General features: G+C 45.0%; 45 protein-coding genes, 3 tRNA genes and 2 rRNA genes (2 of these 50 only partly in view). 15 read left to right on the plus strand and 35 right to left on the minus strand.

Annotation, left to right across the window (positions count from 1 at the left end):
* The 9 genes from wecB to QFZ77_RS33375 form a co-directional block, all read right to left on the minus strand.
* On the minus strand, nt 1–252 hold the start of the coding sequence (gene wecB / locus QFZ77_RS33335) for a non-hydrolyzing UDP-N-acetylglucosamine 2-epimerase (protein ID WP_307446920.1). It extends 843 nt beyond the left edge of the window; 252 of the gene's 1,095 nt are visible here — the first part of the coding sequence; it begins with the start codon at nt 250–252; the stop codon falls past the left edge of the window.
* The gene (locus tag QFZ77_RS33340) at nt 249–2,063 is read right to left on the minus strand and encodes a glycosyltransferase family 4 protein (protein WP_307446923.1); all 1,815 of its coding nucleotides are present in this window, start codon (nt 2,061–2,063) and stop codon (nt 249–251) included. The genes wecB and QFZ77_RS33340 overlap by 4 nt, the downstream gene beginning before the upstream one ends.
* Nucleotides 2,064–2,216: 153 nt before the next feature.
* On the minus strand, nt 2,217–2,519 hold the full coding sequence (locus QFZ77_RS33345; protein WP_307446926.1) for a hypothetical protein: 303 nt from the start codon (nt 2,517–2,519) through the stop codon (nt 2,217–2,219).
* On the minus strand, nt 2,482–3,702 hold the full coding sequence (locus tag QFZ77_RS33350; protein WP_307446927.1) for a CgeB family protein: 1,221 nt from the start codon (nt 3,700–3,702) through the stop codon (nt 2,482–2,484). The genes QFZ77_RS33345 and QFZ77_RS33350 overlap by 38 nt, the downstream gene beginning before the upstream one ends.
* Before the next feature lie 15 nt (nt 3,703–3,717).
* Nucleotides 3,718–4,812 (minus strand): CgeB family protein, encoded by a 1,095-nt coding sequence (locus QFZ77_RS33355; protein ID WP_307446930.1) that lies wholly within the window; start codon nt 4,810–4,812, stop codon nt 3,718–3,720.
* Between the two features lie 7 nt (nt 4,813–4,819).
* Entirely contained in the window at nt 4,820–5,686 is an 867-nt protein-coding gene (gene rfbD, locus QFZ77_RS33360; RefSeq protein WP_307446932.1) for a dTDP-4-dehydrorhamnose reductase, read from the minus strand.
* Nucleotides 5,683–6,687: a dTDP-glucose 4,6-dehydratase gene (rfbB, locus tag QFZ77_RS33365; RefSeq protein ID WP_307446935.1), complete on the minus strand. Its 1,005-nt coding sequence runs from the start codon at nt 6,685–6,687 to the stop codon at nt 5,683–5,685. The genes rfbD and rfbB overlap by 4 nt, the downstream gene beginning before the upstream one ends.
* Entirely contained in the window at nt 6,687–7,406 is a 720-nt protein-coding gene (locus QFZ77_RS33370; RefSeq protein ID WP_307446939.1) for a sugar phosphate nucleotidyltransferase, read from the minus strand. Before QFZ77_RS33370 ends, rfbB begins: the two co-directional genes overlap by 1 nt.
* Nucleotides 7,407–7,620: 214 nt before the next feature.
* Entirely contained in the window at nt 7,621–12,291 is a 4,671-nt protein-coding gene (locus QFZ77_RS33375; RefSeq protein WP_307446943.1) for a WIAG-tail domain, read from the minus strand.
* A gap of 285 nt (nt 12,292–12,576) precedes the next feature.
* Between QFZ77_RS33375 and QFZ77_RS33380 the strand changes: the two genes are divergently transcribed.
* The gene (locus QFZ77_RS33380) at nt 12,577–13,677 is read left to right on the plus strand and encodes a YheC/YheD family endospore coat-associated protein (protein ID WP_307446946.1); all 1,101 of its coding nucleotides are present in this window, start codon (nt 12,577–12,579) and stop codon (nt 13,675–13,677) included.
* A 48-nt stretch (nt 13,678–13,725) separates the two neighbouring features.
* Here the strand turns inward: QFZ77_RS33380 and nagZ are convergent, their stop codons facing one another.
* Entirely contained in the window at nt 13,726–14,985 is a 1,260-nt protein-coding gene (gene nagZ / locus QFZ77_RS33385) for a beta-N-acetylhexosaminidase (RefSeq protein ID WP_307446948.1), read from the minus strand.
* A gap of 69 nt (nt 14,986–15,054) precedes the next feature.
* On the minus strand, nt 15,055–15,351 hold the full coding sequence (locus QFZ77_RS33390; protein WP_307446951.1) for a transposase: 297 nt from the start codon (nt 15,349–15,351) through the stop codon (nt 15,055–15,057).
* A 550-nt stretch (nt 15,352–15,901) separates the two neighbouring features.
* On the opposite strand from QFZ77_RS33390, the gene asd reads away from it, so the two are divergent.
* Nucleotides 15,902–16,690, plus strand: coding sequence for an archaetidylserine decarboxylase (asd, locus tag QFZ77_RS33395; RefSeq protein ID WP_171647720.1), 789 nt, complete (start codon nt 15,902–15,904; stop codon nt 16,688–16,690).
* A gap of 30 nt (nt 16,691–16,720) precedes the next feature.
* The gene (locus QFZ77_RS33400; protein WP_307446956.1) at nt 16,721–17,980 is read left to right on the plus strand and encodes an MFS transporter; all 1,260 of its coding nucleotides are present in this window, start codon (nt 16,721–16,723) and stop codon (nt 17,978–17,980) included.
* Nucleotides 17,981–18,295: 315 nt separating this feature from the next.
* Here QFZ77_RS33400 and QFZ77_RS33405 read toward each other — a convergent pair whose 3' ends face one another.
* The 6 genes from QFZ77_RS33405 to QFZ77_RS33430 all read right to left on the minus strand — a co-directional run bounded on the left by QFZ77_RS33405 (nt 18,296) and on the right by QFZ77_RS33430 (nt 25,120).
* Nucleotides 18,296–19,735 carry an NAD-dependent malic enzyme gene (locus QFZ77_RS33405; protein WP_307446960.1) on the minus strand — a complete coding sequence of 480 codons (1,440 nt, stop codon included), beginning with the start codon at nt 19,733–19,735 and terminating at the stop codon, nt 18,296–18,298.
* Between the two features lie 730 nt (nt 19,736–20,465).
* Nucleotides 20,466–21,209: a glycosyltransferase family 2 protein gene (locus tag QFZ77_RS33410; RefSeq protein WP_307446963.1), complete on the minus strand. Its 744-nt coding sequence runs from the start codon at nt 21,207–21,209 to the stop codon at nt 20,466–20,468.
* Nucleotides 21,210–21,213: 4 nt separating this feature from the next.
* Nucleotides 21,214–22,260 carry a glycosyltransferase family 2 protein gene (locus tag QFZ77_RS33415; protein WP_307446967.1) on the minus strand — a complete coding sequence of 349 codons (1,047 nt, stop codon included), beginning with the start codon at nt 22,258–22,260 and terminating at the stop codon, nt 21,214–21,216.
* A gap of 11 nt (nt 22,261–22,271) precedes the next feature.
* Entirely contained in the window at nt 22,272–23,069 is a 798-nt protein-coding gene (locus QFZ77_RS33420; RefSeq protein ID WP_307446970.1) for a glycosyltransferase family 2 protein, read from the minus strand.
* 149 nt (nt 23,070–23,218) lie between these two features.
* Nucleotides 23,219–24,124 carry an aminoglycoside phosphotransferase family protein gene (locus QFZ77_RS33425; protein WP_307446973.1) on the minus strand — a complete coding sequence of 302 codons (906 nt, stop codon included), beginning with the start codon at nt 24,122–24,124 and terminating at the stop codon, nt 23,219–23,221.
* Nucleotides 24,125–24,139: 15 nt separating this feature from the next.
* A complete protein-coding gene (locus tag QFZ77_RS33430; RefSeq protein WP_307446975.1) occupies nt 24,140–25,120 on the minus strand; it encodes a phosphotransferase in 981 nt (326 codons plus the stop codon).
* Between the two features lie 227 nt (nt 25,121–25,347).
* Here QFZ77_RS33430 and QFZ77_RS33435 point away from each other — a divergent pair, with 227 nt between their 5' ends.
* Together QFZ77_RS33435 and QFZ77_RS33440 are read left to right on the plus strand one after the other, a co-directional pair.
* Nucleotides 25,348–25,938 carry a GNAT family N-acetyltransferase gene (locus tag QFZ77_RS33435; protein WP_307446978.1) on the plus strand — a complete coding sequence of 197 codons (591 nt, stop codon included), beginning with the start codon at nt 25,348–25,350 and terminating at the stop codon, nt 25,936–25,938.
* Between the two features lie 115 nt (nt 25,939–26,053).
* Nucleotides 26,054–27,367 (plus strand): aminotransferase class I/II-fold pyridoxal phosphate-dependent enzyme, encoded by a 1,314-nt coding sequence (locus tag QFZ77_RS33440; protein WP_307446982.1) that lies wholly within the window; start codon nt 26,054–26,056, stop codon nt 27,365–27,367.
* Between the two features lie 62 nt (nt 27,368–27,429).
* On the opposite strand, the gene QFZ77_RS33445 is transcribed toward QFZ77_RS33440, so the two are convergent.
* Nucleotides 27,430–30,096, minus strand: coding sequence for a hybrid sensor histidine kinase/response regulator (locus QFZ77_RS33445; RefSeq protein ID WP_307446986.1), 2,667 nt, complete (start codon nt 30,094–30,096; stop codon nt 27,430–27,432).
* A gap of 195 nt (nt 30,097–30,291) precedes the next feature.
* Here QFZ77_RS33445 and speD point away from each other — a divergent pair, with 195 nt between their 5' ends.
* The gene (gene speD / locus QFZ77_RS33450) at nt 30,292–30,663 is read left to right on the plus strand and encodes an adenosylmethionine decarboxylase (RefSeq protein ID WP_307446989.1); all 372 of its coding nucleotides are present in this window, start codon (nt 30,292–30,294) and stop codon (nt 30,661–30,663) included.
* Nucleotides 30,664–30,728: 65 nt separating this feature from the next.
* Here the strand turns inward: speD and metK are convergent, their stop codons facing one another.
* The 9 genes from metK to QFZ77_RS33495 form a co-directional block, all read right to left on the minus strand.
* The gene (gene metK, locus QFZ77_RS33455; protein WP_307446993.1) at nt 30,729–31,946 is read right to left on the minus strand and encodes a methionine adenosyltransferase; all 1,218 of its coding nucleotides are present in this window, start codon (nt 31,944–31,946) and stop codon (nt 30,729–30,731) included.
* Between the two features lie 31 nt (nt 31,947–31,977).
* Complete coding sequence (mtnK, locus tag QFZ77_RS33460; protein WP_307446997.1) at nt 31,978–33,195, minus strand: S-methyl-5-thioribose kinase; 1,218 nt, start codon at nt 33,193–33,195, stop codon at nt 31,978–31,980.
* A gap of 236 nt (nt 33,196–33,431) precedes the next feature.
* Nucleotides 33,432–33,513: transfer RNA gene (locus tag QFZ77_RS33465), tRNA-Leu, on the minus strand.
* A 16-nt stretch (nt 33,514–33,529) separates the two neighbouring features.
* Nucleotides 33,530–33,601: transfer RNA gene (locus QFZ77_RS33470), tRNA-Gln, on the minus strand.
* 16 nt (nt 33,602–33,617) lie between these two features.
* A tRNA-His gene (locus QFZ77_RS33475) sits at nt 33,618–33,690 on the minus strand.
* Nucleotides 33,691–33,901: 211 nt separating this feature from the next.
* Nucleotides 33,902–36,820 (minus strand): 23S ribosomal RNA (locus QFZ77_RS33480).
* 240 nt (nt 36,821–37,060) lie between these two features.
* Nucleotides 37,061–38,602 (minus strand): 16S ribosomal RNA (locus QFZ77_RS33485).
* The 16S and 23S rRNA genes sit together here with 3 tRNA genes alongside, the layout of an rRNA operon.
* A 291-nt stretch (nt 38,603–38,893) precedes the next feature.
* The gene (locus QFZ77_RS33490; RefSeq protein WP_307447000.1) at nt 38,894–39,172 is read right to left on the minus strand and encodes a hypothetical protein; all 279 of its coding nucleotides are present in this window, start codon (nt 39,170–39,172) and stop codon (nt 38,894–38,896) included.
* A gap of 194 nt (nt 39,173–39,366) precedes the next feature.
* Nucleotides 39,367–40,572 (minus strand): S-layer homology domain-containing protein, encoded by a 1,206-nt coding sequence (locus QFZ77_RS33495; RefSeq protein WP_307447003.1) that lies wholly within the window; start codon nt 40,570–40,572, stop codon nt 39,367–39,369.
* Between the two features lie 215 nt (nt 40,573–40,787).
* On the opposite strand from QFZ77_RS33495, the gene QFZ77_RS33500 reads away from it, so the two are divergent.
* The 4 genes from QFZ77_RS33500 to QFZ77_RS33515 all read left to right on the plus strand — a co-directional run bounded on the left by QFZ77_RS33500 (nt 40,788) and on the right by QFZ77_RS33515 (nt 45,371).
* The gene (locus QFZ77_RS33500; protein ID WP_307447006.1) at nt 40,788–42,443 is read left to right on the plus strand and encodes an FAD-dependent oxidoreductase; all 1,656 of its coding nucleotides are present in this window, start codon (nt 40,788–40,790) and stop codon (nt 42,441–42,443) included.
* Nucleotides 42,444–42,602: 159 nt separating this feature from the next.
* The gene (locus tag QFZ77_RS33505) at nt 42,603–43,379 is read left to right on the plus strand and encodes a DeoR/GlpR family DNA-binding transcription regulator (RefSeq protein WP_307447009.1); all 777 of its coding nucleotides are present in this window, start codon (nt 42,603–42,605) and stop codon (nt 43,377–43,379) included.
* Complete coding sequence (locus QFZ77_RS33510) at nt 43,372–44,196, plus strand: HAD family hydrolase (RefSeq protein WP_307447012.1); 825 nt, start codon at nt 43,372–43,374, stop codon at nt 44,194–44,196. Before QFZ77_RS33505 ends, QFZ77_RS33510 begins: the two co-directional genes overlap by 8 nt.
* Entirely contained in the window at nt 44,193–45,371 is a 1,179-nt protein-coding gene (locus tag QFZ77_RS33515; RefSeq protein ID WP_307447015.1) for an MFS transporter, read from the plus strand. Before QFZ77_RS33510 ends, QFZ77_RS33515 begins: the two co-directional genes overlap by 4 nt.
* A gap of 45 nt (nt 45,372–45,416) precedes the next feature.
* Here QFZ77_RS33515 and QFZ77_RS33520 read toward each other — a convergent pair whose 3' ends face one another.
* The 4 genes from QFZ77_RS33520 to QFZ77_RS33535 form a co-directional block, all read right to left on the minus strand.
* Nucleotides 45,417–45,962: a hypothetical protein gene (locus QFZ77_RS33520; RefSeq protein ID WP_307447018.1), complete on the minus strand. Its 546-nt coding sequence runs from the start codon at nt 45,960–45,962 to the stop codon at nt 45,417–45,419.
* 46 nt (nt 45,963–46,008) lie between these two features.
* Nucleotides 46,009–47,445 carry a DEAD/DEAH box helicase gene (locus tag QFZ77_RS33525; RefSeq protein ID WP_307447021.1) on the minus strand — a complete coding sequence of 479 codons (1,437 nt, stop codon included), beginning with the start codon at nt 47,443–47,445 and terminating at the stop codon, nt 46,009–46,011.
* A gap of 110 nt (nt 47,446–47,555) precedes the next feature.
* Nucleotides 47,556–48,077, minus strand: a complete 522-nt coding sequence (locus tag QFZ77_RS33530) for an RNA polymerase sigma factor (RefSeq protein ID WP_307447024.1) — start codon at nt 48,075–48,077, stop codon at nt 47,556–47,558.
* A 150-nt stretch (nt 48,078–48,227) separates the two neighbouring features.
* On the minus strand, nt 48,228–49,061 hold the full coding sequence (locus QFZ77_RS33535) for an alpha/beta hydrolase family protein (protein WP_307447027.1): 834 nt from the start codon (nt 49,059–49,061) through the stop codon (nt 48,228–48,230).
* Nucleotides 49,062–49,144: 83 nt separating this feature from the next.
* On the opposite strand from QFZ77_RS33535, the gene QFZ77_RS33540 reads away from it, so the two are divergent.
* A complete protein-coding gene (locus tag QFZ77_RS33540; protein ID WP_029197400.1) occupies nt 49,145–49,405 on the plus strand; it encodes a DUF2573 family protein in 261 nt (86 codons plus the stop codon).
* Nucleotides 49,406–49,461: 56 nt separating this feature from the next.
* Here QFZ77_RS33540 and QFZ77_RS33545 read toward each other — a convergent pair whose 3' ends face one another.
* Together QFZ77_RS33545 and QFZ77_RS33550 are read right to left on the minus strand one after the other, a co-directional pair.
* Nucleotides 49,462–50,238, minus strand: a complete 777-nt coding sequence (locus QFZ77_RS33545; protein WP_307447032.1) for an SDR family NAD(P)-dependent oxidoreductase — start codon at nt 50,236–50,238, stop codon at nt 49,462–49,464.
* 100 nt (nt 50,239–50,338) lie between these two features.
* Complete coding sequence (locus QFZ77_RS33550; protein WP_307447034.1) at nt 50,339–50,797, minus strand: chemotaxis protein CheX; 459 nt, start codon at nt 50,795–50,797, stop codon at nt 50,339–50,341.
* A gap of 284 nt (nt 50,798–51,081) precedes the next feature.
* Here QFZ77_RS33550 and QFZ77_RS33555 point away from each other — a divergent pair, with 284 nt between their 5' ends.
* The gene (locus tag QFZ77_RS33555; RefSeq protein ID WP_307447038.1) at nt 51,082–52,746 is read left to right on the plus strand and encodes a PAS domain-containing sensor histidine kinase; all 1,665 of its coding nucleotides are present in this window, start codon (nt 51,082–51,084) and stop codon (nt 52,744–52,746) included.
* Between the two features lie 24 nt (nt 52,747–52,770).
* Complete coding sequence (locus tag QFZ77_RS33560) at nt 52,771–53,562, plus strand: TIGR01457 family HAD-type hydrolase (protein WP_307447043.1); 792 nt, start codon at nt 52,771–52,773, stop codon at nt 53,560–53,562.
* A 240-nt stretch (nt 53,563–53,802) separates the two neighbouring features.
* On the opposite strand, the gene QFZ77_RS33565 is transcribed toward QFZ77_RS33560, so the two are convergent.
* Together QFZ77_RS33565 and QFZ77_RS33570 are read right to left on the minus strand one after the other, a co-directional pair.
* Nucleotides 53,803–54,381, minus strand: coding sequence for a PadR family transcriptional regulator (locus QFZ77_RS33565; RefSeq protein WP_307447046.1), 579 nt, complete (start codon nt 54,379–54,381; stop codon nt 53,803–53,805).
* A gap of 13 nt (nt 54,382–54,394) precedes the next feature.
* Nucleotides 54,395–55,921, minus strand: coding sequence for an MDR family MFS transporter (locus QFZ77_RS33570; protein ID WP_307447049.1), 1,527 nt, complete (start codon nt 55,919–55,921; stop codon nt 54,395–54,397).
* A gap of 253 nt (nt 55,922–56,174) precedes the next feature.
* Here QFZ77_RS33570 and QFZ77_RS33575 point away from each other — a divergent pair, with 253 nt between their 5' ends.
* Nucleotides 56,175–57,077, plus strand: a complete 903-nt coding sequence (locus QFZ77_RS33575) for a LysR family transcriptional regulator (protein WP_307447052.1) — start codon at nt 56,175–56,177, stop codon at nt 57,075–57,077.
* 101 nt (nt 57,078–57,178) lie between these two features.
* A protein-coding gene (locus QFZ77_RS33580; protein ID WP_307447055.1) for a histidinol-phosphatase crosses the window boundary here: on the plus strand, nt 57,179–57,671 show its 5' portion. 314 nt of this gene lie beyond the right edge of the window; the window shows 493 of its 807 coding nt (coding positions 1–493); it begins with the start codon at nt 57,179–57,181; the stop codon falls past the right edge of the window.

Below are 57,671 nucleotides of genomic sequence, written 5' to 3' on the forward strand. Positions count from 1 at the left end.
AAGTGTAAATATGCGTTCTAGCTCTGCGAAAAGGACCGAGAGCTGTCCTCCTAACGTACGCTGCTGATTCTGCAGCATATAATCGGGTTGGCGCAGCCCCAGCTCCTCGAAAAACACATCGCTAAGCGTAGAGGTGAAATTCTGTCCTGTGTGAATGAGCACATGTTGTTCCGCCAGCTCATCCAGCTTCTGAATAATGAGACTCAGCCTGATAATTTCGGGGCGAGTCCCCAAAACAGTCGCGATTTTCATCTTTTTCCTCCTACTTTTACGATGCCTTTATGCCCCAGTTGCCGTTTTGCAGTTGCCCTTTTCGCACGAAGGCTCTTTCGCCTGCGCACCCTCGTCGGCTTTTTCTTCGCGGTCGCTTTCCGAGCAGCTGCTTTTCGTTTGCGCACGTTAATTCCGCCCTTGGCAAACCTTTTTGCACCTTTTCTAAGCTTTGTTCCTTGTTTTAGCTTTTTTCGACTTCTCAACTTTTTCCTTATGATCAGCTTAGTTTTACGCTTGCTTCTTAGCCCCTTCTCCTCCCCGCCAACAATAGGCAGACCGAGCGTATAAGTCGCTATAACGCTCTCTGGCAGTAAGGCAACTTGTGATGGGTTGTACCCATGGCCCCGAAGGGCTCCTTCTGAGACAAAGGGATACCTCACACCATGCTGCATGAGGTACACCGTTGGCCCCTGACCTTTCGCTACATAGATCGCAGGGGCATACTTCAGAAAAGGCTCTTCAGCACGAATCGGAATACCTGTCGGAAGCATCGCAAGCTGTTGATCGCCTACAATCCCAACTCGGTGCCAATCATATTTATAGAAATGGAAGTCCTCACCCGTAGAAATCGGGCGCTTCATACCTTGCTCAATGACGAATACAGTATGTGAGGATTCGCCTTTTAACAGCAAATAATCGGGAAATTTAAGCGCACGCTGTTTCTCTAACGATCTTGCTTCCAAGTGAGGCGAAAGAAGAGAAAGAAATTGTCCCAATCGGGAACGGTAAGCATCAATTCCAAATAATTGATGAATCGTTTGACAATTCCGACTGCCAATTTCCTGACGTATTCGGTGATCCGATAGTAGATACTGAACCTTGTTTGTAAGATCCTGAACATCTCCTTTTTGTGCCAGAAAGAGTTCATTTCCCGTAGCAGTTAATATTTCGACCAATCCGCCAGAGCGATAAGCAACAACGGGTTTACCGAAGATATGACCTTCAAGTGCAGTTAATCCAAAACCCTCGTTTAATAGACTTGGGACAACAACGACATCCATTGCAGGGTAAACCGATTGAATATCAGGCTCAAAAGAGAGGAGGGAGAATTGAGATGAATAGCCGGAAAGCAAGATCATTTGTACGCAGGAATCCGTATAAACGGGATCAGTAGGTTTACCTGTAATCATAAAATGGGCCTTAGGATTCGTTTCGCAAATGCATATCCCCATCTGAATGAAATGGTCCAGCCCTTTATTCGCATAGATGTCCGAAGAAATGTAACCTATGACAGGACGTTCATCATGGATGCCGATTTCTGCACGTTTGCTTTGTCTTTTAATCGGCCATTGGCCAGGGTCATAATGCTCCGTATGCCATGAAGGAGGAAGTACGAACATTTTATGATCATGCACAAGTCCTTGAAGCGGCTGCAGTGTTGTATCGGATATGCCCACGATCCAGTCCGCATATTGATCCATGAGCCTTGCACTGAGAGGCGTGAATTCATTCATTTGAATCGTCTCCGCAACAATCCATGTGACAGGAATCCCTAATTTCTTAGCAGCTGCTGCCGGTAGAAGGTTGACGCAAGTATTCGTGATAACAAGGTCCGGTTCGTGGATGAGAAGAAGGTCGAGTAAACCGGGCATTTCTGAATGGACAAGCAGGTCCTGAAACAGTTGTGGTATTGCGGCTGTTGGATGATACATGTCAAATAAAAGAGGGAACGATTGAACGACAGTTTCAATGCCATGGCGTCTAGCCTCTGCGGCTAAAAGTCCTTCTTTCGGTACCACCAATGTACAGGCATAATGACGTCCCAGTTCCAAAGTCACAAAGAGCAGCATTTTTTCCGCCCCGGTAATATGATCTGGATTACAGAAATGGGAAAATAATAGGACTCTTGGTTTTTGTGGAGTCGACATGTGTAACATACCCGTTACGACAACCAGGTATGGAATTCACCTCCTTTTTTGAATACACTGGCGATAGCTCATGGACTAAACCACCGGCTGCTCTTGCTCCAAAGCATATCCTTGCGCAAAGCCTAATTTGTAGCCCTTATTGTAGGCTTTATCGAAGGCCTTATTGTATGCACGGACCTCATGCGATTTCCTTCGTTTCTTGATCAATTTACGTCTTCGTTTAAGTCTGGCCGATTTCGCTAGACGACTGGGGCGAGGCTTTTTTTTGACAATCAGCTTCTTCTTTAAGCGAGATTTGGTCTGCGTAGCGGGTTTCTTTTTTCGAATATTTATCTTAGACCTAAGCTTTCGAACTTTTATCTTTTTGATCAATGCCATACACCTCAGCTTCCTTCACCGTAGGACTAGCGTTCTCATCCTTATGTCCAAAAATAATCGCGAGCATGCTAGATAGCCTATTCGCATAGGTGTGATCTCGCATCGTACGATATAATCCTCGCATAGCTATTTGTTTACGTTCCTCTTCATGCGTCAAGTAATAGTTCATTTTCTCCATCAGTTCTTCTGGCGAAGCATAGGTCACAATATCGTAATCCGGTGTATAGAAGTTAACCAGGTCATCGCGTATATCTGTTATTTGAAGCGTGCCGCAGCCAGAAATCTCAAAGGTTCGCGGATTGGGTGAAGCCCCTATTATGCCTCGGCTATTATTGTTATAAGCCTGATCATCGTAGGCTCTATGCATATTAATGACCAGTTTGGCTCTGTTATAGGCATTCGCTGTATGCTCCGGATGCATCCAAGTATTAAGTTGAATTTGTGACGCCAGCAGCTTAAATTGCTTCAGACGCTCCCACCAATTGCCAGAGATGAAGATCCGTTTGGTTGCTAAATAGGGAGCAAGCTTATCGAACATCGCCACCCTGTTCCAATAGGCTGATCCAATAAAACAAATATCTTGCTGTTTTCTTATAGGAGCAGGCTTTGGCCGAAACATTTCCGGATTAAATCCGAGGGGTAAGTAGTGAACCTGAGCACAACCCATTTCCTGATATAAAGAAACGCAATTCACTTCCAACGTGAACATGAAATCGTAGTGGGGCGCATAAGAGGCAGTATAGTCCGTGTAATAGGGGTCATCAGTAAGCCATACGGCTGTGCGGATACCCATACTACGAATGCGATCTACCACATCTAGAGATAAATTCATTCCATCTAGAATGATCATTAGATTAGGTTGATAGACAGCAGCAAGCGTTTCAAGGTTTGCCTCTGGGCTCCCGATGCGGAACTGATCATCATCGCAGTTTCCTATAATCAATTCGCGAACCAAAGGACGCAAGCTGCCAATTATCGCATGATCCAAGGGCACATAAGGATAGCCTTTTCCCGACGTAACGTACAACACGCGCACATCCCATACGGGATTTGGTGCCCGATCCCGAATCGCTTTTTGAATAACTGCTTCACATTGACCCAACCGGACTCCGTTGTTATAGCCAGCTTCATAACCCTTCTTACATCCCCGTTTCCTGGCACGGCGCTTATCGACTGAGGCCATCTATTCGACTCCTTTCTAGGCAAATACAATTTCCATCAGCTTCACTAACCGATCTGCAAACGTATGTTCGTTTATCGTTCTTCGCAAGCCTCTTATCGCAATTCGCAGCCTATCCTCTTCATGACTCAAGTAATGCTTCATCTTCTGGATAAGCTCAGCCGAATTAAGAAAGGTCTCGATATCTTGACCTGGTGTGTAATAAAGATCCAAATCGTGACGGTAGTCCGTTATTTGCAGCGTGCCGCATGCAGCAATCTCATACGTTCTAGGATTAATCGAATGACCAGGAATGTTTCTACTATTTTTGCTGTACGTTTCGTGATAGGATAGGCGATGTACGTTAATGACAATTTTAGCGCCGCTATAATATTTCACAGACTCCTCGATAGGAATCCAATGCAGCTTAATCCCTTGCTTTAAGAGCTCATACTGACTTAACTGGTCCCATAAAACACCGGCCAGCAGCACCTTTTTATTTACTAAGAAGGGCGTTAACTGGTTGAATAGGTCGATCCGGTTGGGAAAGCCGTTTCCAATGAAGCAAATATCACTGTGATACGCAGGATCAACCTGTAAGGGTTTAAATACCGTTGTATTGACCGCCAAGGGTAAGTAATGGACCTGCCTACAACCAACTTCCCGATAAAACGCTACACAGCTCATTTCATGGGTAAACACGTAATCATAGTGAGGAGCAAGTGAGGCCGTAAGATCGGTAAAATAGGGATCATCAGCAAACCAAATCGCTGTGCGTATGCCCATCTGTCTCACTTGATCGACATGGTCCGTATGATCAGCCGGAAAGACATGGAGACCATTCATGACTAGAACGAGGTTCGGTTGAAGCTCCCCCGCCAAACGAAGCATATCCGCAGCAGATCCGACAAACACTTCTCGAACCGTCTCATTTAGCCCTTGAATAATCCCTTGATCTATTGCATCGAATCCTTGAACAATAAATAACACTCTTGCTTCTCTGAGCGGTATAAGGGCAGGTATTACCCTATCAAGAACAGACTGGCACCTCCCCATCCGGAGTCCATGCTCATGACCTGCTCGGAATCCTCGTTCTCTCCCCATTGCCGAACTGTCAGCGTTCCTCCTACTCATATCACACCTACTTATCTATTGCGGCTGGATAATAATGGTCAACTTGCAGAAAAAAGTTCAACGCCGATTTCCAATCTCTCATGGGGGTAAACCCATTGTTTGAAATCGCTTTATGATGAAAGGCCGAATACATCGGTCTTACAGCGGGCATCGGAAATAGATCCGAATGAATAGGAATTAATGGAACATGCGCCATTTGCGCTACTTTCAAAATGTGTATGGCGAATTCATATCTAGAACAAACCCCTTGATTCGAAGCGTGATAGATCCCGTACCTGTCCGTTTCAACGAGTTCTCGAAGAAAGATCGCCAGATCCAAGCAATAAGTAGGCGAACCGAATTGATCATCCACGATAGAAAGCGGCCCTCCTGATCTTGCCTTTTCTAATACCTTGGTAACAAAGTTAGCTCCCTTGGTTCCGTATAACCAGGAAGTTCGCACGACAAAATGCTTCGAGCAGGTCATTCTGACGAATTTCTCTCCAAGAAGCTTGGAATGGCCATACACATTGTTTGGATTGGTGATATCCTTTTCATCGTAAGGTGTTCCCTTCGTTCCATCGAACACATAGTCGGTGCTGACATATATAAGCTTGGCACCGATTTGTTCGCAAGCCTTTGCTATATGCAGGGCTCCCATCGCATTCACTTCATAGGCTAGCTCCGTCTCCATTTCCGCCTTATCTACGTTCGTGTAAGCAGCCGCATGAATCACAACGTCAGGGTGTTCCTGAAGAAGAATATCCATGACTCTCTTCTCATCACTGACGTCTAATTGGTCTCTTCGCCAAGCTGTTACATCATGAACAGGTCGGAAAACGCGGATGAGATCATACCCTAGCTGTCCTCCGGCACCGGTAATTAATATTTTCATGTGAGATCAGCTTCTTTGACTTGACGATAAGATCTGTCTGCAATACGTGAGAACCACTCGTGTTCCTGCACGTACCAATCAATCGTTTTTTTGAGTCCCGTTTCAAATGAATAGGACGGTTCCCAACCTAGCTGACAACGAATTTTAGTACTATCAATCGCATATCGCCGATCATGTCCAAGTCGATCCGCTACGAATTGGATCAAATCCTCTGATTTGTTTAGCTCTTTCAAAATGCTCTTTACGACATTCACATTGGAGCGTTCGTTTTGTCCGCCGATATTGTAAACCTCCCCAGGAACACCATTCATGATCACCCGCTCAATCGCGGAGCAATGATCATCCACATACAACCAGTCTCGTATATTCATGCCATCACCGTAGATCGGAATAGACTCATTGCGAAGGGCACGGGTAATAATCATCGGAATGAGCTTTTCAGGAAACTGCCTTGGACCATAGTTATTAGAACAGCGAGTAATCACAGCCGGAAAACCATAGGTTTCATAATAGGCTCTAACTAGCAGATCCGAACCAGCCTTACTTGCGGAATAAGGAGAATTAGGGGCTAGCGGTGTCGTTTCAGTGAAAGCACCTTCCTCACCTAGTGATCCGTAAACTTCATCCGTCGAAATATGAATGAACTTCTTGACCTGATGCTGTCTAGCTGCCTCCAATAAGCATTGTGTCCCTGCTACATTCGTAAGCACAAAGCTGCGCGGGTTATGAATGCTTCGATCCACATGGGATTCGGCGGCAAAATGTACAACCACATCGACCCCTTGCTTCATTAGCTCGTTCATGAAGGCTTCATTTCCAATATCGCCGTATACAAACTGATAACCTGCTTGCCCATCTAAAGAAGCAACGTTGTCCTTATTTCCCGCATAAGTAAGCAAATCTACATTTATCAAATGATCTTGCGGATGCTGCCTTTTCCAGTAATGAATAAAATTACTTCCAATAAACCCCATACCACCCGTAATAAGAATCACCGACATTATCTGTCCTCCTTCCTCACAAAAAGAGTGGCCTGAAAGAGAGATTCATGTGTCCCGGCATCAATCCACCATCCTGTAAAGTACCCATGAGTAAGCGTGCCAGCAGCTGCGTACACATTGTTCACATCGGTGATTTCCAGCTCGCCTCGTTTGGAAGGTCTTTGGTTTTTAATAATGTCAAACACCGTAGAATCAAATAAATAAATACCCGTAACCGCATAAGATGAGCTCGGATGCTCCGGCTTTTCTTCAATCCGTTCAATGATGTCACCCTTCATTTTTGCAACACCATATCTTCTAGGATCAGCCACTTTCTTTAGAATGACCATCGCTCCCTCTTCCTGCTTCTCGAAGGTGTCAATCATCGGAATTAATGAATCTTCAAACAAGTTATCACCAAGAAGAACGACGAATTTCTCACCAGTCAGCACGAATTCCTTCGCAAGCGCCAGTGCCTGAGCGATCCCTCCTGCTTTCTCTTGGAGCTTATAGGTAAGACGGACACCAAACGTTTCTCCACTGCCCAAGTACTCCAAATACAACCCTGCAGACTGTTTCCCCGTGATTAATAAAATATCTTGAACGCCAGCTTTTCTTAATTTCTCAATGGCATATTGAATCATGGGCAAATCACCGACTGGAAGCAAATGTTTATTGATGATGTTCGTCAGAGGACGCAAGCGGCTTCCCGTTCCTCCCGCCAGTACAACACCCTTCACAAGACATCCCCCTCTCCAAGCATTATAATGGTGCGTAGCCACATCCACTTCTTTAATCATATGCTTTCGTGATATATGGAAATTGGACGAATACCCCTGATTCAAAAATTGGTCATTCAACCACACGAAAACAACGCCGCTAAACAACAAAAAACGGCTAGCTCGCAGTATCTGCGACACAAGCCGTTTTATTAATCAACTGAACCCTCTTCATTTACAACTTCTTGCCGATCGCAATCCAATTCACGATACCTTGTTGATCCGGTGAAAACTTGGCACGTATAACCGATATTACCGCGTTTTCCATCGATTTTTGTTTCACAGATACATAACAAGCCTGGTGATTGGTCATCGCCGTCAACACATAATTTTCATCCGCAAACTTCTCATCGAAGTATACTTCCACGTCGATCATTTCATCCTGAATTTTCATTTCGAAAGGAACGAGTCCAAACTGCTGCGTAATATTTTTTTGTGTACTTGGCGTTTGCACAACATTTTCCTTTAACTTCGTTACGGAAAGCGTTCCATCTGCAATGTGCTCACTGCTTACAGCACTTGGTTTCAGCTTTGATCCGTCAATGCTGCCACTCGCAATATGAAAGTTGCTAATAGCCGCATAGGCCAGTTTGCTGCCATCAATACTGCCAACCGTCAGCTTCGATCCTTCCAACGCACCGTCTGCCAGATGGCTGCTATTCACTGCGCCGGCAACCAACTTGCTGCCATCTATGCTGCCTGCAGCCAGCTTCGATCCGTCTACGGAACCGGGTGCCAAATGACTGCTGTCCACTGCTCCAAACGCCAACTTACTGCTATCTACACTTCCTACTGCAAGCTTCGCTGCATCCACAGCGCCGTCCATCAGGTGCTCATTCCTTACCGCGCTCTCTACCAATTTACTGCTATCCACACTGCCTGCCGTCAGCTTGTTACCATCTACCGCGGCTTCAGCCAGATGCTCCTTAGTTACTGCGCCAACTGTAATCTTACTGCCATCTACACTGCCTGGGGCCAACTTCGAACCTGAAACAGCATGATCGACAAGATGTTCACCACTCACCGAGCCATTGGCCAATTTACTACCATTCACACTGCCAGCAGCCAGTTTCGCCTCATCCACTGCACCGTCCGCCAGATGTCCATTCGTAACCGAACCCGCGATGAGCTTACTTCCATCCACGCTGCCAATGCTCAAATGATAGTTGCTGATAATGCCAGAGGCCAACTTGCTGCCATCAATACTTCCTGCTGCTAGCTTCGCGCCATACAATGCGCCATCAGCAAGATGATCGCCGCTTACAGCACCTGCCGTTAACTTACTGCCATCTACACTGCCTGCGGCCAGCTTAGCCCCATCTACAGCTCCGTCGATAAGGTGAGCATTGTTGACGGATGCAGCTGTCAACTTGCTGCCATCTACACTGCCTGCGGCTAGCTTCGTATTATCCACAGCACCTTCTGAGAGATGAAAACCACTAACTGCGCCAGACACCAGCTTGCTGCCATCCACACTGAATGGCGCCAGCTTGCTGCTTGTGATGATTCCGTCTCCCAAATGCTCATTCGTAACCGCACCTGCCATTAACTTGCTGCTGTCCACACTGTTTGCGGCTAGCTTCGTAGCATTGATGGATCCAATAGCGATGTGATCACTGTTCACGGCACCAGTGACTAACTTACTGCTGTCAACAGTACCTGCAGCCAGCTTCGCACTCGTAACAGAGCCATCAATGAGGTGACCGCTGCCAACTGTTCCTTGAGCTAATTTACTACTTCCTACACTGCTGTCTGCGAGCTTAGACCCATCCACTATGCCATTCGCTAAGTGCTCATTATTTACAGCGCCTGCCGCCAGCTTCGATCCATCTACAACGCTATCAATGAGATGTTCCCGATGAACCGAACCAACCATTAACTTAGTCCCATCCACACTGCCTGCTGCCAACTTCACACCATCTACAACACCGTCTGACAGATGCTCATTCCTTATCAGGCCCGTTGTCAACTTACTGCCGTCTACGCTGCCTGTCGCCAGCTTCGCTCCATATACCGCATTATCCGCTAGGTGATAATTACTAACAGCGCCAAGTATCAATTTGCTCCCATCTACCGAATTCGCAGCAAGCTTATCATTATCAACCGCACCGTTAGCCAGGTGTTCCGTATCAACAACCCCAAGACCTAGCTTTGCACCATCCACAGCGCCATCAGACAGATGTTTGCTCGCAACTGATCCTAGAGACAGCTTCGTACTGTCTACGCTGCCCAATGCCAACTTCGAACTACTTACAGCACCATCCACTAAGTGCTCACTATTTACAGCAAGCGTTGAAATTTTGGAACTCGTGACAGCACCGTCTGCCAAATGTCTTCCACTTAGCGCGCCGCTCACTAGCTTGCTGCCATGAATACTTTCATTAGCCAGCTTAGCCGCTGTAATCGCCCCGTCAGCGATATGCTCACTATTGATAGCTTTCACTGTAATTTTGCGACTAGTCACACTCGCATCTGCTAGATTGGCTTCCATCACCGCTTGGTCTTCTAGTTTCCTCGTTGTAACTGCTCGATCCTGGAGTACACGGGACGATACGGATTCAGCTTGCAGATGCTGGGTTCCAACCGCTCCCTTTGCTAGCTTCTCTTCTGTAACGGCTCCTTGAGCAAGTGTTTCAGAAGTAATCGATTGTTCGACAAGTTTGCTTCCTTCCAGACTTCGGTCAGCGAAGATTCCAATATTGATTGAGCCTTGGGCTAAATGTTCGGACGTTATTGCACCTGGTTTAATGTGCAGTCCATTAATAGTTTTTTCTTGTAAATGGCGAGTTTCTACAGACATTGAGGCCATTTTGCTGCTTGTTACAGCCTCTTCCGCGATTTTACTCGTTGTAATTGTTTCATCTTGCATATGAAGGGTTGTAATGGCTTCCTCAGCTATGTGTTCGCGCCGAACCGCTAACCAAGCAATTTGTTTCTCACCAATTGCTTGATCTACGACGTGCTCCGAACGAATCACATTTAGCCCTAACTTATCCCCGGTAACAATCCCATTCTGAAGATGCTCTTTACCAATTGCCTGATGGGTAATGTGCTGACCTAGTACGGCTACATCCTTCAAATGGATACTGCTAATAATGCCTTCTTGCAAATGTCCTGTTTTGATCGAACTCGGAGAGATTTTATCTGAAGTAACACTGTCTTCCTTCAACTTCGAAGTATCTACGCTGCCCTCCGCTAATTTCTCACTCGTCACAGAACCCGCTTCGAGCTTAGCCGTAGAAATGATATGATCTGCCAAATGTGCATTCTGTATGGATTGTGCGTTAATATGTCTTCCCTCAACCGAGCCTTCGGCTAATTTAGAAGATGTGATGGTTCCATCTTGAAGCTTTGAAGGTGTTATTTCACCATCAATCAAATGTCTATTACCAATCGTTTGACTGCGAATATGCTTTCCTTCAACAAGATCCTCTACCAATTTAGCTGATGTAATAGACCCATCTTGCAGTTTCGAGTTCGCAATGATAGCGTCCGCAAGATGCTGGCTTTGAATAGCGTTAGGATGAATATGTTTATCCGTAATGAGCTTTTCTGCCAACTTATCCGATGTTATGCTTCCATCCGAAAGCAAACTTGCATATATAGCGCCATTCGCAATATGCTCCGCATGAATCGAGCTTGCAGCGATATGACGACTGGTAATTGCTTCATCGGTAATATGTTCACCATAAATAGAGGATTCCTGCAAATGTTTCGTCTCAATCGCTAGTGGAGCAATCTTCCCGCTCGATACAGCCATATCCGCAAGCTGATCCTGATTGACGGATTCCCACGCCAGCTTCTCTGTTGTGATCGACTCATTTTGCAAATGAAAGCTCTCAATAGCAAAATCAGCAATATGCGTTGCTTCAATTTGACGCGGAGCAATGTTCTGGCTCTGAACACTGCCATTAGCCAAGTGTTCTCCATAAATACTTTGTGGTTGAAAATGAACAGAGGTAATGCTCGCATTGGCGATTTTCTCTTCGGTCACAGCCTGATCTCTTAACTTATCCGTTGTGACGGAAGCATCCGTCAGCTTGGCGGTATCAATAATATAATTGGACAAGTGCTTTGCTTGCACGGCGCCACTATGAATTTTCTCACCAGTGATAGCTTGATTATCAATGAGTTCGCTCGTAATGATCAACTCAGACAAATGTTGTGGAAGAATGGAACCGTGAGCAATTTTTAAAGAATCAATGGTTTGATCGGCCAGTTTATCGGCTGTGATACTATTGTCCAGCAGTTTACTGCCCGGAATGGATTCATCCTGAATTTTATCACCCAAGATACTATGCGGAGCAATATGTTCATCGTTGATCGCTTGATTAGCGATCTTATCTCTTGTTACACTTCCCGGAGCAAGCTTCGAATTCTCGATCGCAAAATCCTTCAGCGCCTTAGTGCCGATACTGAGTGGTTTGATCTTACTCTCATCGACAGAACGATTAGCAATTTTCTCCCATGTTATCGCTTCTTCGACAATATCATCTGTATAAACGACAGGGTTTACAAATTTCCCCGTTTTCCTTTCAGAGAGCATTAACAGCGGCGGTGGGGGAGCGGTGGAAGTAGTGGAAACCTTCATTTGATTGGATTGCTTGCTAATTTTGCTCGTTTCTACTGGGGATTTTACATTCCCTTTGACAGGCGGATGTGGATCACTCGTTACCGTTTTATGAACGGGTTCCACTTTCTCGACTTTCTCGACTTTCTCGGCTTTCTCTTGCTTGACTGGAGCTGATGCTGGTTCAATTTCATCTATCCAATCAAGTTCGTTCACCCTGCTGGAGTTCACTTTTTGCACATAAGGTCTTACTCTGCTGCTCTTACGCTTACTCATAGACTCCTCTCCATTCTCCAAGAATTAGTCACTTGTAACATATTCAGTCTCCGCCCGATAGGTACGCTAGCCCGAGAAAATGTGCGCTAACCTAGATAAATGGTCGAATCCACCAACTACTCTCTATACATATGCGGATTAAAAGGCAAAGCGTGGGCATTTGCTCCATTACTGCTTGGAAGGTATCAGCATCCGTACAAACAAGCAACCCTGCTTTTCCATAAACTGAGGAGGAGTCACAAATTCAGCAAACCCAAGCCCTCTGAAGGAGAAGGAGTGAAGGAGATGGCGAATCCCTATGTGGGTATTTTAGTCAACGATTCCTTATACGCAGGCATTCCCCTAGGGAATACAAAGTATGAAGCTATTCAATATTACGAGGAAGCTGGCAAACAATACGGTGTAACTCCTTGTTATTTCCGCCTTCAGGATGTCCAAATCAATAAGATGAAGGTACACGCCTATATACAAGAAGGTCTCTGCTATGAGCTAAAATGGTTGGATCTCCCCAAGGTTATCCATAATCGAGCGATTTATTTGGACCATACTTCTTATCAGAAACTGGAAGAATGGACAAAACGAGGCGTAATCTTGTTTAATAGATGGAACCGCTACAGCAAGCTGCGCATTCACGATCTTTTGCTGAAAAATGATAGCATTCGCCCCCATCTGCCAGGGACTTATCCAGCTACCATGAAAAATATGAAAATCATGATGTCAGCCTACGATTCTCTCATTATTAAACCAACCAATTCTAGCATTGGGCGTGGTGTGATGAAGATGGATCGCCATGTCAGAAGATGGAAGCTCATTTACCCGGCAAGCATGAAGATCAGTAACCGAATCTGGCGGACAGTAAGCTTCCGTCATTACCTTCCTTTGACCTTACGACGCAAAATCCAAAGCCATACCTACATGATTCAGCAGCGCCTGCCTCTGGCTACTTTTGATGGCCGACCATTCGACCTTCGCATATCTGCTCAACGCGGGGCATCTGGCGAATGGGGGATAACAGGTATAGTTGCGAAAGTCGCATCACGTAAGCTCTTTCTCACCAATGTAGCGCAGGGTGGAGAAGTGCGAACTTTACCCGATATTCTTTCCACCGAATACCCTCACCTTAATCAAGAGGAAGTCTTACACCAAATTGCCGACTTCTCTCTGCGTGTCGCCCGGCATCTTAGTACAGAACTGCCCTACTTAGCTGATATCGGGCTCGATGTAGGGATCACAAGCGATGGATTTCCATTATTTATTGAATGCAACGGGAAAGATCAACGCTACAGCTTCCTTGAAGCCAACATGCAGGAGATATGGAAAGCTACTTTTTTTAATCCTATCGCCTATGCAAAATTCTTGTTAGATGGCGGCATCCCCCCACTTTAATCGCGCAAAAAAAAACACCGTGCTGCGAATGTACCCGCAGAAACGGTGTTATTTGTTTGCTTTTGTCCCTAGTACACTTTGCACCTCAGCGTTCAGTTTCTTCGTATCAGGAACTTTAATCGGACGATCATGTAGTTGGTATTTCTGTTTCACCTTCGTGACTTGACGAACACTTTGGTTGATTGTTTCCATCGGTATTCGCCCCGATTGAACGGCTTTTCGCAGTGCGTCTATGACCGTGACGACCTTCTCATACTCATGACCGACCATAACGATATTTGCCCCCGCAAGAACAGATTTTACGGCGGCCTCACCCAGATCATAGTTTTTGATGATGGCCCCCATTGTCATATCATCTGTCATGATGAGTCCCTCAAACCCCATTTCCTTACGCAAAAGATCTGTCATAATCTTTTTCGACATCGAAGCAGGATTCTGAGCATCCACTTTAGGCAGCAGAATATGAGCGACCATGACCGCATCAGCCTGATGCTTGAAAGCTTCTGCGAACGGAACCAGCTCAAGCTTACGCAAGCGTGCGAGGTCATTTTGGACGATCGGCAGTCCCACATGCGAATCTACCGAAGTATCACCATGCCCTGGAAAATGCTTTACAACAGGGACAACCTGTTGTTTCTGCAGTCCATTCATCATTTGAACACCAAAGCTGCTCACGATAGAAGCGTTAGATCCGAATGAACGATCACCAATGACCGGATTATTAGGGTTACTATTGATATCCAGATCGGGTGCGAAATCCATATTTAAGCCATAGGCATTTAGTTCTTTCCCAAGTAGTTGGCCGATATTATATGCGAGCACAGGACGACCCGTTTTACCGATGTCTTTGCTGGACGGTGTTTTCGTAATCTCATCCGGTAACCGTGTCACTCTGCCGCCTTCTTCATCTACACCCAGCCAAAGCGGAAGCTTATTCACAGCATTCGTCTGTTTCAATTCATTAACTAGACCTACCAGCTGAGTCGTATTTTTGACATTAGGCTTGTATAATATAATGCCGCCAACATGATAAGTTTCAATCAGTTCGCGTGCATGTTCATTCATACCGTACTCATCGATTCCCGCTATAATCATCTGTCCTAGCTTTTCTTCTAGCGTCATCGTCACAACACCGCTTGTTGCGACTGGTGTTGGTGTCGGCGTAGCTTCCACTCTCGGCGGTGTCGCGGCGGGTGCTGAGGAAGATGGACTGTCTCCAGGGTGAGACGACGAACAGCCAGTTAAGAGCAGTGAAAACGCAGCTGCGAACACAGCGCCCCTGATCAACAAAGGTAAATCTCGTTTCATCTACATCTACCTTTCCTTTTGGATCTTTCCTTCTTAACGTTCTTCTACCTAAAATTGTTGCATGATAGATTATTCGCTTCTAAGCTCCTTCAGCGTCCATCTCAGTAACGTGTAAATCCCATAACATCCCAAGTAAGCTCCGCTTAACAGGAATAGCCCATTTTGAAAAACGCCGTGAATATTTGTCATAAATACCGTCTCATCTCTTAAAATCTCATATATAGCGAGCACGCTAATGATACCAAACACATAGGCACACCCCACTGCCAGCACATGATATACAGTTCGGCACATTGTGAACAGCCAAGCACTTATTAGCATGCTGATCGGAATCAGAATACTAAGTACCACGATTATAATAGACATGTTGTTATTTCACCTCATCAACAGCATTGACGGTTTCCTTTCCTAAAATACCAAAGGCATATTGATCCATTTTATGATATGATTAATATTGAAAGTAAAGCGTTTACATGAAGGCTTCTCCTGCTAAGATCCGGCTCGCATCCATTCAAGGAAAAGAGGTCTTTTCAATGAAGAAGAATATCGTCTTACAGTATTCGCTGCCTTTAGATGCTTCCTTTGAGCTAATCGCAAGCTGCAAGTCCTGTACGAGTATTTCTGATCATTCATCTCGAACCCCTGTCCAATGTATCAAGTTCGCCGGCTCCTCTGTTCCCATCTCCGTTAACCTCGCTACCTGCTATACGTGCGGGGATTATAAGCAAAGCTAGCATATTCCACCTCAAACAGCCATTAGGCTGTTTTTTTCTTGCGCTTACCTTGCATTCCTTCCTCATTCGACAATTGATTCTTTTACCTTTCTGTGGCAAGATTAGCGAAGAACAATTTATAGGAATCTTTGATCTTGATCAAAGTCTCTCCTAAACACGAATGAACAGGAGTTTTTTAATCTATGTCTAAACCATTTTTTCGATTGCTAACGGAGCTGTCTTCACGCAAATGGGTGTCCCAAGTGACAGGTGCTTTTGCCAGATCCAAAGCAAGCCGGATCTTCATTCCTCGCTTTGCCCAAACCTACGGAATACGCATCGAAGATGCTGAGAAGCATTTACAGGATTATAAATCTTTGAATGATTTTTTCACACGCAGATTAAAGCCAGGGTTACGCCCTATTCACGAAGACCTATCTCGTGTTGTAAGTCCTGTTGATGCCAGCATTACAGGTATCGGCGACATTAAGGAAGGCTTGATTGTGAATGTCAAAGGTCAAGACTACACCATCGAAGAGCTGCTTAATCGTTCCCCTCGTACGGTCAACTATAAGAATGGCTTTTATTTTGTTTTGTACCTTAGTCCTACAGACTACCACCGCATTCATTCGCCGATTTCAGGTGATGTGCTTGAGAGCGAGCATGTGCTTGGGAAAGTATATCCTGTGAATGAGTTTGGCCTTCGTCATATGAAGAGAGTACTTAGTCGTAACGAACGGTTAATCACCTTTATCCAGCACAATGCCGGTGAAGTTGCAGTGGTGAAGGTTGGAGCACTTAACGTAAGTTCTATTCAATACGTGAAGCCTCTTCCCAAAACGCTCGAGCGAGGTCAAGAATTAGCTTACTTCGAGTTTGGTTCAACAGTTGTTCTCCTTTTTGAAGATGATATGTTTGAGCCTCGCCCGGATCTACAGCTTGGTTCTAAAGTTAAAATGGGAGAAGACCTCGGCCGTTTCCTAGAAAAATAAAAGGGATCTGTCACTGGAGAGGAGAGAACCATGGCGTCCATTACAGCATCATCTCCCGAACAAAGCTCCAAGAGCTTAAATAGTACCGGAGACGTCAAACCTACCGTATATCGTATTTTATTCGCAATTGGTCTTGTCCATCTACTCAACGATTCGATTCAATCTGTCATTCCTGCTATCTTTCCCATACTAAAAAGCGAGATGGGACTAAGCTATGCACAGATTGGTTGGGTGCAGTTCGCCATTAACTTCACGGCTTCCATTATGCAGCCGGTTGTTGGCTTATACACAGATCGCAAGCCTTCACCCTATATGCTGCCGATTGGCATGGCCTCCACCCTTACGGGTATGCTGCTGCTCGCATTCGCACATTCATATTGGGTCGTGTTATTGTCTGTTTGCTTTGTAGGTCTTGGCTCAGCCGCCTTCCACCCGGAGGGATCTCGTGTCTCTCACATGGCCGCGGGAGGTCGCAAAGGTCTTGCTCAATCCATTTTCCAAGTTGGCGGTAACGCCGGCCAATCTTTGGCCCCAATGATGACCAAATGGATTTTCATTCCGCTTGGATTATTCGGTTCCATATGGTTCACAGGCGTAGCAGCTGTAGCTATCGCCGTGCAATTATATATTGCTCGCTGGTATAAATCCGTGCTCTTAGCCACACCGGTTAAAGCTAAGACAATCGTTCAACGCACTGTCAACCCACAGCGTCGCAAACAAGTCATGTTTGCGATTTGCCTACTTATTTTTCTTGTGTTCGTCCGTTCTTGGTATGGAGCAGCAATGAGCGGCTATTTCGCCTTTTTCTTGCAGGATACATACGGCATGTCAATCGACCGCGCACAGGACTTTATCTTCTTGTTCCTAGCGGCAGGAGCGGTTGGAACATTTTTTGGCGGTCCGCTCGCAGACCGCTTCGGTAAGCGTAATCTCATTTTCTTTTCCATGCTTGGTTCAGCACCGTTTGCTTTGCTGTTACCCCATGTGTCGATAACTTGGGCTTACATTTTACTTGTGATTATCGGTATCATACTATTATCCAGCTTTTCTGTTACCGTAGTGTATGCCCAAATGCTGTTTCCTGGGAAGGTCGGGACTGTATCTGGCTTAATTACAGGCTTAGCCTTTGGAATGGGCGGCATCGGGAGTGTCGTCCTTGGCAATCTCTGCGACACCATTGGCACGACGCGTGTTATGGAAATGTGTGCTTTTCTACCACTCCTTGGCATCCTGACTTTCCTTCTCCCTTCGGATCGCAAGCTAAGACAATGGACAGAAGAAACTAACTAGCAAAAAGACCTTGTTAGGCAGCTGAATGCATCAGCTGCTGAAACAAGGTTTTTTCGTATACATATATTTACATGTAGGGTGATTTCGTACATTCCCTTGTTGCTAACCCATTACCTTGCTACCTTATAACCCATTCTTGGGTTGTGGCATACCAACACTTCCTCCAGCCGTAACCCCTCCTTCCTCCGCCAGACTTTTAAGGAACTGTTCAAACTACCATCTACCGGCTGTACCCCAAATATCATTTCTTAGAAGAACGAAAAAACAGTTCGGATCACCTCATCGAGGTGTACCGAACTGCTAATTCATAACGACTTATTCGTGGTGTGCATCATGTGTCTCACGCTGGTTGCGGCGGCGGGCCACACCGGATTCATAGGCGGCTTCCATGACCGCTTCTCTTACCTTTTCAACAACAGCCGTGTTGAATACACTTGGAATAATGTAATATTCGTTCAACTCATCTTCATTCACTACCGATGCAATGGCTTTGGCTGCGGCCAGCTTCATTTCTTGCGTGATGCGTGAAGCACGGCAATCCAGCACGCCGCGGAAAATCCCAGGGAAGCAAAGAACATTATTAATTTGATTCGGGTAATCCGACCGGCCGGTTGCCATCACACGAACATAAGGTTCAGCTTCTTCCGGAGTAATTTCCGGAGTTGGGTTTGCCATCGCGAACACGATCGGATCCGTGCCCATTCTCTTCACATCATCAGCCTTAAGTACACCTGGCCCCGATAACCCAATGAAAATATCAGCACCTGATATAACATCAGACAGTAGTCCTCTTTGTAAAAAAGGATTCGTATTGGCTGCATACCATTCCCAAGCCGAATTCGTATAGCTCTCTCCGCGTACGATTGCGCCTTGTCGATCTACACCGATAACATTGGTAACCCCGGCAGCTAACAGCATCTTCGTACAGGCAATCCCTGCAGCTCCAATGCCTGTGATAACTACTTTACAATCTTCCAAATTCTTGCCCACGAGCTTAACAGCATTGAGCAGCCCTGCAAGAATAACTACCGCGGTTCCATGTTGATCGTCGTGGAACACAGGAATATCGAGTTCATTGATTAATCTTTCCTCAATCTCAAAGCAACGAGGCGATGAAATATCTTCTAAATTAATACCTCCGAATGCTGGTGCAATCGCTTTTACCGTACGAATAATTTCTTCGGTATCTTGCGTGTCCAAACAAATCGGGAACGCATCTACCCCCGCCATCTGCTTGAACAGCATGGCCTTCCCTTCCATCACCGGCATCGCCGCTTCCGGACCGATATTTCCTAAACCTAGGACCGCTGTACCATCCGACACAACTGCAACCGTATTCCGTTTTATCGTTAATGAGTGTGCTTTAGCAGGGTCTTCATGAATAGCCATACAAACGCGAGCAACCCCCGGTGTATATACACGGGATAGGTCGTCCCGATTTTTAATGGGCATCTTCGGAGTCACTTCAATTTTGCCGCCCAAATGCATGAGAAACGTTTGATCTGAAACGTTAATTAAGCGGACGCCAGGAATATCCTTCAACACTTTAGTTATGGATTCCGTATGTTCAGGGTCGCTAACTTTTACCGTAATATCGCGCGTTGTTGTTGTTTTACTAGCTCGTGTTACGTCAATCGCGACGATATCGCCGCCTGCTTCACCTATAGCTGTTGCAATTTTCCCGAACGTGACCAATTCTTTATGTATTTCCAAACGCACAATAACGCTTGTGCCTCCACCATTTAACCCCGCCATAATAAGGATCACTCCTAAGAAGATAATTAATTGACCATCATGTTAGATCATAGCATACAATGTCAGCCTTGCCAAAAATCATATTGGTCATTTTGTGACAATTTCATAAACATATCGCAGGAGCGAAAGCGCCGCGGCGAATTTCATCGGTGAAGTGCGAAAAACCCATGCGGCTGCTTAGGGGGTGTAGCTGCGGGGATCCCCCCGCCACCAACCGAACAAATGTAGCCCCGCGTCACTTCCACCCTCTCGAAGAGGGTGGAAAGCTGCTCCGAAGGGCCTGCCTTCATTTTCTGTTCAGCATTGCTTTGGCTTTCTTACGCATACATTCGTGGCACAATCATATGTGTAGCCAAATCAGGGCGTGTGATACACTTGCAGACCAAACGATCTAGATCGTATGTCTTTATTCAGGCGGTATAGACGTTTGCCCAGTCTACCAATGCACCGACTGCATATGTTATGACAAGTGAAGTTCAAGAAGTCATCGATAGCATGACTAAGATGGAACAGGCGATCGTCAAAAACATGGGTTATATGGTTTCATGAACGCCTATGGCGGGTTTATTAAGGCGATTTCCAGGGAAATCGCCGATTCTTGTCGGCTTGTCATTCGTACTGAAAAAGCCCCTTGGTAATCTGGTGAGTTCTAAGAGGCGTCTTTATGGCAGCAAGGATAGAACTTTACCGCACTGAGAAAGTGACCTTGATAAGTGGAACATGAAGCTTCTTATAAAAACTGCAGCGGATCCACTTTCCATTTTTCGAGAAACCTTTTGTGGTTTTTGTGAACCAATTTGGACAGCTTTTCCTTATCCATCTTGTTGAAACTTCTGCTGCCGTGATGGTGAACGATGACATCCCCTGCCAGCATAAGCTCAAATCCAGCTAACCTGGCGCGATAACAATAATCGTCGTCCTCGAAATGGCCGGGTGTAAATTGTTCATCTAATAAGCCAATCTTGTTCATCACTTCCCTTTTAAAAAGGAAGCATAAGCCTACCAATCGGTTGAGCGGCATCCGTAGCTCCGGGTTCTGCATATTGGCTGTGGCGGCAATTTCGTGAAACTGGGATAAATCCGTATAGCCGGAATCCTTCAGCTGCCGGCCGCTCACGTAATTTGTATAGGGACCAACAATACCGATGCGTTCGCTGCTGTAAAGGCAGTTTAGCATATTGGATAACCAGTTGTGGGTAACAACAATATCGTTGTTCAGCAAGAGAAGTGCGTCTCCAGTCGCTATCTTAAGACCCAGATTACACGCTACAGGAAACCCTTTGTTTTTAGGAAGGGAGATCAAGCGGATTTTTTCCTTTAAGCAGTATTGGGGAGTCCCGTCTTCGGAGCCGTTGTCCACTACGATAATTTCATAATCTTCGTGTGTATAGCTACGGATGGCCTCTACACATTCTCTTAACAGCTCCAGTCCGTTATAGCTAGGAATGATGATGCTTGTTTTAATATTGTTCATTTACCTAGCCTCCCGCCAAATGCCTTTTTCGCATGTTATCTTTGAAACTAAGCCTCTTGCCACGGCGCGACATGACTTTATGCAAGGCTTCCAGGTGGTCGCCGATAATCAATTGGGTCAAGGGATTATGCTGCCCGTGGTTGATACTTGATCTTCGATTGATATTTAGAACGTTTATGCTGGCCGGAGCCTTCACTTTTAACTTCTTTTTCATGGCAATCACTTGAGCGAGAGGCGGTACGGACAGATTCTCCAAACCTATGGTCTCCACAGCTGACCTGGAGAGGGCGTGAGGTATAGCTGTCATGGAGTTCGCCATTAAGTCGGCCCTTCCCATTGCCCGATTGACGAATTCTTTAACAACCGATACCGCGTCACGGCGAAGTAATTTATAGATATAAGGGCTTATGTCGTTGAGCGCAACATCCGTTCCCTTATCAACCGACTGTATAAAAGGGATAAGCTTTTTATAGGAAATCCGGATATCCCCATCAAGAAACAAAAGAATGTCCGACTGAGAGACTTTGGCTCCTATCGATCTCCCGACATCATGTCCAAGCGCTTCTTCATAGTGGAGCACGATCGGTGCGGCAGGGTGTTCCTTAATGCGCTCGAAGCTTTTATCATTCGATCCGTTAACCACTACGATAACCTCGTGAAAAGGGAGGTACTCAAGCTCGTCAAGCACCTTGGAAATCGTGTCATCCTCGTTCTTAACGCTTAGAATGGCAGCGACATTCTTATCTGTGGGAAGCGGGACCAATCGTGTGTATTTCTCACCGATTTCCGAATAAAATCCTTTGAAAAACTTACGCGCTGCGGAGTGATAAAGTGTTGTGCTTAATGCCCGGGGAAGACGGGATGCCCATTTGTTCCAATCATGATTCATCGCTGATTTCGCTTGCTCAAAGCCTCCGGTTTCTTTCTCGAAGCGGGAGCCATAATGTGATCCCGCCTCATAGGCCTTTCTTTTCCATCTGTTGATCTCTTTTGTATTCATTTGAGGTCGGGTGGATTGGGAGGTCCGTTTTGATTTTAATTTTGACTTCACAGCCCTTATCATTATTTCACCATCTTTCTATTCCGGTCTAGATCGGTCATTCCTCCACGGCGATCGGTTTTGTCCAATAGATGTTGAATAGCTTCAAGGTGATCCCCAATAATTAAGTTTTTCAACGGATCATTTGGACCTCGGCGTTTTCGTGGATTCGTTTTGCCTACTTCAAAATAGTGGACACCTTTAATCACCAAACCTTTATTAGCTGCGATGGCCTGCGCTTTGGGGGGAACCGTCAAATTCTCCGCTCCGATTTTCTCCAGTGCTTTGCGGCTTAGGGCATGGGGAATAGTCGTTAAAGAAGCACCTTTCAGGTGAGGTAAGGACAACATGTTGTTTAACGCGTACTTGGAAAGAACGACACTGTGGACATTTTTTCTTTCCAACGTGCCGTTATATTTGTTTAAGGCGACATCCACGCCGTTTTTTACCGCATGAACCAGTCGCTTCAATGAATTGGTCGATAAGATGATGTCTCCATCCAGAAACAAAAGAACATTTCCTTTGGCTGCTTTCGCCCCTATGCTTCTTCCTACATCATGGCCCAGAGCCTTCTTATAGGTAATCATTTTGGCCCCCATTTGTTTAGCCAATTGGCCGGAGCCGTCCCGTGATCCGTTCGCCACTACGATAACCTCTGTCTTAGGATGAACCTTTCGAGCATTAGCGATGACCCTGGCGATCGTCCGTCTTTCATTCATAAGCGGTATAATGACAGAAACTTCTGGGTTTTTGGAATTATGGATACGCTGCGGGGTAGAGGTATTCTTCTCTACGACACTGACTCTTTTGGGTAACGTCAAACAATACACCTCCAAGATTAGCATTCTTCTTGTCTTACCCCATTGTATGTCCCTGAATGATATATGTAACGGCATTAGTACAGGTCTAGGTACAGATGCATAAAAACAGGAAAAACGCCAGCTTTATGCGGACGTTTTTCAGTAAATACTTATAATATCTTACGCAAAGTTTTCTTATAACTCGAAAGTCTGCTGGATGATGGAAGCTCAATATGACGATGGTAGTGATTTCCAAATTGTTTCATGGCACGGACAAGGGGATAGGGGAGCAGGAGCAGCATATACAACAAATGCCGATCTCCAGCCGAAAGGGGACGTTTCCGGTCATACTCCTCGATTCCCTTCAGGACGCCTCTGCCGTTCCAAGGATAGTTCCGGTATAAAATATGGGCTAAATCTATCATTCTTACGTTCATAGACGCATTCTCCAGATCAATCAGATGAAGATGATTGGAACGGTCCAATACTAAATTAGGATAATTGTAATCGCCGTGGGAAAAAGCCCCTGCTTTCCGTTCCATCTTTATAGCACTAGCAATAGCCGGCTTTTGGCTGAACGCTTCAGCCTTATGGCAGCAATCGATAAAACGGTCGAGACGACCACCATAACGTCTAATCTCCGAACGGTATTTACCTGGCCGCCGGTACAATTCGTCATAGCGGATTCTGCCTTTTGGTATCCCTTCTGTAGTAACTCCTTCCGCCAGGCGATGAAATTTTGCAAGGGTTCGGAACCCCTTCATGAGCTCCGATTCTCGGGTGAAATTCGGTGACCGCCCCCTCACCCAGTTGGTCAGCAGCCAATATTTGCCCCGGTGAAAGGCCCAACGCTTCTGGCCGGGGCCTTCAACAGGTTTAGGGGCATACCGATAACCTTTATTGTCAAGATGTACAAAAAGTTTTCTTATAAAGGCAACCTCGTCTTTCCCGGTTTTATAAGGTTTATAACAAAGAGTACGTCCCGTTGTAGTGAAGACTTGGTAGACGTCTCGAATTTTCTTTTTCCTCTTTACCTGTAAGCCGAAATCCTTATTGAAATCAGTCCATAACGGCATGTTAACCCTCCCTCACTACTGCCTAGACCAGGTGTCAATCCACTTGATGGCTGTTAGCCTATTATTCCAGGTTTTATTTAAAACATTTAAAAGGGTACCATATTTACGTCCGTTCATAGCATATTGGCAGACATACCAGGCCTCTCTGGGGATGCGGTATAGGGCGCTGATCAGCTTTTTCTCTCTACGGCGAAGCGGGCGCACCTCTTCATACCCCTTTAGGAAAGCTGCCATTTTTGAAGGTTCAAATCCCGCCGTATTGGTAAGTGCTACGACCAAATCGTAATAACTAGAGCCGCGTTTCATTAAATCCCAGTCGATCAAATAAATACGGGTTTTCGATTTCAGGGTATTTGCTGCGGTAACATCCCCATGTACGAGGGAGGGATGCCGGCATTCCTCCCTCAACATGGAGCGAATTTTTGATGCTCCAAGCGAATGTATAGCATCTCGGCTTAATTCCATGCAGAGATCCCCATGATGCCTAAACCAAGTTCCCGCTTTGGTAGGCTTTCTCCGAAGCATCTTCACTCGCCTCAGGAATGCGTAATATTTTTTCCTATTGCGCAGCGTAACCGAATCGGGTTGGCGAGGAAGCTTCAAGCTACGCGAAACGGAATGCAGTCTGGCTAACATTCTCCCCAACTTGACAAGATCTTTCTTGCTTCTGCTCATTTTACTGCCCTCGATCCAATCGGTTAAGTAAAAAAGCTTCCCCCCCTCCTGCACCCAATATTTCCCCGAACGGGTTTTTAGCCATTTGGGCATGCCGTGAAAGCCTCTTTTGTGCAATTTAACCGCATAGGATGATAGCTGGATTAGACGGCTTTTCGATCCTATAAAAGGTTTAATCATATAAGATCCTTTGTTCGTCGTTACCCGGAATGCGGCAGTTTTTTTATACTGTGAGGAGTAGGAGCGGGTCTTTATGATAGAAAATCCATAGGAACGAGCGATGTTTTTGAAAATTAATCGATAGCCATGCGTTCTAGCCATGAAACGTCTCCTTCCTAAAAGCCCTATAAAGCATTGCCTCTTTACAATTTATTAATGTTGATACGGATTGGTGTCCATACCCTTGGTGGAAAATCCAAATATTTGATCAATACCCCAAAGGGATCACCACCTTCGTATCCTAAATTGGATCTTTCTATTACTCCACTTTTCAATTATGCTAACTAAAAACTCATTTAAACTACCCAATGACAAGGAGAACATTCCCAATGAATCTACAACCTCTTATTTTAGAAGGAGAGCGTGTCGCCCTACTGCCTATGCAAAAATCCCATATAACCGGCCTACTAGAAGCAGCTGCTGACCCAAACATATGGGCATATATGACGCCGCTTCTTAGTTCCGCAGATGTGGAGAAGTTTGTTCACCAAGCACTAGAAGAACAAAAGGCAGGACTGGGCATCCCTTACAGCGTCTACGACAAGCATATCGATGCTTTCGTCGGCAGCACACGTCTCTTCGATATCTCAGCCCTACATCGGAATGTGGAGATCGGTCATACCTGGTACAATTCCCAAGTGTGGCGTACACGCGTCAATACCGAATGTAAATATTTACTCCTGAACCACTGTTTCGAAACATTAAACCTTCTCCGCGTCCAACTAAAAACGGACCTACGGAATGAACGCTCTCAAACGGCCATTGCTCGATTAGGCGCCCAAAAAGAGGGTATTCTTCGTCAACATCGTATCCTTCACGATGGTTATATACGTGACACTGTCATGTTTAGCATCCTCGATACCGAATGGCCTGAAGTTAAACAGCGGTTAGAAGGTTTTTTAAATAAAGTAAGTGATTAATTCCGTATCCAAAAGCAATCCGAAAATATTTGTTTTGCGCAGTGACGTACACTTGTTAAAGTGGTATAATAACTGCAAAAAATGAATAGCTCATTGGAAGGAATGACCCACTCTTATGAATCCTCTGGCACGACAGTTAAACGAGACCCTGGAACGTGAAAATTCTCACGTGCATGACATGCTTTCTGCATTAGGTAGATCGATTTACTTCCCGAAAGAAGGCATTCTCAGCCAATCTGCTGAAGCAAAGGCCAAAGCCAAGAAATACAATGCTACCATCGGTATTGCTATCGAAAATGGTCAACCTATGCATCTGAAGGTCATTCAAGACACACTCTCCACCTACGCACCAAAAGATATATATGAATACGCTCCACCTGCCGGTAAACCTGAACTTCGTACAGCATGGCGCAAAAAAATGCTCGAGGAAAATCCCGAGATTGGCAGTAAATTGATTGGGAACCCGATTGTTACGAATGCCTTGACCCATGGTCTTAGCATTGCCGCTGACCTTTTCGCAGATGTTGGCGACGCAGTGATTATTCCGGATAAAAACTGGGAAAATTACGAGCTCACCTTCGAAATCCGCCGCGGTGCCCACATCGTGAATTACCCGTTATACAACGAGCAGCAGAAATTTAATGCTGCTGGACTTCGTGAAGCTCTTTTTGCTCAAAAGTCCAAAGGTAAAGCAATTGTTGTCTTGAACTTCCCGAACAACCCGACAGGCTATACACCTGGGGCTGAAGAGGGGAAAGAAATTACGGCTGCCATCAATGATGCTGCTGAAGCTGGTATCAACGTCATCGTACTTACGGACGACGCATACTTCGGTCTTTTCTTCGAAGGTTCCCTGCACGAGTCCTTGTTCGGTCAATTGGCTGACATCCACCCGCGTGTGCTCGCTGTCAAAATCGACGGAGCCACCAAAGAAGAATACGTCTGGGGCTTCCGCGTAGGCTTCATTACGTATGCAGGCCAAAGCGAAGCACTTCTCAGCGCCTTGGAGCAGAAAACAATGGGGATTATCCGTGCGACCATTTCCAGCGGTCCTCACCCGTCTCAAACATTCGTGCTTCATGCGCTTAACTCTCCAGAGTTTAGTCAACAGAAACAGGAGAAATACGAGATCATGAAAGGCCGCGCTAACCGCACCAAGTCCATACTGGACAGCGGAAAGTTCGATGATGCATGGGGTTACTACCCCTTCAACTCCGGTTACTTCATGTGCTTGAAGCTTAGAACCGTTGATGCTGAAGCCTTACGTGTACACTTGCTGAATCAGCATGGTGTAGGGACGATCGCCCTGGGAACTACCGACCTCCGCGTTGCTTTCTCCTGTATTGAAGAAGGCAGCCTCGAAGAGCTATTCAACCTCATTTATCAAAGCGTTAAAGAAATAGAAACCGTCTCCGCAAGCAAATCATAAGAACAAAAAGAGCACTTCCTAACATCAAGTTAGAGAGTGCTCTTCTTTGTTCTACTCATATTTCATTCCTGTGTATCATCGATAGCAATAGAGGCAGCGACTTGCTGCGCTCCCGTCAGTTTCGAAGCCTGAATGACCCGCTGCAGCACGCTGAATAACTCAAACGCTTCAAACGGTTTTGAAATATAGGCATTCATTCCAGTCCCAAGTACTTGCTCCTTTACGCCTTTCATAGCGTCTGCAGTCATAGCAATAATCGGTGTATCCACATCCCGTTCTCTTATTCGCCTAGCTGCTTCGTAGCCGTCCATGATTGGCATTTGCAAGTCCATCAGTATGGCATCATACCTCTTATTAGCTGCGTACTGCACCGCTTTAGTTCCATCTTCAGCAACATCAACTTGCAAGCCCAACTCATCCAAGATCGCCTTGGCCACAAGTTGATTAATCTCATTATCTTCGACGAGTAGAATGTTCGTATCGCGAAGTGTAGCAAACTTTTCATCGTAATGTTGATCTTCCTTACTAGTCATGTTTTGTTCATTGTCGATCTCATTATGAAATAATCCAGCCATCTCATTATATAATTGCGACTGACTGATTGGATAATAGAGTAATTTTTTTATTGCAGGCGAATTCACAGCATTTTGCAGCTCGGATTCATGAAACGCACTAATTAGAATGATAACTTTCTTCGGGGTGCCATACTCCATCTTGGTTTTTTCTACGAATCGAATGACGTATGCATTCGGGAGTTTCCAATCTATGATCACCATATCATAGCGGCCGTTTTGATAGATCTGTTCGATAGAATCAGCAGTTGAGTCCGCCACTGTGACATTGAACTCAAATTGCTCCAATTGATTTTTCAATACCAAGCTCATTTCTGTATTGTCACTAATCAGTAAAACGTGGAGAAACTTCCATTTGGAATCTTGAGATAAACTTACGCCTGTAAACGATAAGTAGTCCAATTGCACGGTGAAAGAGAAGCAACTTCCTAACTCTAGCACGCTTTCAATGAAAAATTGTCCGCCCATCAATTCAACAAAGTTTTTACTAATGACAAGCCCTAATCCTGTCCCCCCGTACTTCCTCGTTGTTGACATATCCGCTTGTGTAAACTCTTTAAATAACTGTTCGCACTGCTCCGCGGTCATGCCGATTCCCGTGTCGCGAATGTCAAAACGCAAACAGACGCTTCGCTCATTCTTTGTCACAACGCCCACCGAAATGGTTACTTCTCCGTTTTCTGTAAACTTCACGGCATTACTTGCAAGATTGAGCAAGATTTGATTTAAGCGATAAGGATCTCCTTGGAACATTTGCGGCACTTCATGATGGATGGAAAATTGCAATTTTAATCCTTTGTCAACCACTTTAAAAGCGATCATATTCGAGATATTGTTCAGCACTTCATACAAATCGAATTCGATATGCTCCAGAGCAACTTTCTTCGCCTCTATCTTGGAGAAATCAAGAATATCGCTTATTATCGTTAGCAAGTTTTTTGCCGAAACAATCGTATTCCTAACATAATCCTTCTGTTGGCCCGTAAGTTGAGTTTGTTGGAGTAAATAATTAAACCCGATAATCGCGTTCATCGGCGTTCGTATTTCATGACTCATATTGGCCAAAAAAACACTTTTGGCTTGATTAGCCGCTTCGGCCACATCCTTGGCTTCTGTCAGGGGATTCGTGAGCAATCTGGCGATATAAAACCCGAAAAGAATGGCAAGAACAACAATGAACATACCAACGAGGGTCATTCTCCATTTTAAAGAATCCGTGTAACTCAATAGTTCACTTTTACTAAGAACCGCAGCCATTTTCCACCCGGTAGATTGGGATTGATAGAGAATAACATAGGAGGGCTTACCTTCAATAGTCATTTCGAAAAAACCATGGATTTGCTTTAATAAGGAGGAATAATCGGAAATATTGAACGATACGGGCTGTTTCGTTTGGGTCGATAGAGCCGTTCCGTTGTTTAATTGCTCCAATGTAGAAAAAGTAACTTCGCTATTTGGATGAGCGATAACCGTCCCTTTTTCATCAAACATAAACACATAACCACTTAAACCAATTTGGATATTTTTCACAATATCCGATAACTTGGCGAGACTGCGATCTAAACCGATGACTCCAATGATATGGCCCTGAGCGTCTTTTACCGTAGTCGTTTTACTCACTATTGTCTGAAGTCCATCTGGAGCATTATAGCTGTAGGGAGCGGATCGTTTAATACCATTAGGATCTAGGATAGATTGCTTGTACCAGGGACGTTCACGTGGATCATAGCCTCCTTTCATCGCATCGTTGGGCCACTGAATGTAACCGCCGTCTTTCGTTCCCAAATAAATGTATGTGGTATCTGGATGATATTTCGCATAACGTTCGAACTCACGATAGATATCTCCTTCAATATCAACTCTTTGCGTTGACTTAGGCTGAATACGATCATCCTCTTTGTCAAAATAGGTAGAAACCGTTTCGTCTGCTTGAGTAACAACCGGCATATTTGATAAATTCAACAAATCCTCATCTATGCTTTTATACATCATGCCAAAAGTATTATCTACTTGGTGAAGTTCCTTTTGAACTGATTTGGAAAGCTGATCTTTCATTAATCCACTTGAATATTGATAACTCATAAATCCTAGTAAAAATAAAGGAACTAAAGCGATAAAAGTAAGAAGGCCTATTAGCTTCGTTTTCAATGATTTCAAATGGAACACCCCTTCAAACCGATACAGCTCATAATACATAAATTATTCTACACAATAGGAAAAGAATCCTTTTAATTCGACATTCTCGAGAAGCCCTTTCGTGGCTTTTCACTAGAATTAGTCACTTTACCAGATCACTCATCATTTGTTGTTCATAGAATAGTAGTAAGTTGGACATTTGAAGGGGTGATAGATTTGCAATACTCAACATATGGCAGGCATACGGTTGTTGACGTTTGGGGGGTAGAATCCAGTTTTCTAGATAATGTTGATTTTTTACGACTAATTATGGTGAATGCAGCAGAGAAAAGTGGTGCTACCGTGCTGTCAGTAATCCATAAAAAATTCGACCCAAGTGGCTGTTCAATACTTGTTCTTCTATCTGAAAGTCATCTTTCCATTCACACATATCCGGAGGAAAATTTTGCGGCAATAGATGGTTACACCTGCGGAAAGAGAGTAGACCCTAAAGTTGCAGTCGATTATTTAATAGATATATTAAAACCCAAGAAAATGTATACAAAAACATTAATTCGAGGTTCTAATGAAATAGATGTCTTAGATTAATATAAAAAGCCTCTTTCGGATGAAGAGGCTTTTTTGTGTTGAGTCAAATGCGTAATGCTTGTTGATCATTCCCTTACTGCCCCTATTGCTGCATCTCTTAACAATTCCGCTTTATCTGTCTGTTCCCAAGGAAATTCAACATCCATACGGCCAAAATGTCCATACGCTGCCGTGTTCTGATAAATAGGTCTACGCAGATTTAGCATCTTAATAATGCCTGCCGGACGAAGATCAAAGTGATTACGAACTAATTGAATAAGGTTATCATCGTCAATGATTCCCGTACCAAATGTATCGATAGCTATACTAACGGGATGTGCCACTCCAATCGCATAAGCAATCTGAATTTCACACTTTTGAGCGAGACCTGCCGCAACAATGTTTTTTGCTACATAACGCGCAGCATAAGCAGCCGAACGGTCAACCTTGGTGGGATCTTTACCCGAAAATGCACCTCCACCATGACGAGCATAGCCGCCATAAGTATCGGCAATAATTTTACGACCTGTTAATCCTGCATCTCCCTCTGGACCACCGATCACAAAACGGCCCGTTGGATTAATAAAATATTTTGTTTTTTCATCTATCAAATCAGTTGGAATGACAGGCAAAATCACAAATTCATACATATCTTTTTTAATTTGCTCTAGGGACACTTCAGGATCATGTTGAGCTGAGATTACGATCGTATCGATACGGATGGGGTGATCGCCTTCATATTCTACGCTGACCTGAACTTTCCCATCGGGACGCAAATAAGGTAATGTACCATTCTTGCGCATTTGAGCCAATTGATACGCCAATTTATGAGATAAAGCTATTGGCATTGGCATTAGTTCCTTGGTTTCACTACAAGCAAACCCGAAAATCAATCCTTGATCACCGGCACCAGTTATTCCTTCAATCTCTCCTCCATTCAACTTGCCTTCGCGAATTTCTAAAGCTTCGTTGACCCCCATTGCAATATCAGGAGATTGTTCATTAATGGCGATTAAGACTGCACATGAATTAGCATCGAAACCGAGCTCAGCTCGTGTATATCCAATGTTACTAATTGTCTTTCGAACAACTTTTTGATAATCAATAAACGCCTTTGCCGTAATCTCGCCAGTTACAAGAACAAAGCCCCGACCCACACAACATTCACAACCAACGCGTGCATACGGATCTATCTCATATATAGCATCTAATATACCATCAGAAATTTGGTCACATAGTTTATCAGGATGGCCTTCAGTCACCGATTCAGAAGTAAAGAGATGGTTTCTTTTTTTAATAGTCATATACATGACCTCCCAAATTATAATCCTCTTTTTATAACTCCCCCCACCCTGCTGTCTTTCTAACACGGGATGTAATGTCTTTGATTCTTTGCACTTGCCGTCTTTCTAGTACCAACTCTTGTCCGATCGAAAGCGCTAGCTTTTCAGCTTTTGCCCGCAAACTTGGATCATTTATGCTTTCCAAATCCCATACATGTGCTAGACCTATGATTCTACGAATCATTTTACAACCCGCATAGCCTGCAGTATCTTCAAGTATTTGGAGTAAGAAATGATCTACGTATCCCGGGATTGCCGTCATTCTTTCTTTAGATTCTTTGTCCCATAAATGTCTAAATTCTTTTTCAAAGTAAGTCCATATTTGTTCGATCATCGTAAGAAGATACGTTTGATAATCTATTCGTTCCTGCGAGTCCTTCGTGTGTCCTTCGTGGGAGGCAAAGCTAAGTAGAAGGTTTCCTATCACAGCGCCGATATCAAATCCAATAGGTCCATAAAAAGCGAATTCCGGATCAATCACTTTTGTATCCACATTCGTTACCATGATGCTGCCGGTATGAAGGTCCCCATGGATGAGTGCCTGGGCATGGGTGAGGAAACCTTCCTTTAATTTTGCGACCTCAAGTTTCAGTTGGGTATTCTCCCATATTTCAACCACCTTATCTGCTATCAATGGATTAAATTGATTGGTTTCTGAAGCGAAATAGGGATCCGTAAAAATGAGATTTTCGGATATCTTGCACATTTCCGGATTTGAGAATTGAACCACTTTTTCCTTTTTCACTTGAGAGGGCAATGCAAAATCAGACGACATATACAAAGTTCGCGCTAGAAAAGTGCCAATTTGACATGCAAAATGAGGATAGCGTTCTTGAGCCACCAATCCTTTACGCATATTCAGGTGGTTCGATAAATCTTCCATCACAGTCAAGGCCATCGTACTATCATAATGATAGACAATAGGCACTAAACCTGGGCAAATAGAATGTTGTTCAATCAATGCCTGACTCTCAATTCGTGCCCGTTCAAGAGTCAATGGCCAAGATTCCCCAACCACCCGCGCATAGGGAAGAGCTTGCTTCATTATGATGCTTTTTCCTGAACTTTTGTCTGTAATACGAAAGACCAGATTCAAATTCCCATCGCCAATCTCTTCGCAAACCAGTTGTGCATTTGTCATAAACATGTTTCTTAACTTTCGGGCGTAATTCATAGCACTATATTCATTAAGGGCTTGGTACTGAAGCATACTATCATTCCTCCTTCCTCCTCTTTTAGAAAAGTAATACTATTCTATTAATAATCCAAGAAAGTGATTTTGGTGTATGCAAAAAACCAAAATAGTAAAACAGACTACATATTTAGGCCACTCTAAGAGAATCTATCGATGGAACCAAAATGTTTGGCATGATTGTATGTTACACATCATCCGTTATAACACAAAAAAACCCTTAACTAGTAAGGGTTTCTTGCTTAAAATAGGGATGCGGTCGGAGGGATTTGAACCCTCACGCCTTGTGAGCGCCACCCCCTCAAGATGGTGTGTCTGCCGTTCCACCACGACCGCAAATGAAATTAGAAAACTGGGGATCTAGGATTTGAACCTAGGCATGACGGAGTCAAAGTCCGTTGCCTTACCGCTTGGCTAATCCCCATTATTGAAGGGAAAAGGGCGACCGATGGGACTTGAACCCACGAATGCTGGATCCACAAACCAGTGCGTTAACCCCTTCGCCACGATCGCCACAGTAGGGATTTATTCCCTGAAGACTAGATACGAAACATTCGTAAAGTAATTAAGTGCATGGCTACGTTAGACGTAGGTGCTAGCTGCTTAGTCAGCTGAGTAGAGAGATTTTAACTTTCGTCAAAGATCCCTAAGCGGAGAGACTTTAATCTACGATTAAAGATCCCTAAGCGGAGAGACTTTTGACTTCGTCAAAAGATCCCTATATTAGGTTAAGCCCTCGACCGATTAGTATTCGTCAGCTGCATGCATTGCTGCACTTCCACCTCGAACCTATCAACCTCGTCGTCTACAAGGGGTCTTACATACTGGGAAATCTCATCTTGAGGGGGGCTTCGCGCTTAGATGCTTTCAGCGCTTATCCCCTCCGTACATAGCTACCCAGCGATGCCTCTGGCGAGACAACTGGTACACCAGCGGTACGTCCATCCCGGTCCTCTCGTACTAAGGACAGCTCCTCTCAAATTTCCTACGCCCGCGACAGATAGGGACCGAACTGTCTCACGACGTTCTGAACCCAGCTCGCGTACCGCTTTAATGGGCGAACAGCCCAACCCTTGGGACCTACTTCAGCCCCAGGATGCGATGAGCCGACATCGAGGTGCCAAACCTCCCCGTCGATGTGGACTCTTGGGGGAGATAAGCCTGTTATCCCCAGGGTAGCTTTTATCCGTTGAGCGATGGCCCTTCCATTCGGTACCACCGGATCACTAAGTCCGACTTTCGTCCCTGCTCGACTTGTAGGTCTCGCAGTCAAGCTCCCTTATGCCTTTGCACTCTGCGAATGATTTCCAACCATTCTGAGGGAACCTTTAAACGCCTCCGTTACATTTTAGGAGGCGACCGCCCCAGTCAAACTGCCCACCTGACACTGTCCCCATACCGGATTACGGTACCAGGTTAGAACTCCGATACGATCAGGGTGGTATCCCAACGATGCCTCCACCCAAGCTGGCGCTCAGGCTTCAAAGGCTCCCACCTATCCTGTACAGATCGTACCAAAGTCCAATATCAAGCTGCAGTAAAGCTCCATGGGGTCTTTCCGTCTTGTCGCGGGTAACCTGCATCTTCACAGGTATTAAAATTTCACCGGATCTCTCGTTGAGACAGCGCCCAAGTCGTTACGCCATTCGTGCGGGTCAGAATTTACCTGACAAGGAATTTCGCTACCTTAGGACCGTTATAGTTACGGCCGCCGTTTACTGGGGCTTCAATTCATAGCTTCGGAACCGAGGTCCCTAACCACTCCTCTTAACCTTCCAGCACCGGGCAGGCGTCAGCCCGTATACTTCGCCTTGCGGCTTCGCACAGACCTGTGTTTTTGCTAAACAGTCGCTTGGGCCTTTTCACTGCGGCCCCCTCGGGCTATTCACCCTACCGAGGCACCCCTTCTCCCGAAGTTACGGGGTCATTTTGCCGAGTTCCTTAACGAGAGTTCTTCCGCGCGCCTTAGAATTCTCTTCTCACCCACCTGTGTCGGTTTGCGGTACGGGCACCTTCGCCTGGCTAGAAGCTTTTCTTGGCAGTGTGAACTCATGACCTTCGGTACTTAAATTTCCCTCCCCATCACAGCCCAGCCTTACGATGTGCGGATTTGCCTACACATCAGCCTCACTGCTTGGACGAGCATCCATCAGCTCGCGTCACTATCCTTCTGCGTCACTCCATTGCTCATAACGGCTACGGTGGTACAGGAATTTCCACCTGTTGTCCATCGACTACGCCTTTCGGCCTCGCCTTAGGTCCCGACTTACCCTGAGCGGACGAGCCTTCCTCAGGAACCCTTAGGTTTTCGGCGGATCAGATTCTCACTGATCTTTTCGTTACTTATACCGGCATTCTCACTTGTATGCGCTCCACCTGTCCTTACGGTCAGAATTCAACGTACATACAACGCTCCCCTACCCATGCACTAAAGTGCAAGCCATAGCTTCGGTGGCGTGTTTAGCCCCGTTACATTTTCGGCGCAGAGTCACTCGACCAGTGAGCTATTACGCACTCTTTCAATGGTGGCTGCTTCTAAGCCAACATCCTGGTTGTCTGTGCAACTCCACATCCTTTCCCACTTAACACACACTTGGGGACCTTAGCTGATGGTCTGGGCTGTTTCCCTTTTGACAATGGATCTTAGCACTCACTGTCTGACTCCCGGATTTAAGTTTGTGGCATTCAGAGTTTGACTGGACTTGGTAACCCTTGGCGGGCCCCGCACCCAATCAGTGCTTTACCTCCACAACTCAACATCCGAGGCTAGCCCTAAAGCTATTTCGGGGAGAACCAGCTATCTCCGAGTTCGATTGGAATTTCTCCGCTACCCCCACCTCATCCCCGCATTTTTCAACATGCGTGGGTTCGGGCCTCCAGTGAGTGTTACCTCACCTTCACCCTGGACAGGGGTAGATCACACGGTTTCGGGTCTACGTCCACGTACTAAAGCGCCCTATTCAGACTCGCTTTCGCTGCGGCTCCGCCTTTTCAGCTTAACCTCGCACGGGAACGTAACTCGCCGGTTCATTCTACAAAAGGCACGCCATCACCCATATAGAGGGCTCTGACTTTTTGTAAGCACACGGTTTCAGGTTCTTTTTCACTCCGCTTCCGCGGTGCTTTTCACCTTTCCCTCACGGTACTGCTTCACTATCGGTCACTAGGGAGTATTTAGCCTTGGCAGATGGTCCTGCCGGATTCCGACGGGGTTTCACGTGACCCGCCGTACTCAGGATACCTCTAGGGGTTTCGTTCGATTTTGGCTACAGGGCTTTTACCTTCTATGCCGGACCTTTCCAGATCACTTCGCCTACCGAACTAACCCCACAACGAGGTCCTACAACCCCAAGGAGCAAGCTCCTTGGTTTGGGCTATTCCGCTTTCGCTCGCCGCTACTGACGGAATCACTTTTGTTTTCTTTTCCTCCAGGTACTTAGATGTTTCAGTTCCCTGGGTATGCCTCTACTATTGCTATGTATTCACAATAGAGTAACTGCGCATTACCACAGCTGGGTTCCCCCATTCGGACATCCCCGGATCAAAGCCTGCTTACGGCTCCCCGAGGCATTTCGTCGTTCGCCACGTCCTTCTTCGGCTCCTAGTGCCTAGGCATCCTCCGTGTGCTCTTTCTAGCTTAACCTAGAAAAAACTTTAAAGATTTTTGCATGATCCAAAAGAATCATACAACCTAAGTTCTTACTTTACGTTTTGTTTCGTTATCTAGTTTTCAAGGAACAATGTTGCAACCATTACATTCGCAAAGCGATGTTGGTTGTCAACTTGCGTTTGAAAGATTGCTCTTTCAAAACTGAACACGAGTGAGTAAACGTTTTGTATCCGAAGATACTTGACTGGATCTATCAGATCCGAGTCTCCATAGAAAGGAGGTGATCCAGCCGCACCTTCCGATACGGCTACCTTGTTACGACTTCACCCCAATCATCTACCCCACCTTCGGCGGCTGGCTCCCTTGCGGGTTACCCCACCGACTTCGGGTGTTGTAAACTCTCGTGGTGTGACGGGCGGTGTGTACAAGACCCGGGAACGTATTCACCGCGGCATGCTGATCCGCGATTACTAGCAATTCCGACTTCATGCAGGCGAGTTGCAGCCTGCAATCCGAACTGAGATCGGCTTATAAGGATTGGCTCCACCTCGCGGCTTCGCTTCCCGTTGTACCGACCATTGTAGTACGTGTGTAGCCCAGGTCATAAGGGGCATGATGATTTGACGTCATCCCCACCTTCCTCCGGTTTGTCACCGGCAGTCATCTTAGAGTGCCCACCCAAAGTGCTGGCAACTAAGATCAAGGGTTGCGCTCGTTGCGGGACTTAACCCAACATCTCACGACACGAGCTGACGACAACCATGCACCACCTGTCTCCAATGCTCCGAAGAGGGCGCCTATCTCTAGGCGTTACATTGGGATGTCAAGACCTGGTAAGGTTCTTCGCGTTGCTTCGAATTAAACCACATACTCCACTGCTTGTGCGGGTCCCCGTCAATTCCTTTGAGTTTCACTCTTGCGAGCGTACTCCCCAGGCGGCATACTTACTGTGTTAACTTCGGCACCGAGGAATCGAATCCCCGACACCTAGTATGCATCGTTTACGGCGTGGACTACCAGGGTATCTAATCCTGTTTGCTCCCCACGCTTTCGCGCCTCAGCGTCAGTTATAGGCCAGAAAGTCGCCTTCGCCACTGGTGTTCCTCCACATCTCTACGCATTTCACCGCTACACGTGGAATTCCACTTTCCTCTCCTACACTCAAGTCAACCAGTTTTGGATGCGAACCGGGGTTGAGCCCCGGGCTTAAACACCCAACTTCATTGACCGCCTGCGCGCGCTTTACGCCCAATAATTCCGGACAACGCTTGCCCCCTACGTATTACCGCGGCTGCTGGCACGTAGTTAGCCGGGGCTTTCTTCTCCTATACCGTCACACAAAGAGCAGTTACTCTCCTTGCTGTTCGTCTAGGGCAACAGAGCTTTACGATCCGAAAACCTTCATCACTCACGCGGCGTTGCTCCGTCAGACTTGCGTCCATTGCGGAAGATTCCCTACTGCTGCCTCCCGTAGGAGTCTGGGCCGTGTCTCAGTCCCAGTGTGGCCGTTCACCCTCTCAGGTCGGCTACGCATCGTCGCCTTGGTAGGCCGTTACCCTACCAACTAGCTAATGCGCCGCAGGCCCATCTATAAGCCACAGATTGCTCCGTGTTTCATAATTCTCTCATGCGAGAAAACCAGTTATCCGGTCTTAGCTATCGTTTCCGATAGTTATCCCAGTCTTATAGGCAGGTTACCTACGTGTTACTCACCCGTCCGCCGCTAACTTATCCCGAAGGATAAATCCGCTCGACTTGCATGTATTAGGCACGCCGCCAGCGTTCGTCCTGAGCCAGGATCAAACTCTCCATAATAGTAAAACTATTTGAAAGCTTAATTGCTCATTTGCGTTGCTAGCGAGATTTTGCAATCTCTTTTTTGAACGATTTCTCGTTCGTTCTTACTCACTCGTTGTTCAGTTTTCAAAGATCAATTTCTTTCGTTTTCCGTCCTACTCTCTCGGCCGGATTTATAATATAGCATAATCGCCTAATCAAATGCAAGCTTTATTTTTACTTTTTTCGATAAAAAATTCAGCTCGTTTTAGCCGGATTAATAATATATCATGGTAACTTGAATAATTCAACACCTATTCGACATATTTTTTACGAAGGCGCTCGATTAAGCACTTGCTCTACAAGTTCCTGCTCGAAACGCTCCTTTAATGAATCATTGCTAAGCCCTACAACCAAACCAATCTCTTTGAATTCGCGGATCAAGGTTTGAATACCAGCAAGGTTTCCCTCTTGAGCGAATTGGTCGGTTTGCTCTATTACATGATAAGCAATGGCTTGGTGAGCATCTGAAAAGCTTTGATCAACATTTGCAGCGCCTCGGTAATCGGCATAATACCTTTTAAATGTAGCCATGAGTGTTTCGTCCATAAATAGTCCAACTCCTAATATAGGGATCTTTAAACGTAGCTCAAAGTCTCTTCGCAATGCAAGACAAAGATCAGTTTCCCTCAATTAAAGCAAGATTATACAGCTAAAAAGCACAGTGGGCTCCCTGCTATAAATAAGCAAGGAGCCCACTGTATGTATCTAACCTTTTCTATATCTTTCGAATGGTGCTTTTATTATTTCACATCAATAGAAGTAACTACTTGGTTCTGTCCTTTAAGCTGGATCAGATGACCTTGTGTGAAAGCGCCTAAGTTACCTGTCAAAGCAACATCAGCAGACACGTTATAAATCGTTGTTTGGTTGTTGCCGTTAATATTTTGAGTAATGGAAATGGTAGTAATCTTACCTTGAGCATTAAGCGTAGTCGCATTCAACGTACCCAAAACATCGAAGGATTGATTAACTTCAGCCAACTTCGTTACTTCGACAAATACAACTGTATTATTGAATGTACGAACCTTCACTTCATCGCCAACTTGAATAGCGGCAGGAGCTACTTTCACACCATTACGCAAAATGAATGCATCTGGATGAAGAACGTACTGAGTAGAAACTCCGGCTTTAGTAACTGAAAGCACGTTGTTGTAAACTGCTGCGTTCACAGTGCCTGTAATAGAACTTTGATCTTCTGGCAATTGGTTACCAGTGCGATCCAATAAAGCGGCCAGTTGAGCACGTGTTACAGGTTGATTTGGTTTGAATGTATTATCTTCAAAACCGTCAACTAGTCCTTTTTCGATAGCTACTGCAACATAACCAACAGAACCTGCTGGGATTTGCTTAGCATCTTTAAATGTAAGTGCTGTGTTCATTTTCGCCTTAGCTTCTGCATTTAATTTCAGAGCTTTCACCAAAAGAGTAGTCGCCCACAAGCGATCAGCTTCTTTTTGCGGTTGAACAGCGTCATCACTTTCTGTGAACAGATCATTCTCAAGTGCTACGGCTACGTAACCTACAGCCCAAGCAGGGATCTTGTCTGCATCTTTGAAATTCAATTTTGTAGACATTTCAGCAGCGGATTCAGCTTGTTCACGCAAGCCCATCAATCTCACAGCTGCCGTGATGGCTTCAATACGAGAAACGGACTTATCAGGTTTGAAAGTACCATCTTCATAACCTTCGAATACTTGCTTAGATGCTAGACTTGCTATGTAACGCATTGCCCATTGAGCACTTTTGAGATCATCAAAATTAATGCGGATTTGAATATTGCCTTTTACATTATATTTATTAGTATCGTATCCTTTGCTTTCAGTGCGTTTACCACGATCGTTATCCTCATGGTCATTATTTTTGGCAAACGCTGCTGTAGCGCCCCCCATTACCATTGTTAGTACAAGTCCAGTTGCTACAAATTTCTTCATTAGATTCTTTTTCATTCAAGTTCCCTCTCCCTTATTCATATAGTTTCATAAATAATGTGGAGCCTTCGCGAAGGGTTCCTGTGTTATGCTACAAGAATTCGCCCAACCGGTTATCTTTTTGGGGGTGGACATCAAAATCTTTTATATCAAGCTATTTTCTCAGTCTATTAAATCAACTTTGAAACTGCTAAACTTAAACCATATCAGACTATCGCTAAAGGAGTTTACACATGCGTTTACGGAATCCCCGAGTTCAACTTATTATCGCTTTAGCCGTTCTGCTTATTGTTTTGTCCGCAATTTCGTATAGCAAGGTTTGGCATAAGCAAGGGAACATGGAACCAGAAGCTGTTTCTGCGCCAGCAATCACGCATCCAGACACTCCAATCGTTAGCGAAGCACCCACAGCGCCTGTTGACCCAACAAATAATGAGAGCGTTAATACTTATCCTACTGAGCACATCGATGTAGTAGTCATCGGCAGTGAGCTTGAAGGTCTTTACCTAGCCAGAGCTGCAGCAGATGAAGGCTTGAAGGTTAAAGTACTGGATCCTCATAAAGCGTTTGGAGGTCAGATTCTCCAAAGTCAAATGCTATTTCTCGATGAAACCCGCGACGATCAAGGTCATTTACTCGTACAAGGCCGTGTCAAAGAATTATTCGACGGTTTCCGAAACGCCAAAATACGTAAGCTACCAGAATTCACTACATATATGAATAAATTAATCAAAGATATTCCTTTGGAATCTGGTATTGCCATTAATGAAATTGAACAAACGAATACACCGGATCATATGCACAAAATCGCTTCTATCGTTTACACTACGGAACAAAATGAAAAGAAGAAAATTACAGCATCCTATTGGGTTGATAACAGTGATTATGCGGCGTTAATCAGTCGATTAGATGCCAAGCGATTGCCAGGTCTTGAGAAGTTCTATGGTCAAAAAGAGATTGAATATATGAGTGCTGGCATGATGATGAAGTTCAAAAATGTCGACTGGAAAAAGTTTAATACCGCATTTAATCTATTAAAACCAGAAGAGAAATCGAAGCATTTCGGTGGAGGTTATGTAAGTGATAGCTTCGCTATTGGACTAAGCGGAATGACTAAGGCCTATCATCCTTCCAATGATCGAGTTTTTCTAAGAGGTTTGAACGCGGTGCATCAACGAGATGGGGAAGTTCTAATTAACGCCCTTCTTGTTTATACCGTTGATCCTTCAAAACCTGAATCCATCCAAGAGGCTGTTAGCCTAGGTAATAAAGAAACACCTTTGATTCTCAATCACTTTCGTAAAACGTTACCGGGTTGGGCACATGCTGAATTAGGTGAATTTCCTACGTATCCCTATGTCCGAGAATATAATCACTATGAAATGGACTATGTTTTAAAACCATCTGATCTCCTTTCGGGCACGATGTTCTGGGATAATGTCAGTATTGGTGGGTATCCGCTTGATTTACAAGGCACAAGTGCTAACAAGTGGGGTATTGAAATGGGACGTCCGGATAAATACGGCATGCCGCTGCGCAGCTTTTTGTTGAAAAATTATGAAAATGTCATCGCGGCCGGAAAAAATGTAGGCTCATCAGCTATCGCCTATGGAAGCACAAGAATACAACCGAACACAAGTCTTGCTGCAGAGTCTATCGGAGTTATATTAGGTCAATTGCATGGCAAGCAAAAGCTCAGGGAAATAAAACCTGATGAAATGGCCAAACTCCAGCAGTACCTAGCTCACCACTATCAAATCAAGCTTACGGGTGTAGTAGGTACGAATAAAATTACCGGTTGGAACGAAGAAGAAATTAGAAAGCTTGACTCCGGAGAAATTACGTATCCTAGCTATATTAAAACCAGAAAAAAAACTGCTATCAAATAATCATCTAAATAATCAGATAAATGGATCAGAAAACCGTGCATTCGTTCCTTGAGCGAATACACGGTCTTTTTTTAGTTGAAAGAATGCATAATCAGCATTATAATAAGTCATATACTTATTATCACTTACAATCACTTAAGCGAAAGGAGTGAATTCCCCTTGTTTCAAGAAGAAAGACTTATTTCAATCGTCGAATACTTAAAATCAAATAAACGAATTACCGTTGACCTTATTTGTGAGCTATACGATGTTTCAAGGGACACAGCTAGACGTGACATGGTAAAACTCGAAGAGCAAGGTACTATCGTTCGAACGCGCGGCGGTGCCATCCTCCCCACCCTTTCCAAAGAAGTTGGAGATTATGATCAAAGGCTGCAAGCAGAGTCTTCTTCGAAGCTAACGATTGGCAAGACAGCTGCGGCACTCGTTCAAGATGGCGATTATATCATGATGGACGCCTCAACCACAGTCCTACATGCTGCCACTGCACTAAGGTCCAAACAAAATATTGTCGTGACAAGTTCAATTGAAATTGCTGCTATTCTCACTCGTAAAGATGAAACGACCATCCATATTCTTGGCGGTGTACTAGATAACAAGCACCATAGTGTATACGGAGCGAAAGCGATCGAGATGTTAAATGACTATCATGTCGATAAACTGCTCATCGGGACTTGTGGAATTACAGAAGAAGGGCTGTCTGCTCCGAACGAAGAGGATTGTTATCTGGTGAGAGCCATGATGCAGCACGCGGACCAAGTTATTGTACTAGCTGATCATTCCAAATTCGGAAAGCGATTGTTTCATCGCGTCGTGGGATTCGAAAGTATTGATATCCTCGTAACCGATCAAGCATTAAGCACTGAAATGAAAGAGAAATTACTTGCATGTGATGTTGAAATCGTATTAGCAGGAGGAGAAGACCAACATGATTAAACTTATCGTAAGTGATTTGGACGGCACATTACTCGATCACAATAAGAAAGTCAGTTCTAGAGAATTAGCTGCACTAATGAAAGTCAAAGAAGCCGGTATTGGACTTTGTTTGGCATCAGGAAGAATGAACATTGAAATGCAGCAAGTATTAGCGGAAATTGGTCATCGCGCCTATTCCGTCTCACAAAATGGCGCATTCATCCACTTAGAGGATGGTACGTTCATGAAATCTCAGCTTTTTCAACCTGATTTGGCTTATCAAGTGTACCAGCTTCTTAAGGATTTTGATCTCGTCAAGCTCGTTTGCTCGGGCGAAGCGAATTATATCACGAATTTGACTCCTGCTTCTGATGATGTGCAATCTCGAACATTCCAACCTTTTATTGTAAAAGATGATGTGGAGCAGTCTTTGAAAGGGGACTTTGCTGTTTGTAAGTTCTCGATGTTTGGAAAAATAGAAACGCTCTTAGAGCTTAAGGCTCTAATGCAGGAAAAGCTTGGGGATCAGCTAGAAATGTTCATTTCCGACAAAGATTGTCTTGATATTATGCCTCTCGCTGTTTCAAAGGGCAGCTCTCTGCTTGTACTTATTGAAAAATTGGGCTTGCAGCCAGAAGAGATCGCCTGCTTCGGGGATTCTTTCAACGATGTATCGATGTTCGGCATCACACCTCATAGTTTTGCTATGAAAGGCGCTCATCCGGAGGTCAAACAAAAGGCATTGTACCATGTGGATTCTGTTGCAGAAGCCATTGGTCATGTATTTGCTTATAACGAGAAATATGCTGCCGATCAAAAAGGAAGCACTGTCTTATGAAGAGACTCTTAATTATGGCCTGCTTGTCTTACTTATTGACGGGCTGTACTCACGTTATTTTTGGAGCTGTATTACCCGAATTACTCACCCATTACGGAAGAAGTTACAGTGATGGCGGTCTACTTGTATTCATGGAATTCGGTGGCTTCCTTCTGGGTGTACTTTGTATGCCATCTCTCATACGTCGGATCAGTCGCAGAAGTACCATTACAACGGCTTTTGGTCTTCTCTTCTTGGCTATGATCACTATCGTTCTGCTGCCTCCTTGGCCCATTGCGGTTTGTCTGTCATTCATAGCCGGGGTAGCTTTCGGACTCGTTGAATCCAGCATCAGCACCTTCGTATTAATTGCAGCAAAAGATCAACAAGCGGTTGCTTTCAGCAAGCTCGAGGTTTTCTTCGGACTTGGAGCATTATTTATGCCCATAGTATCAAGTATCCTGATCGCTAATGGTTTATGGAAATACGGATTTATGCTATTGGGATTAAGCGCACTCACTGCGTGTATTGTCTGGTCGAAGCTTTCCTTAGGCGAGCATGATGAGTTGTTAGCTCACAAAGCGGATCGCTCGAAGCGGACAGAGAAACTCCCTGTACTTACTAAGAGCTCCTTGACGTTTCTTTGTTTACTCATGATAGTTTTCTTCTTATATGTAGGAATGGAAAACACCATCGTTAATTTCTTGCCCTCGATCTTTACCGATCAATTACATGCTTCCAGCTCCGTTTCATCGCTTGCTGTAACAGCCTATTGGCTGGCCATGGTTGTAGGCCGACTATTTGCAGGTGTTGTTGCCGAGAAAATGACTTATTTCCGTTACTTGGCGGTCTCATTTGCAGGCAGCTTGCTCACCGTACTTATCTGGGTGTTTAGCACGAATCTATGGAGCAGCTTCGCCGTTGTACTATTACTTGGATTATTCATGTCCGGTATGTTCGCAGTAGCTCTCATTTATGCGAATCAACTGCTTCCAGGGCGTACGGAGCAAACAACGAGTACGCTTATCGCCGCAGGTGGATTAGGAGGTTCTATTCTTCCCTTAGGTGTCGGTTGGGGGATGGACCGATTTCATGTAGGCGTGTCAATTTGGTTTGTACTTATTGGCATGTGTGTCGTGTTAGGTATCATTTTATATTCTCGGAGATGGAACGTTCAAACCTCAAAGTCTGTATAAAGTTAAAAAAAGCTGAAATCCTTAGTGGATTCAGCTTTTTCTATGTTATCGCAACGGCTTTAATTGAACGATGATGGCTTTTTCCTCGAACATTACATTCTTCACACCAATAAGTTTTGGCAAGTGATCTTCAATAGGGAGTTCGATAGGAGCAAGTTGAACCCATTCACTTGGTACTTGCATGCCTTTAATACTCGTATTTCGATGTTGAACGACTAAATTCGGCGGGTTCCAAGCAAGGGTGAACATCATCTGGGCACCGATGGGTATCTTCTCCCGCCACCTCACATTCACGTCAGCCACAAGGTTTGAACCTTGAAGTGTAAGCTTCGCCCCTTCAATTCGAAAATCATTAGGCAGAACTTGATGACCAGCTAGCTGCTTCTTTACCACATCATTAAGTTCTTGTTCGGTTAGCTGTACCTCAAAATTCCGGTTCTTGACGATGTCTGCGATCTTGCTGCTGATTGTGACTTCTTTATAATCTAAGTTTAAAGCTTCGGTTGGTTTAACATGCCGAACGGCTATCACCAGTGCAGCCGTAAGGATGATGACCACAACCATGGCGAAAATGACTATTTTTTTCAGCACGTTTCACACCCCGCAGATCAATTTGTTGTTGCCCTAGTAGGTAGGGCTACTCTTTGTTCTGCTGCTTTTCTTTGAGCCAACGAGGAGCGCCCTTGCTCTTGCGATCTCGCTCGCGCTCCGCTTTACTCACGGTCTTGCCAACGGCGGCCTTGTTCGTGTTCGCCTGCGCCGCCGGCTTCGCCGGGGCAGCGCTGCTCTGGCCGCGCGCGTCAGGCGCCGCGGCACTAGTACGCACCGCGCCCGCTGGCGCGGCAGCGTCCCGCGCGCCGGCGGAGCTGCGCGTAGGTGCTGCGCCGCTCGGGCGCGCAGCTTCGCGTCGGCTGCGCATCGTCGCCGCACTGCGGTCCTGGGCCGGGTCGACGAGCCGGCCCTCGAACATCGCCTTCGGCGCAATCGTGATGCCGAGCTGCTTCTCGAATTTGTCGAGAATGAACTGCTCCTTCGGCGTCACGATAGAGATGGTCGTGCCCTCGCGGCCCATCCGACCGGTCCTGCCTACGCGGTGGAGATAATACTCCGCGTTGGTCGCAGGATCCAAGTGGAAGACATGAGTCACGCCTTCAATATCAAGTCCTCTTGCGGCAACGTCCGTTGCCAGCAGCAATTGAAATTTCCCATCCCGGAAATTCCCCATCACTCGGGCCCGATCTTGTTTGCTAGCTTCTCCATACAAGGCTTCAACAGATAAACCTACGTATTGGAGTTTGCCCACCACTTGGGCAATATCGTCCGTGACGTTGATAAACACGATAGCTGATGTAGGCTTAATCAGACGTACAAGCCTTCTGAGCGTATCAATCTTCTCACGTTCCTGACACACCACATACATGTGTTCCAATGTTTCGGCTGTGCGTTGATTCGGATTGATTTTGATAATCACAGGATCTTTGAGCCATCTCCCCGCAGCTTGCTCCGTGCTTTGCGGGATCGTCGCGGAAACAAACACCATCTGACTGGACTTAAGCATCCCTTTAAGGACTGCTTCAACATCCTGCATGGAACCTAGCTCGAACACTTGGTCCACTTCATCAACAATACCCATTTTCACATGGTGCAAAGTTAGCTTCTTTATTTTCATAAGTTCAAGCAAGCGACCCGGCGTACCAACAACAATGTGAGGGTGTAATCGAAGCTTTTCTACTTGTCTAACAATGGCCGCTCCACCGATAAGAGATTGAGATCGAATCGGTCCTCCTTCAGTGAACTTCTCAATTTCCTGCATGATTTGCATACCTAGCTCCCTGGTGGGAACGACAACAAGCACCTGCAGTTGTTTTTGCGTAGGATCGATTCGTTCCAATGCTGGAAGCAAATAGGCTAATGTTTTACCCGTACCCGTTTGGGACTGAATGATGGCATCTTTCCCTTGCTTTAAAACAGGAATCCCTTCGGCTTGAATCGGTGTTGGCTCACCAATCCCTAATTCTTGCAATTTATCTAAATAGGACTGCGCGATCTGCAGTTGTTCAAAGCTTGTACTCAATTTACGAAAACCCCTTTTCTCATCCAATCTAATGTCCTTATTATATGCCACGCCGTAAAACGATACAAATCGACAACCACTGAAGCAGAAATAAGAGTCCTAAAGGACTCTTATCCGCCAGATCCCCACTCTTCAAGCAGTCTCTGCTTAATCACATCACGTGCCCGGAACAAGCGTTGTCGAACGACTCCCTCCGTTACACCAAGCTCATTAGCCATATCTTTGTAAGATAAATTATGGATCCATTTCATCGCAATAATTTGTCTGTAAGAGGGGCTAAGTTGATTAATGTAGGTGATAATAGCCTCGCGCATTAGCTTCAGCTCGACTTCTTGATCCAATGGAACCAGATATTCAGATGTTGGTGCCGCTTCCTTGATACAGAGCATGAGTTCAACTTCCAGCTCATCCCGGTTGCGCTTGTGCTTACGAAGATGATTGAGTGTAACATTCCGAGTTAACTTCTTAACCCAGCTTTCATATTTATCAATTTCAGTCAATAAAGGCGCTTTACGAACAGCCCTAAGAAATGACTCCTGAATAATGTCTTCCACCGCCGCATGATCCCTTAATATGAAGTAAATCATGGGATATACGAGGAGATAGAACTCCTGGTATATCTGCTCTTGCACGCTCTTATCTAATGTATAAAAATCACTGCTGAATATCAGTCTCAGAGACTTCGAATTAAACGCCCCCTAGCCTACCAGGTAGAACTAACGTATTGTGTTCCTACCTTATTTTAGGTCATAAAGGGGGAGTAAACAATAATAATAATTAATTTAATTGGAAAAGACTTCCTGCTTACTTCGTTCAAGCTTTTCATTGAGCCATGTAAATACGTCATCCAGAGCCTTTTCATCTTCTTTTCGAGGGAACCGATGATCTAGTCCTGTATATAGAGCCATCGTGTAATCTTTGCCAGCTTGATCCAGAGAGTCAGCCAGTTTTCTTGCATGTCCGATGTCCACTTGTGAATCATTCGTTCCATGGATAATATAGATGGGCGAGTTGATTTCATTTACCCAACATGCCGGGGAGCGATCGATGTAAGCTTCGACTTGCTTCTTCGGATGTCCGACAACCCGTTTGAGCATCCGCCGCAAATCTACACGCTGTTCATAGGTATCCAACATGTCACTTACACCTCCCCAAACGACAACAGGGCCAACCCCGCTGCACTCTCGGGCTGCACGCATGGCCATAACAGCACCTCTGGAAAATCCAATCAATGGTATAGGACCTGGCAACACTTCCTCTAAAGATTGCACCATTGGAATGGCATGAAACAAATCGAACCTGTCTTCTCCGCCAAAATCCTCACGCCCTTCACCACCTTCATTCCCCCGATAATAGGGAGCAAAGACGACGTAGCCGCGTTTAGCCATCGATATAATTCTTCGTTTACGAACCATCCCAACACGTTTAATGCCGCCGCGGCAGTAAATGACAGCAGGTCGTGGACTTGTTCCATCTGGAACGGCTAAAAGGCCTTTCACTTTTAGGCCTTGACTAACATAAGTAAGGATATACAGCGATATATGCTTCACGAAGCAGCGAATTTGCTCTTTTCCTAATAGTTGACCATCTCGGATATCATCTAGTGCAATGGGCATGGGTTCCCCCTATTTTGACAGCTCTCTTATCATCATATAAACTAAATGTACTCCACCTATTTTCCATCCGAAGGGATGAAACTATGAATACAGATTTTGAGAATGAATTTAATTCCTTAGTGTTCAAAACAGCTGAACTCATCACGGGCGATACTTCACCTGAAATGCTTGAGAAAATTAAGATTTGGGCATTTTTTAATCATGTTCATAAGTCGCTGCCGGCATTAACCTCCCACTGGAATCAAACGCATCCAGAAGGCAAAGCCGAAGTACGTCGCATTTTCGAAGAAATTCGAGAATTGAACCAGGCCTTACAAGCGGCGAAAAAGCCAGAACAGACTTAGAATCATCCATCAATGAAAGAAAAAAAGCGGAATCCCAATCTATGACTGGGAGCCGCTTATTTTTTATTTAAAATGCCTGATGCCAAGCGATCGAACATTCGCGGGAATAGATGAAATAATTTGATTCCCATTCCAGCCACAAAAGGAAGATCTTTCTCAGGAATATTTCTTTCTATCGCATGTATGAGTTCTTTGACGACTTTCTCCGGTTTAAGCATAAACCAAGCCACATTTTTGACATAGTTACCGCTCGGGTCTGCTTTATCAAAGAAAGGAGTTGAAATGGGTCCCGGGTTAATCGCTGTTATAGAGATCCCAGTTCTTATAAGCTCCTGCCGCAAACTGTTCGTGAAGCCTAGCACTGCATGCTTAGTCGCGGAATAACCTGTGGATTTGGCCGAACCGATCTTACCCGCCATAGAAGCCACGTTCACGATATGACCGCTCCCGGCCTTTAACATATGAGGCAATACAGCTTGGGTACAGCGGACTAGGCCCATGTAATTTACATTCATCATTTCTTCAAAATGAGCAAGCGGCGCCGCCGTAAACGACTCAAATATCCCGTACCCCGCGTTATTAATCAAAATATCAATACGACCAAATTTGGCTATAATTTGTCCCACAACATCATGAACCTGCTCTGTATTCGTTACGTCCATCTCGTAAACGGCATGCTGCCCTTGCAAGCCCGAAGCAATTTCTTCAAGTTTATTTGTACTGCGTGCAGTTAATACAGGAATGGCTCCTTTAGCTGCAAATTGCTGTGCCATCACGGCCCCAATGCCGCTCGAAGCTCCTGTAATCAAGACGATTTTGTTCGAAATGTTCAAGCTTACCTTCTCCTTATGGCACAGTTTATGTAAAAAAAATGGAGATACCGCTTCAGCAGCACTCCAGTTCATTTTAGCATATGTATCTATAATAGGTCTCTTACGTGATTAATACTTGAATATCCAGCTCGCCAATGTTATCCATGATCAAAGGTATGGTCAATGCTTTCTTCGGCACAAATCCAGCAGCCGTTGCAGATTGAACAATCTTCGGTGGTGTAATATCCACCCTTACCCCTTGATTGAAAAGCATCGTGCTTGCATTCCCACTAATCATATTACCAAGCTCAGAGATGGCGCTCTTACCCATTTCGTCCATTTCTGTAATAATAAATCCACCCATCATGGCAGAAACCATTTTCAAAGCAACATCCTCAGCTAAGCCGAAAACAATATCGCCTTCCATCTGCCCGGTCATCCCGATTTGTATCCAGATATACTTCTCCACAAATTTGACGTCTTTGACGCCGAGCTGCCCCGTTGTTGGGCGAATGTTAGCAACTTGCTCGATGACAATTCTAGCCGACTCCAAAAAGGGATTAATGTACTCAGCCTTCATAGCTCCGCTCCGATCTCATTTGTGAATAAGTTCCACAGAAAAACGACCTTTTTCAACATTATACCTAAAAAATTAGGACAAGTATACTGTCTTTTTCGATAAAATAGTTCCTACTACTCAGATACACAAACTCATCCTACCTTCATACTTATATTGTCGAACAACGATGCAATTGTTCATGAACAAAGGAAATTGCAGCATGAATATGGAAGAATATATATATTCGTGTCGAATCCTGATAAGCTTATGGGAGAAAATTCCTTAAAGGGGCGTTGAAAGTCTATATGAATAAACAGCATATTACTGCTCGAAATTGGAATTTATATCAACTTGCGCTTGTTTATCATATTATTTCCGTATTTTTGATTGGGACAAATTTCTACTTTATACATCCTCTTGCTTATGTGCAAGATAACCCATTGATAGGTCTATTTATCGATGTTATTCTATTTAGCTCCATACTCGGATTAGCTTTATTTGGCATTAAAGTAATTAAAAAAAGAGAATCCTCCATTAACGAAACCGCGAAGCGATATAAATCACTTTATGATAATCATCCTGATTCTATTATCTCGTTTAGCTTGGACGGCGAGGTATTGTCCGCTAATCATGGTTTGGAAAGTCTTCTAGGACTAGCTCATGAGACCTCGATGTTAACTTCCTTCATTCCTATGATCAATCCGCCCGATCTGCTCAAAGCATTGCATCATTTCCAAGTGGCTTCGGCCGGGATGCCGCAAAATTTCGAGGCTGCATTTATACATCAGAAAGGATACCCTATTCAATCCAATGTAACGTTCGTCCCGACGATGGTAGATGGCAGTATTGTTGGGGTCTTCGCCATTCTTAAAGATTTGACTGAAGTCAAGGAACAGAAAAAGGTCATCGATAAGCTGTATAAGCAAAATCAACTCATTCTCAATTCCGTTTCGGAAGGTATTTACGGGATTGATATGAGTGGTCGCACAATTTTCTGGAATAAGGCCGCTGAGGCTATAACCGGATGGAAAGTAGATGAAATGCTGGGCCGGCAAATTCATAATCTCATTCGACCCGTTAAGAGCGATGGTACTCTTTATCCACCTGAGGAAAGTCCTATTTTGGATACGATTTTGAATCATGAATTTTCTGATATGCAAGAGGATATGTTCTGGAGAAAAGATGAAACCACCTTCCCCGTCATGTACATGTCCAGTCCTATGCTTGAGGGCAAAGGTCAGCTTCTAGGTACGGTTATTACTTTCAAAGATATTACCGAGCTGAAAAAGACGCAAGAGCTGCTAATCAAATCAGACAAGCTATCAGCGGTTGGGCAATTGGCTGCTGGCGTTGCACATGAAATCCGAAATCCGCTAACGGCTTTGAAGGGATTCTTACAACTGCTTAAGACGAATAATGACAAAGAGAAATATTACATAGAGATCATGCAAAATGAACTAAAGCGTATCGAATTTATTGTGAATGAGTTCTTATTTGTATCTAAGCCGCAGGCGACACATTTCGCAACTCAAACCCTGGATTCCATTGTCACAAGCACAATTGAACTCCTTCAACCTCAAGCACTGCTTGGGAATATTCAGATTGAAGCAGAACTTATGCCCGATCTGCCACCTGTCTCCTGTGATGAACATCAGCTTAAGCAGGTTTTCATCAATATTATGAAAAATGCGTTGGAAGCTATGTCACAAGGTGGTACAATGCGTATTCAAGCTCTACTGGACAATAACAGAAACTACATAACTATACGTTTTATCGATCAGGGGTGCGGTATTGCACCAGAGCGGCTGCCCAAACTTGGAGAACCATTTTATAGTACGAAGGAAAAAGGAACAGGACTTGGCCTTATGGTCTGTTTTCGAATTATTGAAGCACATGGCGGCTTTATGGAAATTAGCAGTAAATTAGAAGAAGGAACGACGGTAGAGATCACACTTCCTTCCACGCAATAAACATATGAAGGGAGTATTAGCAAGATGAAAGGTTTTCTCATTGATTTAGACGGCACACTGTACCGGGGGCATGAACCGATTCCCCATGCGGCTGCATTCATTCATTGGTTAAAGCAGCACCAACTGCCTTATTTGCTCGTGACGAACAACTCGTCTCGCACGCCAGAGCAGGTTGCCGAGCATCTGCTAGAGCTCGGCATAGAGATTCCAGCGGCAGCCGTCTATACGTCAGCGCAGGCGGCTGCCCAGTACTTGACCGAGCAGCGCGGAGGTAACCGCGTGCATATGGTCGGCGAAGCCGGACTACGGATCGCCTTGGAGGCGTTCGGCTTCGCATTGGGTGGGACGACGCCGGATTACGTCGTCCAAGGCATTGACCGCAGCTTCTCCTACGAGAAGCTGACCGAAGCGGTCCGCCATCTGAAGCATGGCGCGACCTATGTTCTAACCAACCCCGACCGCATGCTGCCGTCGGATGGTGGGCTTATGCCAGGAGCTGGCTCCCTGGCAGCTGCGATCACCGCCGCCTCGGGCATGGAGCCCGTGGTGATCGGCAAGCCTTCGCCGATCATCATGGCTTACGCCATCGAGCGGCTCGGGCTGCCTGCCGCCGATGTCTGGGTCATCGGCGATAACGTACATACCGACATCCGCGGAGGCAGGTTGGCGGGATGCCGCACGGCGCTCGTATTGACCGGTGTCGCCACGGCGGATAACGTGCAAGAGCAGCTGGCGTCGGCGGGCTTGACGCCGGACTTGATCTGCGATGATTTGCAGCATTTCATCGAGCAGTTCAACGGAATGGGCAGCTTATAGTGCCTACTTCAAAATGCATGCTGGGTATACAAGAGTATCTGACTGATCACAGACTGATATTACTTAAAGTAGCTGTTTTACACCAGTTGCGTGAGGCTGGGTTGAAGTAAGGAAGTTTTTCATCGCTAAAGTGGGATTAGCGAGAGAAAAAGCTACTTTAAGGATGTTTTATATCGTTACCTCGCCACTTTCAAATAAAAAGCCGCAACTGCACTCAACACGAGCAGTTGCGGCTTTCTTCTATTCAATACGGTCCCAGTCAACTTCCAGCGGGGAGTTCTTCTCTTGCAAGCGGCCCTCTCTGGCATCCTTCTGCAGCTGCTCCAGCCATTTTAACTCGCTAAATGCCCGCTTATAGGTTCCTATTAACATCTGAAGGACAACTCTTGGAACAATGGAGATGTGTTCTTCATACAAGCTTTTCATCTTGTTCATAATCATTTTTTGGGCCAAAATCTTATTCTCAAGAATGTCGGCAATCTTCGCCTGATCTCCATGCACGGAGAAAGGCAGAGCGACATAAAGCGGATGATAGTGCTTGATTTCTTCATGCAATTGTTCCACTAATAGTTCTTGAAATTTTAATTTCCCGGCTGCGGTAATTTGATAGATCGTTTTCTCCGGGCGATTCGTGTCCCGTACAACCTCATATGCTTCTACGAGTCTATCTTTATGGAGTTGATCCATCGCATAATACAGCGAGCCGTCTTGCAGCTTCATGTAGTTGTTCATGCCTCTTTCTTTCATCGTCTGCCGAATTTCATAGGTATGCCGATTGGCTTCCATCAGCAGTCCGAGAATGACGAGCTTCATCGACATGGATGTTAACCTCCTAGTGTCCTACTGGTGCGCTTTCTTTGACTTGAGCGCTTCCCACTTCAAGCTTAGCGTTACCCATGAATAAGATGAACACAAGACCGATTACAGCCAGAACAATGGTCGTCTGGAAAACAACGGCAATGGAATCCGCCAATGCTGTAAGGAGCTTGTGTAGAACATCAGCGGGAATGTTTGCTCGAACCTGTGGCTGAAGCAGAATTCGCGCATCATGAAACTTCTCAGCCATCGCTGGATCCTGAAGGGATGTTGTAATGTTATTTCTTAGTGAGTTGACTTGAATGCTGCCAAACACCGCTACCCCGATTGCCGAACCTACGGAACGGAAGAAACCAACCAACGATGTTACAGTGCCTCTTCGGCGAAAGTCTATTTTATGCAGCGCAGACATCGATGTAATTGGGAAGCAAGCGCCAAGCCCAAGACCAAGGAGAATCATATAGGTTGTAATTAGCCAGCGTTTGGAATCGATAGAGAGTCCGCCTAAAAGCGAAGTTGCCAGCAGCAGTAAGACTATGGAAAAAAGCATGACGTTGCGATAAGAGAACTTACCGATGAAGCGTCCGCCGAGTGCACTGCTGACCACGACACCAAGCATCATTGGGGTTAAGGTAGAGCCTGAACTTGTAGCTGAGCCTTCAAATACACCTTGAATGAATAAAGGTATGTATGTACCGGCTGAGATCAAAACCGCACCATAAGCGAAACTGACACCCATGCTGGCGCTAAATAGCCGATTTTTGAACAAATCAAGTGGGATAATCGGTTCTGCTGCATATTTTTCAATCATAATAAATGTACCTAAGAGAACAGCAAAACCTGCAAACAACCCGATGATTTGTAAGGAATCCCAAGCATATTCTTTACCTCCAAGTTCTAATGCGAACATGAGGGAGATAATCGATGCTGTCAGAAAAATAGTACCGCCCCAATCTATTTTCGCCTTACTGTGTTCCACGGATTCGTGATAAGAGAAAATGATTAATAATAAGGATACAATGCCTAGGGGGAGATTAATAAAGAAAATCCATTCCCAAGTTACATGGTCGGTGAAGTAAGCGCCAATGATTGGCCCCAGTACGCTGGATAGTCCGAATACAGCCCCGAACAGCCCTTGCATTTTACCCCGTTTCTCTGGCGGGAAAATATCAAAAATGATCGCAAAAGTAATCGGCATAAGGGCTCCGCCCCCGATACCTTGAATGGCGCGGTAGATGATGAGCTCGGTCATCGATCCAGCCGTTCCACATAAGGCTGAGCCAATCATAAATACAATGATACCGATAATAAAAAATAGTTTTCGACCATACATATCGGAGAGTTTACCGAAAATGGGCATGGCAGCCACATTCGCAATTAAATACGCAGAAAAAACCCAGACGAATTGGCTGAAACCGCCTAGTTTGGACACGATCGTTGGCATCGCTGTTGAAACAATGGTTTGATCAAGCGAAGCCAGTAAAAGTCCCAACATCAACGCCACAACGGTCCACGTTGTATTTGACTTACGGGTTAACGACATAAAATGAATCTCCTTCATAGTTTATTTAATATATATAAAATATTATAATCAAATTTGAGTAATTAGCAACGAAAATCGGCTATATTTGTCCTAACTTCCACGCTTGATTGTGCTTGGTTGTCCATCTTTATTCTGAAATGTTGCCGATTCCGCTACTCCTATCATATAATGGGGTTACAAAAGGTTTTTATGTCCTTTACAATTCCGATAAATTTTATTTGTATCTTTACTATGAAAAGCAGGAGGTATGCTCATGAATATGAACCAGTTAGAAACATTGCTCACCATATCCAAAACAATGAGCTTTCGAAAAGCTGGCGAAATTCTTAACTTGACCCAACCTGCCGTTTCCGCGCAAATTAAGAGCCTTGAAGACGAATTCGGCACAATTCTCATTGATCGCAATCAGCCTGTTACTTTAACCGATAGTGGTAAGCTGTTCTTGGAACACGCAGAAAAAATGCTGCGGATTGCCAGTGATCTCAAGCAGCGATTGTCCGACTTACATCATACGCCGCAAGGTCATATCCACATTGGCACGACAACGTCGATTGCCATGCAGATTTTGCCGAGGGTGCTGTCCTATTTCCAAGACCAATTCCCACTGATCAAGACGACCATTCACTCGATGACCTCTTCCCAAATCATGAACTCAGTGGAGAATAGTCAAATTGATATTGGAATTACGTATTTGTTCGAAAAAAATCAAGCCTTAGAAACTTCCGTGCTTTATTATGATACTTTCGAGCTGATTGTTTCCACGGCGCATCCACTTAGCCGTTTTGCCCATTTATCCATTGAGAAGCTGCGCAACATTCCATTCATTATGCTTTCTCCAGAAACAGCTGGACGACGATTCGTCGATCAAATCTTCAAAGCCTATGAAGTCTCCCCACATATAGTGATGGAGCTATCCAGCAGCGAGGAAGTGAAGCGCATGGTGGAGTTAAATCTCGGGGTTGCAATCATCTCCAAGCTTTCTGTTGCAGATGAACTGCGACATGGAACTTTGAAAATGGTCAAAGTGAACGAATTGGATATTACGCATCCTGTAGGTGTAGTATATAAGTCAGGACGCTACTTAAATTCTGCGATGCAGCAGTTCCTTCGTGATCTAAAAGGAATGCCGGAAACCCAGTTTCTCGGCTCAGAATAAGATTTACAGCTTACGATGCCAGTTTTACTAAAGCAAAACTCTAAGGTTCATGCTTACGATGTCAGTTTTGCTAAAGCAAAACTCTAAGGAGGTTATTTTCGATGAAATTCGACCTACATACCCATCATGACCGATGTGGACACGCTCAGGATAAAATTCGCGACTATATTGAAGCCGCTATTGCCCGCGGATTGCAAGTCATCGGAATTTCTGACCATTCCCCCTATTTTGGAAGCCCAGATGACCATGCTCAACCTTTAATCGCCATGGCTAAGAGCGAATTCCCACGATATATCGAGGAAGTTCTGCAACTAAAAAAAGAATATGAAGGTAAAATTGATGTACTTCTCGGTGTTGAATCTGATTACTTCCCAGATCATGTCGAGATCTATCGTCAAGAATATGCGAAATACCCTTTTGATTACATTATTGGCTCTGTTCATCTATCAGGTGGTGTCAGCATCTTCAATCGCAACAGGTGGAAAAAACTAAATGAAGAGCAGAAGATCCAGCATAAAGAAGAGTACTATGACCTTATTGCGAAATCTGCACGTTCCGGCATGTTCCATATTCTTGGTCATATCGATGCAATGA

This window comes from Paenibacillus sp. V4I3 (assembly GCF_030817215.1).
Classification (GTDB): Bacteria; Bacillota; Bacilli; order Paenibacillales; family NBRC-103111; genus Paenibacillus_E.

What these genes read in the sequence shown, in the direction of transcription:
- QFZ77_RS33340 (WP_307446923.1), bottom strand. Translation starts at nt 2,063, where the DNA reads ATGCTGCTCTTTGTGACTTTGGAACTGGGACGTCATTATGCCTGTACA.
- QFZ77_RS33345 (WP_307446926.1), bottom strand. Translation starts at nt 2,519, where the DNA reads ATGGCATTGATCAAAAAGATAAAAGTTCGAAAGCTTAGGTCTAAGATA.
- QFZ77_RS33350 (WP_307446927.1), bottom strand. Translation starts at nt 3,702, where the DNA reads ATGGCCTCAGTCGATAAGCGCCGTGCCAGGAAACGGGGATGTAAGAAG.
- QFZ77_RS33355 (WP_307446930.1), bottom strand. Translation starts at nt 4,812, where the DNA reads ATGAGTAGGAGGAACGCTGACAGTTCGGCAATGGGGAGAGAACGAGGA.
- rfbD (WP_307446932.1), bottom strand. Translation starts at nt 5,686, where the DNA reads ATGAAAATATTAATTACCGGTGCCGGAGGACAGCTAGGGTATGATCTC.
- rfbB (WP_307446935.1), bottom strand. Translation starts at nt 6,687, where the DNA reads ATGTCGGTGATTCTTATTACGGGTGGTATGGGGTTTATTGGAAGTAAT.
- QFZ77_RS33375 (WP_307446943.1), bottom strand. Translation starts at nt 12,291, where the DNA reads ATGAGTAAGCGTAAGAGCAGCAGAGTAAGACCTTATGTGCAAAAAGTG.
- QFZ77_RS33380 (WP_307446946.1), top strand. Translation starts at nt 12,577, where the DNA reads ATGGCGAATCCCTATGTGGGTATTTTAGTCAACGATTCCTTATACGCA.
- nagZ (WP_307446948.1), bottom strand. Translation starts at nt 14,985, where the DNA reads ATGAAACGAGATTTACCTTTGTTGATCAGGGGCGCTGTGTTCGCAGCT.
- QFZ77_RS33390 (WP_307446951.1), bottom strand. Translation starts at nt 15,351, where the DNA reads ATGTCTATTATAATCGTGGTACTTAGTATTCTGATTCCGATCAGCATG.
- asd (WP_171647720.1), top strand. Translation starts at nt 15,902, where the DNA reads ATGTCTAAACCATTTTTTCGATTGCTAACGGAGCTGTCTTCACGCAAA.
- QFZ77_RS33400 (WP_307446956.1), top strand. Translation starts at nt 16,721, where the DNA reads ATGGCGTCCATTACAGCATCATCTCCCGAACAAAGCTCCAAGAGCTTA.
- QFZ77_RS33405 (WP_307446960.1), bottom strand. Translation starts at nt 19,735, where the DNA reads ATGGCGGGGTTAAATGGTGGAGGCACAAGCGTTATTGTGCGTTTGGAA.
- QFZ77_RS33410 (WP_307446963.1), bottom strand. Translation starts at nt 21,209, where the DNA reads ATGAACAATATTAAAACAAGCATCATCATTCCTAGCTATAACGGACTG.
- QFZ77_RS33425 (WP_307446973.1), bottom strand. Translation starts at nt 24,124, where the DNA reads ATGCCGTTATGGACTGATTTCAATAAGGATTTCGGCTTACAGGTAAAG.
- QFZ77_RS33430 (WP_307446975.1), bottom strand. Translation starts at nt 25,120, where the DNA reads ATGGCTAGAACGCATGGCTATCGATTAATTTTCAAAAACATCGCTCGT.
- QFZ77_RS33435 (WP_307446978.1), top strand. Translation starts at nt 25,348, where the DNA reads ATGAATCTACAACCTCTTATTTTAGAAGGAGAGCGTGTCGCCCTACTG.
- QFZ77_RS33440 (WP_307446982.1), top strand. Translation starts at nt 26,054, where the DNA reads ATGAATCCTCTGGCACGACAGTTAAACGAGACCCTGGAACGTGAAAAT.
- metK (WP_307446993.1), bottom strand. Translation starts at nt 31,946, where the DNA reads ATGACTATTAAAAAAAGAAACCATCTCTTTACTTCTGAATCGGTGACT.
- mtnK (WP_307446997.1), bottom strand. Translation starts at nt 33,195, where the DNA reads ATGCTTCAGTACCAAGCCCTTAATGAATATAGTGCTATGAATTACGCC.
- QFZ77_RS33490 (WP_307447000.1), bottom strand. Translation starts at nt 39,172, where the DNA reads ATGGACGAAACACTCATGGCTACATTTAAAAGGTATTATGCCGATTAC.
- QFZ77_RS33495 (WP_307447003.1), bottom strand. Translation starts at nt 40,572, where the DNA reads ATGAAAAAGAATCTAATGAAGAAATTTGTAGCAACTGGACTTGTACTA.
- QFZ77_RS33500 (WP_307447006.1), top strand. Translation starts at nt 40,788, where the DNA reads ATGCGTTTACGGAATCCCCGAGTTCAACTTATTATCGCTTTAGCCGTT.
- QFZ77_RS33510 (WP_307447012.1), top strand. Translation starts at nt 43,372, where the DNA reads ATGATTAAACTTATCGTAAGTGATTTGGACGGCACATTACTCGATCAC.
- QFZ77_RS33515 (WP_307447015.1), top strand. Translation starts at nt 44,193, where the DNA reads ATGAAGAGACTCTTAATTATGGCCTGCTTGTCTTACTTATTGACGGGC.
- QFZ77_RS33535 (WP_307447027.1), bottom strand. Translation starts at nt 49,061, where the DNA reads ATGCCCATTGCACTAGATGATATCCGAGATGGTCAACTATTAGGAAAA.
- QFZ77_RS33540 (WP_029197400.1), top strand. Translation starts at nt 49,145, where the DNA reads ATGAATACAGATTTTGAGAATGAATTTAATTCCTTAGTGTTCAAAACA.
- QFZ77_RS33550 (WP_307447034.1), bottom strand. Translation starts at nt 50,797, where the DNA reads ATGAAGGCTGAGTACATTAATCCCTTTTTGGAGTCGGCTAGAATTGTC.
- QFZ77_RS33555 (WP_307447038.1), top strand. Translation starts at nt 51,082, where the DNA reads ATGAATAAACAGCATATTACTGCTCGAAATTGGAATTTATATCAACTT.
- QFZ77_RS33560 (WP_307447043.1), top strand. Translation starts at nt 52,771, where the DNA reads ATGAAAGGTTTTCTCATTGATTTAGACGGCACACTGTACCGGGGGCAT.
- QFZ77_RS33565 (WP_307447046.1), bottom strand. Translation starts at nt 54,381, where the DNA reads ATGTCGATGAAGCTCGTCATTCTCGGACTGCTGATGGAAGCCAATCGG.
- QFZ77_RS33570 (WP_307447049.1), bottom strand. Translation starts at nt 55,921, where the DNA reads ATGTCGTTAACCCGTAAGTCAAATACAACGTGGACCGTTGTGGCGTTG.
- QFZ77_RS33575 (WP_307447052.1), top strand. Translation starts at nt 56,175, where the DNA reads ATGAATATGAACCAGTTAGAAACATTGCTCACCATATCCAAAACAATG.